We start from the raw sequence: 53,666 nt of genomic DNA, 5'->3' as shown, positions 1-53,666 counted from the left end.
GCGTGCCGATGCCGGTAATGAGCAGGGCAAAGGTGAGCGACAAGCCGTCCAGGAACCAGGAAAAGCGGACGCCCAATCCCGGTACCCAGTCATAACCGCCGGTTATGATTTCGCCGTGAGCGATCTGCGGCACCAGACGTAGGAAATGCAGGAAGGCGAGCAAAGGAACGAGGGCGAGCATCCAGGCGCCGCCAGCGCCTAAAACGCGGATGACGAAGGGGGCAGCGAGAGCACCGATCAGCGGCAGACACAGGGCCAGAAATGTCAGAGCCGTAACATCGGCCATGTCCCCTCCCCGCGGTACGGATGAACGCCAGCAAAATAGCCTTTTCCAAGGCTTAGGTGAATCGGCCGATGGCCTCAAGCAATTTCGGGCGCCCGCAGTGGGTGCCGAAAGTTATTTTCACAGGCTTGACGTTCAGGAAAGGCGTGCGGCGAGACGGGAAACGGAACCATGCAGGATGAAGAAGGCAAGCGGCAGCGGCCAGAAAAGGCAGGCGATCAGCCCTGCAATGCGGTGTATGGTCCAGCGATCGTGGTTGACCCAGCCTTCCAGCAGGGTCACGCCCAAGGCGATCGCGGCGATTGCGCCGTATAGAACCAGAATTAAAGAATGAAACACCTGATGTCCCCGAAAAGCGCACTATTAAGCTTAGTGGCACACTAAAAATAAAGCACGGGTGATTCGTCGTCTTCCCCCAAATTGACTAGGCGACGAATAGGGCGATGAGACGGCAGGGTTTGATCCCAGACCGGATCCCGGACTTGATCAATCGTGCCCCGCGCCCCACATTTGCGCACGAAAAGAGATTGCCCCCGGCGAAAGGAGCACTCCATGGCCGAAACGACCACTAGCCCAAAAGTTCACAAAACCGATGCCGAATGGAAGGAACTGCTGACCCCCGAGCAGTACCGCATCACCCGTCAGCACGGCACCGAACGCGCCTTTACCGGTCCGTATTGGGATTCCTTCGAGACCGGTCTCTATCGCTGCGTCAGCTGCAATGCGCCGCTTTTCCGCTCCGATACCAAGTTCGATGCCGGATGCGGCTGGCCGAGCTATTTCGAACCGGTTTCCCCTGATGCGGTGACCGAACACCGCGACAGCACCTATGGCATGGTGCGCACGGAAATCCGCTGCGGCACTTGCGAGGCCCATCTCGGCCACGTCTTCCCGGACGGGCCGCCGCCGACCGGCCTGCGCTACTGCATCAACGGGCATGCGATGGTTTTCGAGCCCGGCAAGTAAAGGAAAGCGGACCCCACCGGGTCCGTTTTTTCATATCAGGCCAGCCGGCGGAATGAGCGGAGAGCGCCTGCCTTCCAGCACGTGGTCCGACGCGAGCCGGCCGAGCAGCGGCGCGAGAATGACGCCGGGGTGGCCGACCGCAGCATAGGCGCCCTCGACACCGGGCAGGAAACCAAGCCGCGGCATCCCGTCGGAAAAGAAAGGCCGGTAACCGGCGACGGCTTCGACGAGCGTCACGCCTTCGGGCAGGCGCAGGCGCTCATGCATGACCTTCAGTATCCGCTCGCCAACCCTCTCGGCTGCATTCTCCGCCGTATCGTCGATATAGCCCTTGGCGACATGCAGTATGTTGTCCGCCGACTGGCGGATTTCCAGGCCGGGGCCGCGCAGGATGCGCTTCGCGACTGGTTCAGGACAGCGATAGCGCAGGATGATCGAGGGCGAGGCTTCGACGCCGGTGCGGAAGCTCAGATTCTCCGTCAGGCGGTCGACCGCCGTTCCGCCCGCGAGGATCACGAGATCGGCTTCGATCACGCCATCAGGCAAGCGCACGCCACTCACCCGGTCGCCTGAAAGAAGGAGGCTTTCGACCCTCCGGCCGAACGTGGCGGTCGCGCCGGCGGCAATGGCGGCATCGATCAGGTCCCGCGCCAGCCTTGCAGGATCGAGCGCGAGATCGCGGGGCGAGAAGACGGCGCAGGCAGGAGGCTCAAGCAGATTGGGCTCCCATGCGGCGATCGTCGCGGCATCGACCAGTTCGACGTCCGTGCCTGCAGCGCGATGGGCTGCGGCGAAGGCTTCGGTTTCAGCGGAGCTTTCGAGCCAGAAGAGCGAACCGGGTCGCGCAGCGGTGAAGCCACCCGGCAGGTCTGCCTGCAGGCGGGCATATTCAGCCAGCGCTTCCTGCACCAGACCGTAATTTACGGCTCCCGGCGCAATATTGATGATATTCACCCAGCCGAAGGCACGTGCCGTCACGCCGCTGCCCGGTCGTGCGCCCTCCTCCACCACGTGAACGGTGGCCCCGCGCCGGGCGAAATGGAAAGCGAGCGAGGCCCCGACAATGCCGGCGCCGACGATGATGACGCTTATTTTGGCAGATGCCATGGCGCGGTCTCTCGTATAAAGCGGGTTGAAGACGTGGGCGCGGACTTAGGCGCGCTCCGTGACAGAGGGATGAAACAATGGCCGACGTGCGGGAAATCCTGCGCAGCGACAGGTTAATATTGCGCGAAATCACCGTTGCGGACCTGCCGGTGCTCGAGCGTATCTTCGGCGATCTCCTGTGCATGCGATACTATCCCTCCGTGAAGGATGCCGCGGCAACACGCGATTTCTTCGACAGGCTCGCCTTCGGAAGCTACGAGAAGAATGGCTTCGGCCTCTGGGCGGTGATCGACCGTGAGAGCGGCGACATGCTCGGCGACTGCGGGATTACGCTGCAGGACACATCGCGCGGCATGGAGCCGGAACTCGGCTACCATCTCTGGCGGGATTATTGGGGCAAGGGTTACGCCACCGAGGCCGCAACCGCCTGTCGCGACCATGCCTTCTCGGTCATGGGCCTGTCGCGCCTCGTCAGTATCGTCAGCCTGGAAAATCTTCCTTCGCAGAAGGTCGCCGGGCGGGTGCACCAGCGACGGGAGGTCTTCAGCAAGCAGAACGCGGCAGGCGAGACGGTGGAGCGCTATCTCTATATCAGTGACAGAAAGCCAGGTGCATGAGCAAGATTTCCGACGATCCCCTCTACCGCGACCCTTCGCTGGCGCAATTCTACGATGCCGCCAATCGCTGGGGGCCGGATTTCGATTTCTGCATGACGCTGGCGGAAGGCGCGCAGTCCGTGCTCGACCTCGGCTGCGGCACCGGCGAGCTGACGGCCGCCCTTGCTGCAACCCGTATCGTCACCGGCGTCGATCCGGCTGTGGCGATGCTCGATATCGGCAGGGCGCGGCCGGGTGGCGATAGAGTGGAATGGATCGAGGGCGACGCCCGCACCGTGCGCCTCGGGAAGAGATATGATCTCGTCGTGCTGACGGGCCATGCCTTTCAGGTCTTCCTGACGGAAGAGGACCAGCGTGCCGCCCTTGCGACAATCGCCGTGCATCTCAACCCTGCCGGCCGGTTCGTGTTCGATACGCGAAATCCCGGTTTCCAGAGGGAGCGCAATGTACGCCACAGCAGCGTGCGTCAGCTCGAACATCAGGAGCTTGGTGTGATCGAGGCCTCGGGCGAGTCGCATTACGACGAGGCGACCGGCGTTCTTTCATACGAGAACGGCTACCGCGTTCTTGCAACGGGCGAGCATTTCGCCGGTCGCTCGAAAATCCTCTATACCCCGCGCGACAAGCTCTCGGGTTTGATGCGCGATGCCGGACTAACCGTCGATGCATGGTACGGCGATTGGGAAGGCAACCCCTTCCATACGCAGTCGCGCGAGATCATTCCGGTCGGGCGGCTTGCCTGAACAGGAAAGGCTCTGTTTTCAAGCAGCTCCGGAGCTCAATCCTGCTCCTGCGGGCAGGGCCAGCTGGAAGGGACGGAAAGCCCCGAAGGCAGCTTGGTGGAGGAATCGCCGCAGGCAAGGTCGATCTGCGCCTGCTGCAGGCCGGTGGCGGCGGACAGATCCAGTCCCTCGATGCGGGTCAGAAACATGAAAGCGCGGTCGAAACTGATCGGTCCTTCAAAGCGCGCGCCCGTCAGATCGGCGCGGGAGAGATTGGCGAGCGCAAAGCTGACACCGGTCAAAACGGCCTTGTCGAAATTGGCGCGGCCAAGCTCGGCCTTCTCGAAATTTGCCTTTGTGAGTTGCGCGCCAGTGAAATCGGCCCGCTGCAATTCCGCGCCGGCAAAGCTTGCGCCATCGGCGATGGCCCCGGCAAAAGTCGATCGATAGGCTTCGATTTTTCCGAAATTGGCGCCCTGAACGCTTGCCTCGGCCAGCGAGGCACGTACGAAGGTCGCCTTTTCCGCATTGGCGGATTTGAGGTTGGCGCCGCCGAGATCGGTCAGCGAGAAATCCGTGCCGGCGAGATTGGCGCCCTGGAGGTCGCTGCCCTGAAGCATCAGGTTCTTCTTGTTGCAGTCCTGCCAGTCGAGTTCCGGCGAAGCCGTACTGCCGCAACTGGCAGCCGCCGCCGGCAGCGAATAGGCCGCCATGGCCAGGAAAGCCGAAAGACCGAGCACCGTGCGTCCAAACATCAACCTCTCCTCCGCGAGTCGCGCCACCAGAGATTCCTACAAGGCGCAGACTACGATAAAAATATGGTTAGTCCTCGCCGGCAATCAATCTGGACAAGGCCCCGTCAGGCCTTCGGCACGCGCAGTTCCATGCAGGTCAGATCGAGCCAGCGGCCGAACTTGATGCCGACTTCGAAAAAGGTACCGGCGACGCGAAAGCCGAGCTTCTCGTGCAGCCGGATGGAGGCGGTATTTTCGGCCTCTATACCGGCGATCATGACGTGGACATTGCCGGCGCTCGCACGCTCGATCAGCGCGCGCATCAGCTTCTCACCGATGCCGGCACCGCGGCAATCCTTGTCGACATAGACGGAATGCTCGACCGTGTGGCGGTAGCCGTCGAAGGCGCGCCAGTCGCCATAGGAGGCATAACCCGCGACCTTGCCGTTCATCTCGGCGACGATGACCGGAAAGCCCCTGCCCTTGCGGGTCTTGAACCATTCCAGGCGGTTGTCGAGATCGACGAGCGTTTCGTTCCAGATCGCCGTCGTGTGCTCGACGGCGTGATTGTAGATATCTCTGACAACAGGAAGATCGGCTTCGGTGGCGTCCCGGATGAGAACGGTATCGGTCATATGGCAGGCTCGGTTCGGAATGGTCTCGTCGGAGTAAGCTTGTTTTTGGGGCATACGCCGGGCGCGGGCCGATGTAAACGCCAGATATCAGCGAGGTATCACGCGGTGGAGACCGACAGGCTGAAGCAGGTCAGCACGGCCGAATAATGCACGGCGGCAGCTGCCACCACGAAGCCGTGCCAGATGGCATTCTGGAAGCGCAACCTCTCCCAGACATGGAAGATGACGCCCAGCGAATAGATGATACCGCCGATGACGATCAGCAGCATGGAGGCATAGGGAATGCGCGAGGCGACGGGTTCGGCCACCAATATGCCGCTCCAGCCCATGGCGAGGTAGAGCAGGATTGCCAGCCGGTCGTATTTGCCCGGAAAGACACATTTGACGAAGATGCCGAAGGCGGCGATCGCCCAGATGACGATCAGCATGCCAAAAAGCAACGAATCGTCGGCGCCACGCTCCAGAAAGGGTGTGTAGGTGGCGGCGATCAGGATGAAGATCGCCGAGTGGTCAAACCGGCGCAGATACCATTTGGTGCGCGAAACCGGCCAGATATTGTAGGAAAAGGAAATGCCGAGCGTCAGCACGAGCCCGACGCCGTAGATCCAGGCGGCAACGATCGCGCCGGCGGGGCTCCAGACGGTGGCATAGAAGATCAGCACGGTGGCACCGATCAGGGCAAAGAACAGGCCGACGCCGTGGACGATGCCGTCGGCGATCAGTTCATATCTGTCGTAAGCCCAACGAATGCCGTTGATTTCGCCCATACACGAACCCTTACCCAGCGGAAGGGATCGTCGCATCGAATTGGCAAAGGCGCAACCGGACGCCTGGTGGCGTCAGGTTAAATCTTTATGACGAGCCATGCCCGATTTTGATGACCCAGCCTCACATGTCTGCCGCGCAATCCTCGCAAAGCGGCGTCTGCGGCAGGACCGCAAGGCGGGCTTCGGAGATCCGTGCCCCGCAGCGGGCGCAAGTGCCATAGGTGCCCCTGGCGATGCGTTCGAGGGCGGCGTCGATGGCGCGAAGCTCGTCCTCCCCGGCCTGGCCGAGACCTTCCAGCACCTCGTCATTCTCGTTTTCGATGGCACGGTCTTCATCATCGGCCGGCTTGGTGCGGCTGAGGTCCGTGTCGATCTTGCGCAGGCGCGCTGTCAGTTCGTGCCAGCGGTCGCGCAGGATCTTTTCCTGAAGTTTCGTGTCCATGGCTTCAAATCCTACCGATCCACCAGCACCGAGCACTTGGCGTGTCGCACCACGCGATCGGCGGTGGCACCGATGAAATAATTGTAGATATCTGGAATGTGCGAGGCGACCATGACAAGATCGGCGCCATGGCTTTCCGCCGCGGCAATAATGCTGTTGGCGGGCGGGCCGTTGCGGACTTCGACGGTGGCCTGAATGCCGGTCTTGGCGACGAGTTCATTCAGCCGGTCGCGGCCTTCCTTCATGGCATCTTCTACGATGTTTCCCGGGAGCTCGACGGCGACATAGGTCGGAATATCCTCGATGACATTGAGGAGGATGATCTCACCGCCATTGTCGAGCAGCTTTGCCGCCTTGCGGAGAATCTTCTCGCCTTTTTCGATGCCGCCGATTTCAACTGGAACGATGATCTTCTTGTACATGTGATCCTCCTTGAGGCGTTGATCTTCGTTATCAACCTCCTCCCTGGATAGATAAAGCGCATTGACTGATATCAAGTGGGCACCAGCGATCGTCAATGTTTACAGAACGCTTAATCGCCAAAAACGGGCCTTCTGTGAACAATGGGAATGAGCCATATAGGGGTCAAGTACAGCAGCCGAGGGAGCTTACAGGCGAATGGACCGGCGAAAATTCCTCGCGCTCGCTACGGGCGGCACACTTGCCGCCACCGCCGGTACGCCTTTCAATTCCCGGACCAGTTCCAGGGCAGGAGACCACCCCATGACGTCATCAGAACCATCCTATGCGCTGACGCGCCCTGCCTATATCGACCAGTCGCATCTGGTCGTGAAAGACCTGGCCGCGGTCTCCGGTTTCTATCAGACGATGCTCGGCCTTTCGGTACTCGAAAAGACCGCAAGCGGCGACGTTCTTGGCGTCACCGGCCTGCCGCTCCTGACGCTGACGACCGACCGGGATGCGCGCGAAGCGCCCCGCAACGCCGCCGGCCTGTTTCACACCGCCTTCCTCATGCCCAACCGCACCGAGCTGGCGCGCTGGCTGCGCCATGCCGCGCATAACAATGTGGTGCTCGACGGTGCATCCGACCATCTGGTCAGCGAGGCGATCTATCTCTCCGATCCCGAAGGCAACGGTATCGAAATCTATGCCGACCGGCCGCATGAGAGCTGGAAATTTCACCAGGACGGCATGGTGGAAATGGCGACGCTGCGCCTCGACCTGCAGGCGCTCTATAACAGCGCGCCTGACGATGCCTGGGGCGGCATGGCGGATGGAACCGCGATCGGTCACATTCATCTGCAGGTCGGTGACATTCCGCAGGCAGACGTCTTCTACCGCGACGTGCTCGGCCTGAAGCTGATGGCGCGTTATCCGGGTGCGAGCTTCTTTGCGAGCGGCGGCTACCACCACCATCTCGGCGCCAATATCTGGAACAGCCGCGGCGCCGGCACGCGCGCCGACAACATGACCGGGCTTTCCGACTACAAGATCCGCTTCAACGATCAGGAAACGCTCGGCAAGGCCGTCGCAAAGCTCGACGAGCTGGAGATCAAGAGCGAGAAGCGCGACGGCGGCGTCTTCCTTAGAGATCCGTGGGGTATCGGGCTTACGCTGTCGGCCTGAAGCAGACGACAAATGGCGCCGCTTCCGGCGCCATTTTCATTTAAGCTTCAGCCTCTTCCGTCCCTCAACGACGGGGCTCGATCGTCACTTCGCCGAACATGACGCCGCGCGTCAGCGGCTTGGCGAGGAAATCGTGCGGGAAGCCGAGAGCGATGGCGCTTGCCTCGGCGAGGCGGGCGCGATGCTCATCCGACAGCACGACGTCGAGCGCACCGAGATTGTCTTCGAGCTGGGCCATCGTCTTGACGCCCATGATCGGCGAGGTGACCGCAGGATTGGTCAGCGTCCAGGCAAGCGCCACCTGCGCCGGCGTCCTGCCGATTTCAGCGGCAATCTCTTTGACCACGTCGGCAATACCGAGATTGCGCTCCGTCAGCGAACCATTGCCGGCGGCGACATTCTTGCGGGTGCCGACGGCGCTTGCCGTGCCGGCGCCGATATCGAGGTCGGCGCGGCTATATTTGCCGGTCAGGACACCCATGCCGAGCGGCGACCAGGGGATGACGCCGAGGCCGAGTTCATGGGCCATCGGGATGAGATCGCGTTCCACCGTACGTTCGATCAGGCTGTATTCGATCTGCAGCGCCACCAGCGGCGCCCAGCCGCGCAGGTCAGCAAGCGTCTGCATGCGCGCAACCTGCCAGGCGGGTGTGTCGGAAATACCGGCATAGACGATCTTGCCGGCGCGCACGAGATCGTCCAGCCCACGCATCACTTCCTCGACCGAGGTCGTGAAGTCCCAGGCGTGCAGATAGAAGAGGTCGATATAATCGGTGTTCAGCCGCCTCAGACTATCTTCCACCGAGCGGACCATGCTGCGGCGGTGGTTGCCGCCGGAGTTCGGATCCCTAGGGCGCGAGGTGATCGTGTATTTGGTGGCGATGACAAGCTCGTCGCGGCGACCTTCGGCAAAGCGGCCGACAAGCGTCTCGGACGTGCCGCCTGTATATTGGTTGGCGGTATCGATGAAGTTGCCGCCGCGATCGACATAGGCGTCGAACATGCGGCGCGATTCCTGCTCGTCCGCACCCCAGCCCCAATCGGTTCCGAAGGTCATTGCGCCGAGCGACAGCGGCGAGACACGCAGGCCGGAACGGCCGAGCAGACGGTAGCGGTCAAGGGACAATGTATCGGTCATAGGACATCTCCTGTCGTTGCAGACAGAAGATGCGCCTTGCCGATACTAACAACAATGCTACATTATCGGCATGACTTCTTTAGAAAAGATGGCATAATGCGCGGCAGCGACTATGCGGAATTGAAGGCTTTTGCGGCGGTGGCCGAGCACGGCAATTTCGCGCGAGCCGCGGCACGCCTGGGCATATCGCCGTCGGCGCTCAGCCAGACGATCCGCACACTCGAGGAGCGGATGGGCATCCGGCTGCTCAACCGCACGACCCGCAGCGTGGCGCCGAGCGAGGCGGGCCAGCGGTTGCTCACGCAGCTTCTGCCGGCGCTTGCCGATCTCGATCGGGCGGTGGCCGAGGTCGCGGCGCTGCGCGATACGCCGGCCGGGCTGCTGCGCATCAACGCGCCGCGGGTCGCGATCGTCCACAGGCTGGCGCCGCTGATTGCGCCCTTTCATGCGGCCTATCCTGACATCCTCATCGATATCGTGGTCGAGGACAAACTCGCCGATATCGTGGCGGATCGTTTCGATGCCGGCATCCGGCTGGGCGAGATGGTGGAAAAGGACATGGTGAGCGTGAAGCTCGGCGGCGAGATGCGGCTGATCGTCGTTGCCTCGCCCGATTACATCGCCCGTCACGGCATGCCGAAGACGCCTCGCGACCTGCGCGACCACCTCTGCATCGTCTCCCGCTGGCCGACGGATGGCAGCCTCTATCATTGGGAATTCGAGCGCGGCGATGAAAAGCTCGAGGTGGCTGTCTCCGGACCGCTCACCACGACCGACAACGATCTGATGCTGCGGGCGGTGCTCGACGGGATCGGCATCGGCTATCTCTTCGATGATCACGTGGGCGGCCATCTCGCCGACGGCCGGCTGGTGAGCATGCTCGGCGACTGGACGCCGCCCTTCCCCGGCTTCCACCTCTATTATCCAAGCCGGCGCCAGATGCCGCCGCCGCTGCGCGCCTTCGTGGATTTCATCGGGCGACAGCGGGCTGCCTAGAGCCTTTCCTGGTCAGATTGAAGCATTCTGTTGGCTCAAACGGAGTCGGATGGTTGACCGGCCGGCGCGCGTCGTAGCCCAGATCTACGGCCAAGCCGGCCGGTCGATCAGGCGGCCCGTTTCAGCCAACCCCGGTGGTTTGCTTGCAAACCAGCTAGGGCCGGGCATCTTTGCGCCAGGATCAAAGGCGATCGGCTCGGACGTACCTTGGGGTATGCCCTTCTCCATCAGCCTTTGCCCTGACACAAACCTGCTCCGGCAGAATGCTTCAATCTAACCAGGAAAGGCTCTAGAGCCCCCGCGGAACCGGCAGGAACCCTTGCGCGTTGATTGCCGAAGCAATGGGGCTTCGGGGACAGATCGCACATGGATATCGCCAACGGCATCAAGAAACAGGCTGACAGGATCCGTCTTGGCGAGCGCCATATGAGCGCATGGGTACGAACGCTTCAGGAGGAGGTGGAGGAACTTCCGCAGGCACCGGTCCGCCGTGTCGAGAAGGATGGGCTCGACGTCAGCATGGCATGGGCCATTATCGGCATCTTCGGCATTCTGGGGCTTGCCGCCGTCTATCTGATGTCGCTGATCCTGATCCCGATCACGCTCGCGGTGGTCGTCGGCATGATCCTCGGGATGGCGGCGGAGAAGCTTTCGAAGATGGGCGTGCCGCGGCTTGCCAATGCGGTGATCCTTTCCAGCAGCGTTGCGTTCATCGTCTTCCTGCTCTTCAATTCGCTTGCCGGACCTCTGGCGACGCTCGCCAACGAGGCCCCCGGTTTCATCGACCGCACCACGCAGCGCGTGATGCCTTATCTGGAGCGGATCGAATGGCTGCATATCACGCCCGCGACCTTCCAGAGCGGCCCGATGTCCATCGATGCGCTGCTCGAAAACACCGGCAACGTGCTGCACCTGGTGACGACGAACCTGACGCCGGCGCTGGTGCAGGGGCTGATCTTCTTTGCGGCGCTGCTGCTTTTTCTTGCAAGCCGGGTTAGCCTGCGCAAGACGATCATCATGACCTTTCGCGACCGTGCGCAGCGGCTGGCGGCCATCCGCGTCATCAATGCCGTGGAGCAAGCGCTTGGCGTCTATTTCGCCACGGCTTCGCTGATCTATGTGGCGCTCGGCTTCATGATGACGGTCATCGCCTATGCCGGCGGGCTGCCCATGCCTGTTCTCTGGGGCTTCTTCGCCTTCCTTTCGAGCTTCATTCCCTATCTCGGCATCACGATGATGACCTTCGCAGTGGCCATTGCCGGCATCATCGCCCATGATGGTATCGTCATCGGCCTTATCCCCGCTGCGGCCTTCTTCACCGTGCATCTCGTGATGGAGAACCTGGTCTTTCCCGCGGTCATGGGCCGGCGGCTGGAGATCAATCCCTTCATCGTTTTCCTGGCGATCATCTTCTGGACATGGATGTGGGGGGCGGTCGGCGCGATGCTGGCGCTGCCGCTCTCGCTCATCGTCATGACCATCATTGATGAACTGCTGATCGAGGAAAGACCGCAGCCGCAACTGCCGAAGTGACCAACTGAGTAAGCTTCGGCCCTACTCCGTCGTCTTGTCGTCACCGGTATCGGCAACATCCTGCAGGCGGACGAACTCGGTACCCTTGGCCTTGAGGTCGACGAGTGCCCTGGCGACACCCTCGCCGGCCGCATGCGTCGGCTGGTTGATATGGGAGATGACGACGTCGCCATCCCCAGCCGAGGAAATGCGCTTCTCCGTCACTGCAGCACCGAGCAGCGAGCCGCCGTCGCCGTTTATGGAATAGCCAGCGATGCGGTAGCCCATGGCGCGGATCTGGCCGATGGCAGAGAGATCATATTTAGCGGTCGAACCGCGGAACCAGTGGGGTGCCGGAATGCCCGAAGCGAGCATGGCGGCAGCACCGCCTTCGACTTCCTGCCTGACGGCATCGGGCGAACCGGCGGATGGGATGCCATAGACCAGCACCGGCTTGTCGATTGCCGGAATGTGCTTCTCGCCGTGGTTCTCCAATTCGAAAAGATCGGGATTCCGAAGGAAGACGGCAACGGCCTTCGGATTGCGCTTCAGCCAGCGGGCGGTGACGAAGATCGTCGCGGGGATGCGCTCGTTGACCAGCGTCGAGAGAATACGCTCATCGGCCTCGCCCATGCAGGCGTCAAAGGTCAGCGCGACGCGGGCATGGCCTGCGATGTTCGAGCGGGCGATGTGCAGATGCGGCTCGACCAGCTTGGGACCCGCGGCAACGGGCGGATGGGCAGGCACAGCAGGGGGAACTTCCGCGGCAAATGCCGACGAGGCGGCGGCAAGCAGCAGTGCAGAGCCAAGAAGAAGATGCTTCATGAAGAATCAGATTCGGTTGATATTTTAGCTGAAATTAAAGCAAAGATTTAAAGCGGGCCATGTGGCCTGATGCCGCCCGGCGAAGCACGGCTGGCGTCTCAATCCGCCCGCATTCCTGTGCCTGTCACAGGAATGCGAAAGGGCAAAGCTCAATCGTAGAGGTAATATTTGGCCCACTTATCCTTCGGCACCTTGTCCCCGATCTTGTACTTCAGGTCGCGCACATTGATGTGCTGCGGGCCGGTGATGCAGGTGTAGGACAGATGGTACCAGTCACCCTTGCTGCGGAAGACGGCGCCCGGCGCTTCGAGCCGGTCGTCGCTCGGGATCGGATCCTTGAAGGTGTAGGCAATCACCTTGTCCGGCCTGAAACCACTGCCGTCCGCGTTGATGCGGCTCATGGCCTCGGTGTCGCAGCTCTGTTCGAGGCGGGTGGCGGGATCAAGCTTTTCGAGCTGCTTCTTGATGGCAGGATCAACCGCAAAGGCGGACGAAGCCGCAAGGCCGATGAGCGACATAAACAGGACCAGATGTTTCGGCATTGCGGAGAAACCTTTACTGTCATGCATTCTTCATACCGCCGCCGGCAGCCTGCCGTGGCCTGACGCGAGTGTAAATTTCGCGCAGCGCTAGCGGACATTCTTAAATAATGTGGTGACATCAAGGCATCGCGCCGGCCATTTTGTCCCAAGACGGTTCATCGGCTGGTGCTTGATCACGGACCGCCGCGCCTCTATCTCTTGCCCACCGATACCGCCTTTACGGAGCTTTCCTTGACCGCCTTCAAGAACCTGCCGACCCCGCCCGCCGCCGAAAAAAGGCCCGTCTCCGACACGCGCCACGGCATCACGCGCACCGACGACTATGCCTGGCTGCGGGCCGACAACTGGCAGGCCATGTTCAAGGATCCTTCGATCCTCGACCCGGCAATCCGCTCGCACCTCGAGGCCGAGAACGGCTACATGAACGCGGCGATGGAAGACACCAAGCCGCTGCAAAAGACGCTGTTTGCCGAGATGCGCGGACGCATCAAGGAAGACGACAGCTCCGTGCCGACGAAGGACGGCGCTTATGCCTATGGCACGTCCTTTGTGACCGGCGGCGAGCAGCCGCGCTATTTCCGCATCCCGCGCGACGGAGACGTGAAGGACGAGACGATCCGCGCCATCCTGCTCGACGGCGACAAGGAAGCCACCGGCAAGGCCTATTTCCGTCTTGCCGGCCTCGACCATTGCACCGACCACAGCCGCGGCATCTGGGGCTATGACGACAAGGGCTCGGAATTCTTCACGCTGAGGGTTCGCGATCTGACGAGTGGCGAGGATCTGCCCGATCTCATCGAGAATACAGGCGGTGGCGGGGTCTGGGCGCCCGACGGTAAGAGCTTCTTCTATTCGGCCCTCGACGAGAACCACCGTCCGTCGAAGGTTTTCCACCATGTCATCGGCACGCTGCAGAGCGAAGACCGGCTGGTTTACGAAGAAGAGGATGCCGGCTTCTTCATGGGCGTCGGCGGCTCGCTGCTCGACGACTTCATCTATATCGACATCCACGACCACGAGACCAGCGAATATCGACTGGTCTCGACCAAGGATCTGACGGCAGAGCCGAAGCTGGTTGCCGTGCGCGAGGAAGGCATCGAATATTCGCTGACAGAAGGCGGCGACGTCTTCTACATCCTGACCAACGATGCCGGCGCCAAGGATTTCAAGATCATGGAGACGCCGGTTGACAGACCGGGCAAGGAGAACTGGCGCGAGGTCGTGCCGCACAAGCCGGGCACGCTCATCATCAGCCATATGGCTTATGCCCGCCACCTGCTGTGGCTGGAGCGCAAGGACGGCCTGCCGCAGATCATGATCCGCGATCGCCGCACCGGCGAGGAACATGCGATCGCTTTTGACGAGGAAGCCTATTCGCTCGGCCTTTCGGGTGCTGCGGAATACGATACCGACGTCATCCGCTTCTCCTATTCGTCGATGACGACGCCCTCGCAGCTCTACGACTACAACATGGTCACGCGCGAGCGCACGCTCTTGAAGACGCAGGAAGTGCCATCGGGCCATAATCCTGACGACTATGTCACCCGCCGCGTCTTTGCCCCGGCCTGGGATGGCGAGAAGGTGCCGGTCACCCTTCTCTATCGCAAAGACACACCGCTCGACGGTTCCGCGCCCTGCCTGCTCTATGGCTATGGCGCCTATGGCATCACCATCCCGGCCGGTTTCAACACCAACTGCCTGTCGCTTGCCGATCGTGGCTTCGTCTATGCCATCGCCCATATTCGCGGCGGCAAGGACAAGGGCTTTGCCTGGTACGAAGACGGCAAGATGGACAAGAAGACCAACACTTTCAAGGACTTCATCGCTGCTGCTGATTATCTGAATCAGGAGAAGTTCACGTCTTACGCAGGTATCATCGCCGAGGGCGGATCGGCGGGCGGCATGCTGATGGGTGCGGTCGCCAACATGGCGCCGGAGAAATTCGCCGGCATCATCGCTGCCGTTCCCTTCGTCGACGTCTTGAACACGATGCTCGACGACACGCTGCCGCTCACCCCGCCGGAATGGCCGGAATGGGGCAATCCGATCGAGAGCCGCGAAGAATACGAGCAGATCGCCGCCTATTCGCCCTATGACAATATCGGCGCAAAGCCCTATCCGCCGATCCTGGCGCTCGGTGGCCTGACCGACCCGCGCGTCACCTATTGGGAGCCGGCCAAGTGGGTCGCGCGGCTGCGCGACAAGACGACGGGCACGGCGCCCATTCTGCTCAAGACCAATATGGATGCCGGCCATGGCGGCGCCTCCGGCCGTTTCCAGCGATTGGAAGAGATCGCGTTCGAATATGCGTTTGCGATCAAGGTGGCAGGCAAGATGTGAGGATTGGATGTGGCGTGCGGCGTGTGCGCCACATCATCAAGGGAGGGAGAAATGGCCGTCTATATCGCGCTGCTGAGAGCCGTGAATGTCGGCGGCACCGGCTCCCTGCCGATGACTGAATTGAAGGCACTCTGTGAAGAGCTCGGCTTTGCCGATGTGAAGACCTACATCCAGAGCGGCAATGTGCTGTTCCGCTCGGATGAGGCCGAAAAGGCGGTCGAGGAGAAGCTCGACGCGGCTCTCGGGAAAAAGATGGGCAAGCGGCCGGGCGTGATGGTACGCAACCGCAAGGAAATCGACGGCATCGTCGCCAGGGCGCCCTTCCCCGAGGCCAAGCCCAATTTTCTGCTGGTCTATTTCCTGCCGGAGGCAGCCGCCTCCGATGCGCTTGACAAGATGGTGGCACCGGATGGCGAAGAGGCGAAGCTCGCCGGGCGCGAGATCTATGTGCACTATCCCATCGGCTCCGGCCGCTCGAAGCTGAAGCTGCCGGCGCTGAAGCCGGGGACCTCCCGCAACCTCAACACCGTGCGCAAGCTGGCCGATATGGCGGCTGAGATGGAAAACAACTAGGGCTGTCCGCTGCCGCCGGCTGCACCGTAGATCTGACCGGTGGCATAGCTCGCATCGGCAGCGGCAAGCTGCACGTAGATCGAGGCGAGTTCGGCCGGCTGGCCGGGCCGTCCGAGCGGCGTATTGCCGCCGAACTTGACCAGCTTTTCCTGCGTCTGGCCGCCGCTCACCTGCAGCGGCGTCCAGATCGGGCCGGGCGCGACACCGTTCACACGGATGCCTTTCGGCCCCAGCTGCTTGGCCATCGATTTGGTGAAATTCATCATCGCCGCCTTGGTCATGGCGTAGTCGACCAGATTGGCCGAGGGGTCGTAGGCCTGTACCGACGTCGTCTGGATGATCGCCGATCCTTCGCGCAAGTGAGGCAAAGCCGCTTTTGTCAGCCAGAACATCGCATAGATATTGGTCTTCATCGTTGCATCGAAATCCTCGCTGGAGATATCGGCAAGCGACTGACGCTGCTGCTGGCGTCCGGCATTGTTGACGAGAATATCAAGTCCGCCGAGCTGGCGCACGGCTTCGGCGACGATCCTCCGGCAATAGTCTTCATCCCTGAGATCGCCGGGAAGTGCGATACCGATACGCCCTTCCTTTTTAATCAGCTCGATCACCTCCCGGGCATCGGGCTCCTCATCCGGAAGATAGCTGATTGCGACATCGGCCCCTTCGCGGGCATAAGCAATTGCCGCGGCGCGACCCATGCCGGAATCGCCGCCGGTGATCAGCGCCTTGCGACCCTTGAGACGGCCACTGCCCTGATAACTCGTCTCGCCATGGTCAGGCTTCGGCTCCATGTCGCGGGCCAGCCCCGGAAAGGGCTGCGTCTGCGACGGAAAGGGCGGCTTTGGAAATTTGCCACGCGGATCGTGGAAGGTCTTATCGTTGCTGACGGGGCTGTCCATTGCCGCTCTCCCTTCGGTTTGTGCTGCGGAACATAACAGCGCAGGCACCTATCGGTTCCCTGCCGGGAGAGATATGGCATCGCCTGCCTACAGCTGGTCGCTGCCGCCGGCTGTGCCATAGATCTGGTCGCGCCTAACGGCAACGAGGGGCGACTCGATGGCCGGCAGGAACAGCATCTTCACGAAAGTGCGCAGCATCAGCACTTGTTCGGCAAGCGTGTTCGGCTCCTTCAGCGTCTTGGAGAGAACGATGCCGCCTTCCAAGACCGAGGAAACCATGTCGGCGAGTTGGTCGACATCGACGGGCTCGCGCGGCGTATAGACCTCCATGATTTCACGGAACATGCGGCCGAAGCGGCGGCGCCAGGCGAGCACGGCGTTACGGTTGGTCTCCTGTATCTCGCGGTCGAAGAGCCGTTCGTAATAGCAGACGGTCGCCACGAGGCAGCCGGGATGGCCGTTCGGCAGATCGGCGAGCAATTCGGAGAGCAGTTTCAGGCCGAGCAGGAAGGACTGCAGCGGATCATCCATCAGATCGCGCGCGCGGCTGAAGATCTCGTCATAGATGCGTTCGTCATTCTCGATGTAGCGGTTGAGCAGCGCCTTCGCGAGCTCGTTCTTGTCCTTGAAGTGGTAGAAAAAGCCGCTCTTGGTAATGCCGGTTTCGACGATCAGTTCCTCGATGGAGGTGCCGCCGAAGCCCTTCTGCAAGACCGCTGCTTCCGCCACATCAAGGATGCGATTTCGTGTTTCCTGGCCCTTTCGCATATGCCCCTCCTGTACCCACGGTACAGTTTTCAGTGCAACAGGATCGGACCTGCTTGCGCCCCCGGCAGCATCGGCCCATGCAAGGGATTGATTTCAATCCGCAAAATTCGAAACCCTCTGCAGTATACCGCAAGTCGCCTAGTTTGGCAGCCGAATAAGCGTCAGAACATCACCATCGATGGCAGTCATTTCAGGCGCCACGATTGGAGAGGCTTCACAATGGCAAAGTACAGGCATGGGCTGCCGCAGCTGAAGGGCGGCATCTTCATTAGCGATGGCGGCATGGAAACCACGATGATCTTCCATGAAGGCATTGATCTTCCACATTTCGCCTCCTTCGTATTGCTGGCTTCCGAGGACGGTCGTGAGCGCACGAAGAATTACTATCGCCGCTACCTGGATATTGCCCGCAGGCACGGCACGGGCTTCGTACTCGACACCGCCACATGGCGTGCCAATCCCGACTGGGGTCAGAAGCTCGGCTACACGACGCAGGCCCTGCAGGCGGCAAACCAGCGGGCGGTCGACCTGCTCATCGGTTTGCGCAGCACCTACGAGCGGCCGGAACAACCCATCGTCATCAGCGGCGCCATCGGTCCGCGTGGCGACGGCTACAAGGCGGGTACAATGAGCGCGGACGAGGCGGAGGATTACCACGCCTTCCAGATCGACACGTTCGCCGGCACGGAGGCCGATATGGTCGCCGCCTTCACGCTGACCAATATCGACGAGGCGATCGGCATCGCGCGTGCGGCCAAGGCGCTCGACATGCCTTGCGCCATCTCCTTCACGCTGGAGACGGATGGCAGGCTGGTGACCGGCCGCAGCATTCAGGATGCGATCGAGACGACGGACGCGGCGACTGGCGGGTCTCCGGCCTATTACATGATCAACTGCGCACACCCGACGCATTTCGAGGCCGCGCTTGATCACGGCAGCGCCTGGGTGAAACGCATCTCCGGCATTCGCGCCAATGCCTCGACCATGAGCCACGAGCAACTGGATAACAGCGAGACGCTGGATGCGGGCGATCCTGATGATCTCGGCCGGCGCTATCGCAGCCTGCTTCGCCGCATGCCGCAGGTACGCGTGCTCGGCGGCTGCTGCGGCACCGACCACCGGCATGTCGCAGCGATCTGCGAAATATGCCTGCCCCAGGCGGCGTAAGGGGCGCGAGCGAGGGCAGGATGATGAGAATGGTTGGGGTAATGACGCGCCGGCGCAGCTGGCGCGATTTGTGGCTTGCGATCGCAGGGCGAAGGACGCAAGCCGAACCGGAGACAGTCGTAGAGGTGGCTCTGCAGGATATGGATCTTGCAGCTTTCGAGGACCTCGACGGCCGCATGGCCTACGGGCTTCAGGCGGACCAACGCAGGCAGCGCCCTTTGTGGCGCAGGCTATTGCGGGAACCCGTCGGCCTTTGATGAAGGGAAGGCGCCTCAGCTTCCGGCTGCGGCGCCTTTCGTCTGTTTGCTCCTGTAGCCGCTGATCTCCTCGCCGGCAGTCGGCGAAAAGCGCAGGTTCCAGAACGTGGCGCAGATCGAGATCAAGGCGACGATGATGAAGGCCGTGGAGAAATCGCCAAGCTCAGGCGTTTCGACACCATTGAAGGCCATGGAGCCGTGCAGCGCCAGCGCGCCGATGCAGATGCCGAGCGAGAGCATCAGTTGCTGGAAGGTCGTGTAGAAGCTCGTCGCCGAGCTCATGCGATCCTGGCCGATCTCGTCATAGGCGATGGTGTTATAGGCCGTGAACTGGAACGACATGAAGAAGGCGCTGAGCACCAGCGCGATGAAGATCAGCGGCATCGGCCAATCCGGCCGGAAGGCGGCGCAGAGGCCGTAGCCGATGGTGCCGAGAATGCCGTTGATTATAAGGCTTTTGCGGAAGCCGACGCGGCGGAAGAAGGCCTTAGCCAGCGGCTTCATGAACAGCGCACCAAGCGCGGTGGAAATGACGATCTGGCCCGCCGCGGCAGCCGAAAGACCGAAGCCGATCTGAAAGAGCAGCGGCAGCAGGAAAGGCTGCGCGCCCTGAGTGATGCGCGTCAACGAGCCGGCGATAACAGAGGTGCCGAAGCTCGGCACCTTCATCAGCGAGAAATCCATGATCGGGGCCGGATGCCTGCGGGCATGGCGGAGATAAGCGATGCCGAAAAGCAAGCCTGTCGCGATGAGGAAGATCGCGAGCGAGCCCTGCCCCTCATGGCTCGACAGTTCGAAACCGAAGAGCAGCGAGCCAAGCGAGATGCCCGACAGGATGAAGCCGATCGTGTCAAAGGGGCCGGCAGCCTTGCCCTTCACCTCGTCGATGTAGATCGAGACGAAGATCATGCCGATGATGCCGATCGGCACGTTGATGTAGAAGATCCAGCGCCAGTCGAGATAGGTGACGATGAAGCCGCCGAGAGGCGGGCCGACGATCGGGCCGATCAGCGCCGGCACCAGGAGCCAGGACATGGCGCTCACCATATCCTTGCGGTCGACGCTGCGCATCAGCACAAGGCGGCCGACGGGCATCATCATGGCGCCGCCGATGCCCTGCAGCAGGCGGGCGAGCACCAGGAGCGGCAAGGTCGGCGCGAAGGCACAGAGGATGGAGCCGACCACGAAGACGGCGATGGCCGAGCGGAAGACGGTGCGCGAACCGAAACTGTCCGCCATGCGGCCGCTGGCGGGAATGAAGATCGCCAGGCTGAGCAGGTAGGAGGTCAGCGCAATCGACATGGCCGGTGCGTCGACGCCGAAATCGCGCGCCATTGTCGGCAGCGCGGTCGCCAGCACGGTTGCATCCACGTTTTCCATGAGCATGGCACTCGCGACAATCATCGCGATCACCCGGAAATTGGGTGCTGCGCGCCGAACCATCGGCGCATGATAAATCTGATCCGACATCGTCAGGGATCACTCGCAGTGGCGCAGCGGAGCACACGGGGCGACAGGGCCGCGGGGATGACATGGCAAAAATGCCAAGAGGAGATGATTTTGCTATACGCCTGCAATCATGGCGGCGCTATGTCTTTTATGGCAAATCTGCCTTGCCGAGAGGTAAAGGCAGATCACCATTCCTTGCACTTCATTGCCCTTCGTGAAGGGTGGTTTGCGGCCAAAATCGGCTTGCGTGACCGCACCTGCGGCCCTACCTATTAGCCATGACCTCCGCCCTGCAGAAAAACCGGCCAGACACGGCCTTTTCATTCGACAACAGCTATGCACGGTTGCCGCAGCGCTTCTTTGCGACACAGGTGCCGACGCAGGTGGCAGAACCCTGGCTGATCAAGCTCAACGAGCCGCTGGCGGAGGAACTGGGGCTCGATGTCGAGACCCTGAGACGTGACGGCGCGGCGATCTTTTCCGGTAACCTCGTCCCCGATGGCGCCGAGCCGCTGGCGATGGCCTATGCGGGCCACCAGTTCGGCCAGTTCGTGCCGCTGCTCGGCGACGGGCGGGCGATCCTGCTCGGAGAGGTGATCGACCGCAATGGCCGGCGCCGCGACATCCAGCTTAAGGGTGCGGGGCAGACTCCCTTTTCCCGCCGCGGCGACGGGCGGGCGGCTCTCGGGCCGGTCCTGCGAGAATATATCATCAGCGAGGCGATGTTTGCGCTTGGCATTCCGGCCACGCGGGCGCTTGCCGCGGTGCTGACCGGCGAAGGCGTGCGGCGTGAAGAGATCTTGCCGGGCGCGGTCTTCACCCGCGTGGCGGCAAGCCATATCCGCGTCGGGACCTTCCAATATCTTGCCGCGACCGGTGACGAGGATGGCATCAAGGCGCTCGCCGATCATGTCATCGAACGGCATTATCCCGAGCTGAAGACAGCGGAAAATCCCTATCTCGCGCTCTATGAGGCGGTCTGCGAGCGGCAGGCGGCGCTGATCGCCCGCTGGCTGCAGGTGGGTTTCATCCATGGGGTGATGAACACCGACAATATGACGATCTCGGGCGAGACGATCGATTTCGGTCCCTGCGCTTTCGTGGATGCCTATGATCCGATGACGGTCTTCTCGTCGATCGACCAGCATGGGCGTTACGCCTATGCCAACCAGCCGGGCATCGGACAATGGAACCTCGCGCGGCTCGGCGAAGCGCTGCTGCCGCTGATCGATGCGGACAAAGACAAGGCGATCGAGCATGCCAATGCCAGCATCAAGGCCTATGGCGAGCGCTTCCACGCCCATTGGCTGCAGGGCATGCGCGGCAAGATCGGGCTGATCTCGGCAGAAGACGGCGATCTCGAGTTGATCCAATCGCTGCTGGCGCTGATGCACGCGCAGGGCGCCGATTTCACGCTGACGTTCCGGCGTCTTTCGGCGCTTGCGGACGATCCCGAGGCAGAGACCGAATTCGCCTCGACCTTCCGCGAACCGGCCGCCACCGCCGAATGGCTGGCGCACTGGCGCGAACGCCTGTTGCGCGATCCGCAGGCGCCAACCGAGCGCGCCGCGGCCATGAGACATGTCAACCCCGCCTTCATTCCCCGCAATCACCGTGTCGAGCAGGCAATCGAGGCGGCCGTGGAAGATGGCGATTTTTCGCTTTTCGAGGCGCTGCTGGCAGTGCTTTCGCACCCCTATGACGAGCAGCCGGCATTTGCGGCCTATATGGACCCGCCGAAGCCCGAAGAGCGAGTGCTCCAGACCTTCTGCGGAACCTGATTTCAACCAACAACCCTATTCACTGGAGATAGTGATGACCGACCTTCTCGATATCCCGGTCAAGACCGTTCAAGGGCGTGAGACGACGCTCAACGAATATCGCGGCCAGGTGCTGCTCATCGTCAATGTCGCCTCCAAATGCGGGCTGACGGTGCAGTATGAAGGGCTTGAAAAACTCTATGCCGACAAGCGCGAGAGAGGCTTCGTCATCGCCGGCTTCCCGGCCAACGACTTCAAAGGCCAGGAGCCGGACACGGATGCGGAGATCCTCGATTTCTGCACCAGCACCTTCGGCGTCGACTTCCCGATGTTTTCCAAGATCTCCGTCAAGGGGCCGGACAAGCACCCGCTCTACAAGAACCTGACGAATTCCGGCGTGGAAACGACCGGCGAAGGGCCGATGCGCGAGCGGCTGAAGGGTGCCGGCCTTGCCGGCGACGACAGCGAAGTGCTCTGGAACTTCGAAAAGTTCCTGATCGGCCGCAACGGCAAGATCGTCGCCCGTTTCGCCCCTGATGTGACGGCTGACGACAGCCGTCTCGTCTCGGCGATCGACCGCGAGCTTGCAAAAGCGTCCTAAAGCCGCATCCCAACGGCCACGAATTGTGGCGGTTGAAAGGCAGGCTTCCCGCTCTATCTGCCTGATCGGCGTGTGTTTTTCGCCACCCTCCGATCCGGCTAACCAGCGGGAGCTGCCTTATGGCAATCGTCATTACCTCCATCCTCTTCATTATTTTCGGACTTGCGCTCGGCGCAGGCGGGCTCTGGCTCGTCACGCTCGGCGGCAGCGTTTTTTATCTTTTTGCGGGGCTGATGTTCCTGCTGACGGCAGGCTTGCTGCTCATGCGCAAAGCGGTAGCGCTCTGGGTCTATGCAGTGCTTGTGGTCGTTGCACTTGTCTGGGCGATCTGGGAGGTCGGGTTCGACTGGTGGCAGCTCGGCCCACGCGGCGGCCTCATCATCCTCTTCGGACTCTGGCTGCTGACGCCCTGGATCCGCCGGCCGCTCGGTTTTCGCAGCCCGACCGGCATCTATTATGGCGCCAATCCCTGGCCGCTCGCCATTCCGGTCATACTCGCCATCATCGTCGCCTTCTATTCGATGACATCAGATCCGCATGATCTCGCCGGCGATCTGCCGATACAAACGGTTGCCACAACGCCCGCCTTCGGCGGCAATGTGCCCGATGGCGAATGGCACCAATATGGCCGCACGGCCTACGGCCAGCGATACTCGCCGCTCGACCAGATCACCGTTCAGAATGTTTCCACCCTGAAAGAGGCCTGGCGCTACCAGACCGGCGACGTGAAGCGGCCCGACGATGTCGCGGAAACGACCTATCAGGTGACGCCGCTGAAGGTCGGCAACACGCTCTATCTCTGCACGCCGCACAACTGGGCGATCGCGCTCGATGCCAAAACCGGGCAGCAGAAATGGAAATATGACGCCGATTCCGGCATGAACCCGGACCGCCAGCACCAGACCTGCCGCGGTGTGACCTATCACAGCGATGAAGCGATACCTGCCGGCCAGCCCTGCAAAGAGCGTGTCTACCTGCCGACGTCGGATGCGCGGCTGATCGCGCTCGATGCAACCAACGGGCAGGTCTGCACCAGCTTCGCCGAACAGGGCGTTCTCCATCTGGAAACCGGCATGCAATACAATCCTGCCGGCTACTACTATTCCACCTCGCCGCCAGTCGCCGTCGCGGGCAAGATCATCATCGGCGGGGCGGTCAACGACAATTATTCGACACGGGAACAATCCGGCGTCATCCGCGCCTATGACATCAACAGCGGCGCGCTGATCTGGAACTGGGATTCCGGCAATCCCGACCAGACCACGCCATTGCCGGAGGGCCAGCATTATACGACGAATTCGCCGAACAGCTGGTCGGTCTTCAGCGTCGATGACCAGCTCGGCATGGTCTATATCCCGCTCGGCAATCAGGTGCCGGACCAGCTCGGCATGAACCGCAGCGAGAATGTCGAAAAGTTCTCCTCCTCTGTCGTGGCGCTCGACATCAATACGGGCCAGCTGCGCTGGGTGCAGCAATTCGTCCATCACGATCTCTGGGATATGGACGTGCCGGCGCAGCCGGTGCTGCTCGATCTGACGAAACAGGACGGAACGGCGGTGCCGGCGCTGGTGGCATCCACCAAGCAGGGCGATATCTACGTGCTCGACCGGCGCACCGGCCAGCCGATCATTCCCTTCAAGGAAATCCCGGCGCCTGACGGCGCAATACCGGAAGATCACACGTCGCCGACGCAACCGATCTCGGATCTCACCTTCTCGCCGGAGCCGCTGCAGGAAAAGGACATGTGGGGCGTTTCGCTGTTCGACCAGCTTGTCTGCCGCATCGATTTCCACCGCTACAAATATGAGGGCCGCTATACGCCGCCCTCGCTGCAGGGCACGATCGTCTATCCCGGCAATTTCGGCACGTTCAACTGGGGTTCGGTCGCCGTCGACCCCGAACGACAGCTGATGTTCGGCATGCCGACCTATCTCGCCTTCACCTCGCGCCTGGTGCCGGCAGCCGATATTCCGCCGCGCGGGCAGGACGAGAAGGGCAGCGAACAGGGTCTCAACCGCAATGACGGCGCACCTTACGGTGTGTTCATGGGACCATTTCTCGGGCCGCTGCAGATCCCCTGCCAGGCACCGCCATGGGGCTATGTCGCCGGCGTGGATCTCCGCACCGGCCGTATCGCCTATATGCACAAGAACGGCACGGTGCATGACATGACGCCGCTGCCCCTGCCCTTCAAGGTCGGCGTGCCCGGCATCGGCGGGCCAATGATGACCAAGGGCGGCGTCGCCTTCCTGGGCGCAGCCGTCGACAACTATCTGCGCGCCTATGACGTGACCAATGGCCGGCAGCTCTGGGAAGCCCGGCTTCCGGCCGGCGGTCAGGCAACGCCGATGACCTATATGACCGATGACAACAAGCAATATGTCGTCATGGTCGCCGGCGGGCATGGTTCGGTCGGTACCAAGCCGGGCGACTATGTGATCGCCTACACGCTGCCGTAGTACCGCCGGAGGTAGACACAAGCTCCAGACAGGCTTGCCCCATCATGCTGCTGCTGTTTTTCAGGGGATTTTTTCATGGAAATCGGTAGCAGCCTTTCAATTTACTCCGGCCTTGGTTCGCTTTTCGAGCAGGGCAAATCCAAGAACAAGCAGACAGACGAATTCAGCAGCAGGACGCGCAATCAATCCGGCGCCGGCCTGCAGCCGAGCACGACACCGCCGTCCATCGCCAATACGATGTGGGCGGTGCAGGCCGGCAACGAGACCTATATCAACCCGCCGTCGGAGGCAGAGGCCGCAGCCAAGGCCGCGCATAGCAGCCTGGTCGACCAGTTCTCCGAATGGAGCAACATGGACCCTGCGGAATTCATCCGCGCACGGTATCTCGAAGCACACGGACTGACGGAAGACGACCTGAAGGCCATGCCCGCCGATCAGCGCGAAGCGATCGAGAAGGAAATCGCCGAGCAGATCAAGCGCGAGCTCGCCGGTGTCGAGGATGGCGGAGACGGCAACAAGGAATCCGCCGCGCAATCGACGAGCACGCAGGCCACCGACCAAAATTCGGCCGCCTGATCGCAACGCAAATTCAAAAAGCCGCGGGCAGTAATGCACCGCGGCTTTCGATGCTCGATGTCCGCCGCCTCCGATCCGACAGCCCAGCGGAAAAGATCGTAGAAAACCAGTCCGCCTCTCTCACACCATCTCCGTGATCATCTTGCCGACTTCGGCGAAGACGGGATTGAACTCGTCCATCTTTGCAGCCGTTTCCGCGATATAAACGGCGGCGACGATGGGGCCGCGGTTAGGCGGCCAGATGATGGCGATATCACCGGCCGCACCGTTATCGCCCGTTCCGGTCTTGTCGCCGATCTTCCAGTCGGAGGGCAAGCCTGCACGCAGGCGCGCGCCGCCGGTCGTGTTCGCAACCATCCAATCGACCAACTGATTTGCAGAACTTTCCGCCAGGACCGAGCCGAGGGCGATGTTGCCGAGCGTATCGAGCATGGCATCCGGCGTGGTCGTGTCGCGCGGGTCGCCTTTCGCCGCCTCGTTCAGCGCAGTTTCCATGCGGTCGAGCCTTGTCGTACCGTCGCCGATGGAGCGCAGCCAGTCGGTGAGTGCAGCCGGGCCGCCGAAACTTTCCAGCATCAGGTTGCCAGCCGTATTGTCGCTCAGCGTAATGCCGGCCTTGCAGATCTCGGCCATCGTCATGCCCTCGCCGCCGGCGTGCTTTTCGGTCTCGGGCGAATAGGTGACGAGCTTTTCCTTGCCGTAGGTGACCCGCCGGTCGAGCTTTTCATCACCCTTGTCGACACGGGCGAGAACGAGGCCGGCGGCCAGAACCTTGAAGGTGCTGCACATGGCGAAGGGCTCGCTGCCGCGATAGCCGAAGGAGATGTTCGTGTCGCTGTCGAGAACGGAGACCCCGAGACGCCCGCCGATACGCGCTTCCAGCGCTGCAAGCCGCTTGTCGATATCGTCGTCCTGTTGCTGCTGTGCGCGGACGCGGGTCGTAAAGCCCAGCCCAGGCAGCAGCAATGCTGAACCCATGAAGCTGCGGCGGGTCAGGCTGTGATTCATGAAGACCTCCGGGGAATCAGGTTCACAGGCGTAAGGCCCGATTGCGGCGGCATCTCGGCTTTTTGGCGGAATCAGGCGGCGCGCGTGACTTCCACAGTCACATGCGACAACTCGTCCAGGCTCGAAAGCCGCTCCTTGTAGAAGGCGGTGTCGCGCGACCGCGGCGTCAGCACCGCAACGATCGCAGCATGATGGCCGGGGCCGACCTGCCAGACATGCAGATCGGTAATGCGGTCGCCATCGCCCTCGATCACATCACGGATTTCATCCGGCAGCGTTTCACCCTCCGGGAGCACATCGAGCAGAACAGCGCCTGAGGATTTCAGCAGTCCCCAGGACCATTGGGCGATGATGAGAGCGCCGACGATGCCCATCAGCGGATCGAGCCAGAGCCAGCCATAGAGGCCGCCGAAAGTGAGTGCGGCAATGGCGAGCACCGAGGTCAATGCGTCGGCGATGACGTGCATATAGGCGGAGCGAATATTGTTATCCGCATGTCCATGGTGGCCATGATCGTGGCCGTGGTGATGATCGTGATGGTGATCATGCCCGTGTCCATGATGATGGCCGCCGCTACCGCTCAACATCCAGGCGCTGATGAGGTTGACGGCAAGGCCGATGACGGCGACGGCGATCGCCTGGCTGAAGCTGATCGGCACGGGCGACGTGATGCGCAGGAAGCTTTCCCATCCCATCAGCAGGGCAATCATCGCCAGAATGATGGCGCTCGCGAAGCCGGCGAGATCGCCGAGCTTGCCGGTGCCGAAGGTGAAGCGCGGGTTGCGAGCCTGTTTGCGGGCGAAGAGATAGGCAAGCGCGGAAATGAGCAGCGCGCTGGCATGGGTGGACATGTGCCAGCCGTCGGCCACCAGCGCCATCGAGCCATAGATCGTGCCGGCGGCGATTTCGACCACCATCATGACCGCCGTCAGCGCAATCACCAGCCAGATGCGGCGTTCGTTCCGGGCATGATCCTGCCCCAAGAAGACATGCTCATGTCCGTCTGTATTCGTTCCCGATATCATCGCCATCTCCTTATCGATCCGGCTCAGCGGATATAGGTTCGCAGTACTTCCGATATTTCCTCGACCGCTTCCGCCCTCGCCTTCTCGTCGGCGGCATGCAGCACATGTTCCTGCAGGTGATCGTCCAGCACCTCGCCCGTCAGCCCCGTCAGCGCTCCGCGCACGGAGGCGAGGAGCTGGAGAATTTCGCCGCAGGGGCGCTCAGCTTCCAGCGCACGCTCGACGGCTTCGAGCTGGCCGCGGAGGCGACTGACGCGGGCGATGAGCTTCTTCTTCTGATGAGTGGTGTGGGACATGGTCGTCTCGAAATTAGGATAGGGGGGTACCCTATCCTACATTCCATCAAAAGCAATCCGGTAATGGTCAGTTCCGCGTCCATCTGCCATTGACAAACGAGCGGTTTAGGAGGATTGATCTCCACATGATCGAGACCACGCACCATAACCGCTCGTATTTTTGGCTGTACCTGTAAAGGGCGGCCGAGACAGATCATAATGTCAACAAGCCGCCGTCAGGCGGCTTTGTTGTATCGGCAGCGTCCTGGCGGCATAAACTTCGAAAAGGACGCGAAGACCATGCTTGAAATCGAAGACAGCGAAATATCGCTCATGCGGCCGCCGGTCGTGACGATCCGCACTGCAAAGCCCCGCGACATATCCGAACTCCACGAGATGATCGGCCTTCTCGCCATCCATCACGGCGATATTTCCGCCTCGACGCCGGACCAGCTCGAACGCGATCTCTTCGGTCCGACGCCATGGATTTCGGCCATCGTCGCCGACGGCAGCGAAGGTCTGATCGGCTATGCCATCCTCGTTCCGCTCTACAGGGCGCAGGAAGGCAAGCGCGGCATGGACCTGCATCACCTTTTCGTGCGTGACGGCCATCGCGGCCACGGTACCGGCCAGCTTCTCGTCGACCGCGCCCGTGAAACGGCACGGCTTGCAGGCTGCGACTACCTCTCCGTCAGTGCTGCGACCGGCAACCTCAAGGCACACCGCTTCTACGAACAGATGGACTTCACCCCTCGCCCGGTCACCGGCATGCGCTATATGCAGTCCCTGTCGTAAGTGGCACCAGCCGCTCGGCCATCTTGCAAGGAGGAAAGCATGACCCGACTGGCAGTGGTTCTGACCGAAGGGTTCGCCGACTGGGAAGTGGGGCAGCTTGCTGCCTCCGCCCGCACCCATTTCGGTTTCGACGTGGTGACGGCAAGCCCCGGCGGCGCGGAGGTGCGCTCGATGGGCGGCATGCGGGTGACACCCGATACGGTGGCCGAGAACCTGCATGGCGACGCTTTCGATGCACTTGTTATCTGCGGCGGCACGATCTGGGAGACAGAAAAGACGCCCAATCTTTCGCCTGTGATCAACGACTTCATCGCGCGCGGCAAACTCACCGCTGCGATCTGCGGCGGGACGCTGGCGCTGGCGCGCGCCGGTGCGCTCGATCAGGTTGCCCATACCAGCAACGCGCCCGACTTCCTCGCCAGCGCCGAGGGCTATCATGGCCAGGCGCATTACCGTGAGGGACCGCAGGCGGTTCGCGCCGGCATGATCGTCACTGCGCCGGGTTCGGCACCGATTACCTTTACGGCAGAGATCTACCGGGCGCTCGGCTTCGGCAGCGAAGAGCTCGACACCTATGTGCAGATCTTTGGTGCGGAGCATCAGCCGAAGGCGGCCTGACCCCACCAAGACACCGATCATTTGAGCCGTCGAGACTCTTTCGGCGGGCTGTCTCCAGGCGCCACCTCATGCACCGGGCGGGTCGCCCATTGGTGAAGCAACCTCTTTACGAACAGAAAGGCCGCAGTCCTTGCCTGCGCCCGATCGCCGGGGTCATCGAGACGGCTCGCGATTTTTGCCTCCATGACGGCAATCGTATCGGAAAACCAGCGCGCGAGAACGGCATTGCGCGCGGCAAGCCGGTCTTGCGTGCGAGCAATCGCAGCGTCTGTTTCCTCAAGGGTCGGGTGCTTCATTGTGGCAGTGTGGCCTGCAGCGCTTGCCCCAGGCAGGCTATTTGCTCGGCACCGCCTTCAGATAGGCGGAGATCGCCTCGATATCGGACTGCGGCAGATGGGCGATGTTCTGCTGCACGTCCACCATCTGGCCACCGGCGGAGTCGAAATCGGGGGTGAAGCCGGTCTGCAGGTAGTTGGTGATATCGGCCTCGCTCCAGGAGCCGACGCTCTTCGAGCCCGGCGTGATATCGGGTATGCGGCCCTTGCCTTCCGGGTTCGGGGCGCCGGCAAGCCATTGGTCGCGGACGAAGCCGCCGAGGGAATCGCGCGGGGTGTGGCATTCGCCGCAATGGCCGAGACCTTCGACCAGATACTGGCCGCGTTTTACCTTGTCGTCGGCATTGGCAAGCACGACGCGGGGTTGATCATTGAAATAGAGAAGCTTCCAGCCGCCGAGCGCCAGGCGGATGTCGAAGGGGAACGGCAATTCATGCGGCGGCGCGACGTTGGCGCTCTTCGGCAGGGTCTTCAGATAAGCGAAGAGATCATTGACGTCCTTGTCGCTCATGCGCGTGTAGGAGCCATAGGGGAAGGACGGGTAGAGATGTTGCCCGTTGGGGCCGACGCCGCGCTTTATCGCATTGCCGAACTGAGCCAGCGTCCAGCGGCCGATTCCGGCCTGCTCATCCGGGGAAATGTTGGGAACATGAAAGGTGCCGAAGGGGCTCTTCAGGGCGAGGCCACCGGCCAGCGTGAGTTTGGCATCGCCTTGCGCGCCGGGCGTGGCATGACAGCTGACGCAGCCGCCAGCCCAGAATACCTTCTCGCCATTCGCGACGTCAGGAGTGCCGAGATTGGCCCAGTGGCTTTCCGGAAACGGATCCGGCGCGGTGACGAAATAAAAAACTGCGCCGCCGATCACGACGACGCCGATGAGACAGAGCACAAAGCGGATGAACCTGCGGACCATGCGCCGCCTCTCCTTCTATCGATATCAAGGGCATTCCGGGATTCGCTGGCCGGAATTCGGTGGCCCGGCCCCACTGCCGGGAGAATAAGGCGATCCGCACCGGCGGCAAGAGCCGGTGCGGAGGACGGGATCATGCGCGAATAGCTCTATCGCCTAGTCCTTCTTGATGCGATAGAGCTGATGACAGCCACCGCAATTGCCGCCGACGGTGTTCAGCGCCGCGCCGACGCCGGCAGCATCGGCCGGAAGCTGGGCAAGCACGGTTTCGGCGTCGGTAGATAGTTTCGCGGCGCGTGCCTTGAAGTCATCCATGTTTTCCCAGATCTTCGGGCTCGCTTCCGGGTCGCCCGTCTCGGTGCCCGGCTTGAACTGGTCCGGGAAGGCTTTCGCCGTGGTGGCGATCGTCGTCAGCGCCGCCTTGACGGCATCCGCATCATAGGGCTTCGTGCCCTTGGCGATGGCGGACAGCGAGCCTGCTGCGCCACCGATCTGTTTCATCATTCCAATGCGCGCGTCATGCGTGCCGTCGGCGGCCATGGCCGAAGCGATGGCAATGCCGGCGAACGCCACAGCCGCCGCTACTGATTTCCAATTCATGATTCTCTCTCCAATGTTCCACCGGCGAAGCCGGCCGAGGGCAATCTGCACCGGGATCATGACAAAATCCATGTGGCCGCATAGTCACGTTTGGCCGGATCCTCATAAAAACAATGTGATAGGAACGAGCTGGCTCAGGCCGTCTTCCACCCTTGCCAAAGGCTGATCGCGGAGATGACGACCAGCAGCAGACCGGCAAGACGGCCGATGACGGCAGTCGTATTCGGGTTGGAAACTAGGAGATCACGGCTGCGGCCGGCGGTCATGGCGAGCGTGCCGTAGACGGCAAGCTGCGTCAGCACGGTCATGATGCCCATGATCAGACCCTGCAGCCAGATCGGCCCATATTCCGGCTTTATGAATTGCGGGTAGACGGCGAGCACGAAGATATAGGCCTTGGGATTGACGAGGCAGGTGACCGCCCCCTGCCGGAACGCCTTCCAAGTGGAACGCGCCGTGCCGGGGCCGACCGCCTCAACCTTGATCGAGCTCTTCATCAGCGAGATGCCGATCCAGATCATATAGCCGACGCCGGCAAAGAGCAGCAGGTTGAAGACACCGGGCAGCATGGCGACGAGGATGCCGACGCCCGCCGCGCCATAGGCCGAATGCACCGCCCCGCCCAGCATGATGCCGCTGGTGGCGGCCAACCCGCGTCTGGTGCCGCCGGTCAGCGCATTGGCGAGCACGAAAAGCATATCCATGCCCGGCACGATGATGATGCCGAAAAGAAGGGTGAAGTAGAGCCAGAGGCTTTCGTGATAGTCCATGTCAGTTGTCCGTCCGTATTTTCCTGCACTTTTTCTGGAAGTGCATTCATTTCAAATCGATAGGCATCTCTATACGGCAGGCCAACTGACAGTGTATTGTCAGGAGCGTGGGAGAAAGGACGATAGATGCGCAAGGCCTCCAGGCTTTTCGAGATCATCCAGATATTGCGGCTGGCGAAGCAGCCGATGACGGCGGCCACCATGGCCGAGAGGCTGGAGGTGACGGTGCGCTCGATCTACCGCGATATCGCTGCCCTGCAGGCGATGCGCGTGCCGATCGAGGGCGGGCGCGGTATCGGCTATATCATGCGGCCGGGCTTCGATCTGCCGCCGCTGATGTTTTCGATCGAAGAGACGGAAGCGATCGTGCTGTCGCTGGCGCTCCTGGAGCGCACCGGCGACGAGGAACTGAAGCTCGCGGCACGGCGCGTCAACCAGAAACTTGCCGGTGCCGTGCCGCCGCCGCTGCGGCAGGCGATGGAAAACAAGGCGTTGTTTGCCTGGGGCACGATCGCCCCGCCGCCCGCAGGCGTGGACCTTGCCATCGTGCGGCGGGCGATCCGCGACGAGCGCAAGCTAATCCTCAGCTATCGCGACGAAATGGGACGCGCGACCGAACGGATGATCCGCCCGATCGCGCTGATCTATTATTCCCAGACGGCCAATATCGTTGCCTGGTGCGAACTCAGGCAGGCGATCCGCAATTTCCGCGGCGACCGGGTGGAGGCCTGTGCCGAAGCCGACGTCTTCTTCAAGGGCGAAGGCGACGGCCTGCGCACGCTGTGGACCGAGAGCTGGACCGAAAGGCCAGTCGCGGCGAATGCCTGAACCGCCGCGGCTACTCCTTGCGCGCGAAATCGGCGAGGAAGGCGGCCTCGATCATCGCCGCCATCTGCACATGGATCTCCGCCCGCGTTCTCGGTTTTCCCGGCGCATCCTCGCAGATCGGGTCGGTCTCGCCGATGCTTTTCAGGAAGTCCGGTGCATCGGGACGGCATTCGGCAAGGAAGCTCAAGTGTACCGCGCCATCGACGGTCTGATAATCGGCACCAGGTATTTCGGCTGCGATATCGTCTGATCTGACCGCTATGGGGATGGTTTCCGGCCGGCCGATATTGATGATGTGAACGGGGATATCGATGGAGCGAAGGCTCTCGCTCGTGAATGCCCGCACGACGGAAGGGTCGATCGCGACGACGGAACGAATGCGCGGGTCACGGTTCGACTGCTCGAACAAGTGCTTGTCCGTGCCGCGCAGATCGACCTTGCCGCTTGCAAACCAGACGCAGTCAGCCATGGTCTTTTCTTCATCGCAGTAACGGGCGTAGGCCTCGCGATCGGCACGCACGCCGGCGACTGCCATCACCGTATGCCCGCCGAGAGAAAAGCCGAGCGCGCCGACATGTTTTCGGTCGATATGCGGCGCCCAGGCGGGATCGGCGGACAGTGCCGTCAGTACGTCGGACAGATCGGCGCTCCGCTGCCATAATTTCGTTGTGTCGGGCGGCGTCGAATCTCCGCGCGTCGTGCCGGGGTGATTGGGACCGGCGACGATGAAGCCGGCCGCTGCAAGCCGTATCGCAAGCCAGTCCAGATTGCCGATGCTGCCGCCGGACCCATGCGAAATCAGGACAAGCGGAAAGGAGCCCTCAGCGATCGGGGCATCCTTCAGCGCGGGTGTTTCCATGAACACCTTGTCCCTGCTGGGCGGCACCGGTGTTCCGGCGCTACCGGTCGGATACCAGATCATCATCTGAAGCGTCGCACTGCGTGCAGGCGCTGGAAGTTCGATCGTGCGCGTGCCGACCGGATCTGCCGCAAAAACGGAACTTGCCGCCAGAAGACCGGCGGCAAGCAGGAGGGAAAGCAATCTCATTTCAGGCCTCATTTCGTGGCTGCACCATCATCAGTGCAGCCGCATCTCGCCCGAAACGTGGAAAATAGAGACCCGGAACGCGATCGAGAGCGTCCTCGATCGCGTTCCGGGAAGCAATTCAGAGCGCCATGCCGCCGGAGACCTCGATGCGCTGGGCGTTGACCCAGCGATTGGCTTCCGTCAGCCGCGAATATGCGCGCATGTTCGGCACGTCAGCGAAGAAGGATGCGCTGGAGCATCGGGCACAGCCCGCGTCGATCGCCACAGAGGTCGCTTAGTAGGATAGCGTGCGGCTGTCTTCGCGACCGAAACCGCGGATCGCCATGCGATCCGTATAGACGTCGATGATGGCGAAGGTGTTTTCGCTCTCGGTATCGACCACGCCCTTGAAATTAACGAAGTGGCAGAAGCCGACCTTGCCGTAATTGCCGACATGGTTATGGCCGTTGAGATAGGCAACGACATTGTCCTGCGAGGACAGCAGTTCGACGACGCGCTCGCGGTCCCACATGTCATGCTCGCAGGGCGGATGAACGGGGAAGTGATTCATGACGATCACCTTCTCATCCGCAGCCTTCGCCGCTTCGATTTCGCCAGACAGCCAGCCGAACTGCTCGTCGCTCAGCGATGCGTTCCACTCATGGGCGTTATCGGCGCCTGCGGCCAGCAGAGTCGCCAGACGTTCGCGGCCGAGCGCACGGAAGGCATGGCCTTCCGGCGGCGCGAATGTGCTGACCTCGTTGCCGTTGAGCACGATGAAACGGAAAGCGTGGCGTTGGAAACTGTAATAGGGCGCCGGCATGCCGACCCGTTCGGCAACCTTTTCCAGATGTTCGGGGGCGACACCGAAATCGTGATTGCCGAGCAGGAAATATGCCTCGTGGCGCAGCGTTTCATAGACCGGCAGGATATCGTCGAAGCTCTTGAAATCGCGGTCGATGATATCGCCGAGCGTCATGACGAAGCTCAGTTCCTCGCCATTGAAGGTCTCGATCGCGGCAGCGACCTTGGCGAGGCTGTTGGCATAATAGCGCCCCATTTCGACCTGCGGTTCGATGGCGGCATATTGCGGATCGGCGATGACGCCGAAGCGGAAAAGGGGAAGATCGGCTGATGACATGCGGCGTGATGTAGAGACCGCGGATGACAGCGATGTGACGGTGCGGCCAACCGCGGTTCTAGCGGAACCCGCATTCCCTATCCTGCCGCCGATACCTGCTCGCGGCGACCGGTGAAATAGGGCAATGCGAACATATAGAGGCCACTGAAGAGCAGCAGGAAAAGCGGCGGCAGCGGCGAATAGACCACCCAGGCCGGCGGCGTGCCGAAGGCCATGGTGGCGAAATTGGCTATGACCGTCAGCGTGAAGATGATCGACAGCCAACGGTGAAGCTGGCGGATAGACTTGTTCCAGTTCAATGCTATTTCCTCCTCAACAGGCCGAAGTCTTTATCTCAGTCTTCGCGCCCCAGAACTTCCTGCAGATTGTCGACGAACCGCTGCCAGCCGAACTTGGCACCCTGATAGGCCTGTTCCTGATCCGGGCGGAAACCGGCCTGTTCCATGCGCAGACGCGTGCCTGCTCCCGCAGGGGTCAGCGTCCAGGTGACGGTGCTTTCGAGGCCATAGGCATCCCATGTGTAGGAGAGCGTCCTGTTCGGCTCGATCTCCAGCACCCGGCAATCGACGGAGCCCCATTCGGCGGTGAACTTGAAATTGTGATCGCGCACAGGCTTGAAGTCACTCTTCATCAGCCACTCCTCAATCAGTTGCGGCTGCGTCAGCGCACGCCAGATTTTCTCCGGCGGGAAAGCAATCTCCCGCTCGACGATGACGGAGCGGATCTCAGTTGCGGTTTCGTTCATTGGTCCATCCTTTTGAGCAAATCTTCCAGAGCGTCGAACCGGCCTTCCCAGAAGCCGGCCATCTCCGTCGTCCAGTCCGCCAGAGGGGCCAGAGCCTTGATCTCGGCGCTGTAATGCGTCTGGCGACCCTCATGGCGGTCGCGCACCAGGCCGGCGGTCTTCAGCACCGCCAGATGCTTCGAGACGACCGGCTGGGAAACCCCTGCCCCGGCCGTCAGAACGCCGACCGTCTTCTCGCCTTCGCGGCACAGACGTTCGAAGATGGCGCGTCGGGTCGGATCGGCAAGCGCCCGGAAAAGTGCGTCCTGAACATTCGACATTAGAATTCATACCTGATTGGCTATGGATTGACTTATAGCCATACGGGTATGAATGAGTCAAGCGGCCTTCGAAGTCATTTGTTTCAGCAGAAATGAAAACACCCGGCGCCTGGTGGCGCCGGGTGCTCAAAAACCAAAGCTTTAGAAGTGCTTACTTCGTAGCCGCTTCGTAGCGTTCCAGGACGTAGTCCCAGTTGATCAGGCTGTCGATGAAGGCTTCAAGGTACTTCGGGCGGAGGTTGCGGTAGTCGATGTAGTAGGAATGCTCCCAGACGTCGACGCCGAGGATCGGGGTGGCGCCATGAACGAGCGGGTTTTCGCCGTTCGGGGTCTTGGAGATTTCGAGCTTGCCGTTCTTGACGGAGACCCAGGCCCAGCCGGAGCCGAACTGGGTGGCGCCGGCAGCGGCGAAATCGGCCTTGAACTTGTCATAGCCACCGAGGTCGGACGTGAAGGCAGCTTCGAGCTTGCCCGGCAGCTTGTTGCCGCCGCCGCCCTTCTTCATCCACTTCCAGAAATGGATGTGGTTGTAGTGCTGGGCCGCGTTGTTGAAGAGGCCGGCATTGGTGCCGAAGGACTTCTTGACGACCTCTTCCAGGGAGAGATCGGCCAGACCAGCTTCCGCTGCAAGCTTGTTGCCGTTGTCGACGTAAGCCTTGTGGTGCTTGTCGTGGTGAAACTCCAGCGTCTCCTTCGACATGAAGGGCGCAAGGGCGTCGTAGTCATAGGGAAGTTCAGGCAATTCGAAAGCCATAACAGATCTCCTCTTGGCAATAGATTGCGTCATCGGCAGGTGAGGCGGAACATAGGAGGGGAAGCACGGAGTGGCAACCGGCGAATTATCAAAAAACAACGACTTCGAGGAAAAATTGCCTCTCGCAACGGGCTCTCTCCAAAAGCGCAAATCACAGGCCGTGCCGCGCTTTGCGGATATGAAGCTGGTATGACTGCAAGACGGGAAGATGGCATAGAAAGAAATAAAATCCCCTCCCCTGCCAAACCCGCATTTCCCTTGAACCACACACGTAAAATGAGCCCTGCTCGCGTCCCGCTCACTGCGCTTACTGCATAATTCAAAATGCCACAGCGTCCTTTGCGCGTCTGAAAAGACGCGCGGCGCTGTAGGGGCGGCCACCGGAATTTCAATAAAAATCTGTTAATTTCTTTTGGGCGCTTTTGACAGGCGATGAGCAGCGCGGCTTAGATGCAACCTATGGCCATCGAAGAGTTTTAGCACAACCTTCGACAGGATTAACTTAATTAGCATAGCATAAATCATTTCAGGGACTTCTGACATCAACTTCGGGGCGTGTGATGGTCATGAGCTTTTTTCGTCGTAATGAAGAACCCGCCAAGCCGGGTTTGGGAGTATCCAGCCATCGCCAGACGTTGTCCGTCACCGAACAGACTGTCCTCGTGGACAAGCCGCCGGTGCAGTACAGCGTTTCGGAAGTCGACGATTTCCAGGCTTTCGGCACAGCGATCGAGGAGAACAAGCAGTCTTCGGAAGAGCTGCTGGTCAGCCTGACGTCGTTGCAGGAGCGGGTTTCCTCGCTGCTCGGCGCACACAGCCACTCGCTCAATGAAACAGGTGCGCTGAGAGCGGAATGTTCGCGTTTGAACTCTCTGCTCGACTATGAGAGCAATGCGCGGCGCAAGGCCGATCAGGAAAACCAGCGTCTCGTGATCGACAACAAGGAACTGAAGCTCGACAGCAGCCAGCTTCGTGTCGAGGCCGGCACTTACCGCGAAGAACTGGTGAAGCTGCAAGGCGTGCATGAGCTGGCGCGGGAGGAATTCACCGTCGTCGAGGCGCGGCTGATCGATGCCGAGCGCGAGATTCGCGACCGAGCGCTGCAATTCGACGAGGTTTCCTCGCAGCTTCGCCGCACGCAGCAGGACCTTGACGCGCGCAGCCGCGAGCTGGCGAGCACCCGCGAGAAGCTGGAGCTGGAAACCACGGCCCATCAGCTGCTGGCCGAAAGCTCGCGCCGGGAAAACAGCATCCAGCTTCGCGAAATCGCCCGCCTCAATGAAGAGCGCAGCCACCTCAGGACCAATCTTTCGGAGCATGAGGCGCTGGCACGCGGCCTGCAGTCCTCCGTTTCCAACATGAAGCAAGATCTCACCGCTTCCGAGGAGCGTTATCGCCGCCTGGAAGCTGAATTCGAGACGCTGGAAACCTCTTCGACGCTGGAGATCGCCAACCTGCGCACCAAGCACGAAGCAATCGGTTCCAAGTCTGAACTCGTCGAGAAGCTGCTGTCGACCGCCAACAGCCGCAACAAGATGACGGACGAAGAGTTGCAGTCCACCCGCGTGGAACTGAAGCGTACCAAGTCCGAGCTTGCCACGGCTCTGGCGCGCCTGGAGCGGATGACCGACGAGATCAACCGCGTGCGCCTCAACGGCACGGAAAGCGAAGCGGCCCGCCGCGAGCTTGCGGCCCACAGCAACGATCTCGTCATGAAGCTGCGCGAGGCCGAAAGCCAGCGCAACAAGCGCGACCGCGAGATCGAAGCTTTCAAGCACGATCTCGATACGCGCCTCGATACCGACCGTTACGAAATCAGCCAGCTGCGGACGAGCCTGGAAATCGCCAAGTCGGAAATCCGCCAGCTTCGCGCCGAACGCGCGATCCTCAGCGGCCAACTCGAAGTGGCACGCGGCGATCGTCCAACCCTTGCCGACGCATTGCCCGTCGAAGAGCCCGTGAAGGAAGAAGTCCGCATGCCGGCTGCCACCTTCGCGCCGATGATCGACATTTCCAACAAGTCGCTGCGCAACGGCATGATCGCCGGCTCCGTCAATGACGAGCTCGCCGCCATCGAAGCCGATCTGCGCACGCCGCCGGCAGAGTGATCCAGGCTCTCTTCGGCGGGAAGAGAACTTTCCGCCGAAAACAAAATGACACGCCTGACAGTCCTTTGCCGTGCCGCCGGAACCGGAGCCTGCCTTCGCGAGTTTGAAGGCAGGGTCTGGAGGAGGCGCTCACATGGAACAAGTTCGAAATCGGGGACACGTACAAAAACAGGCTGAAGACCAGCAGAAGATCTATCAGCGCTGGGCACCGGTCTATGACAGGATCTATCGCAGCATCCTGCGCGACGGGCACCGCACGCTGGCGCGGCTCGCTGCTAACGCCGGCACCGACATTCTGGAAATCGGCGTCGGCACAGGGCTGGTGCTTTCCCACTATCCGCGACGCTGCCGGGTGACGGGAATCGACATTTCCGAGCACATGATCGCCAAGGCGCGAGAAAAAATCGCCCGCCACAAGCTTTTCCATGTGCAGCAATTACAGGTGATGGACGCGCATGCGCTGGCCTTCGACGACAAATCTTTCGATGCTGTCTGCCTGCCTTTCGTCATCACGCTCATCCCCGATCCGGAACGGGTGCTGGACGAATGCGCCCGCGTTCTGCGGCCGGGCGGCGAGATCATCCTTGCCAGCAAGCTCGGCGATGGTATCGGGCTGCAGGGCGCAATCGAGGAGGTGGTGGCGCCGCTTGCCCGGCGAATCGGCTGGAGCTCGTCTTTCCGGATCAGTCGGATCACCGACTGGGCGCGAGCGAGCGGTTTCGATGCGATCGAAATACTACCGGTTTTCCCAAACGGCTTCTTCAAGGTCATCCGCCTCAAGCGGCGCTCGCCGAATGTTTGAGGAGCTTTTTTCACCCTTAACGTGTTTGCATCAGGATCTTCGCTCGTCAGGGATTTTCATGATCACGGATTTTTTCCTCTTCATCGTCGTCGGTTTCTGCGCCCAGATCGTCGATGGCGCTCTCGGCATGGCCTTCGGCGTGCTGTCCACGACCAGCCTGCTGGCGCTCGGCGTGCCGGTCGCCAATGCCAGCGCCATGACCCATGTGACGGAAATGTTCACGACGGCAGCGTCGGGCATTTCCCATGTCTGGCACCGCAATGTCGACTGGAAGCTCGTGGCGCGGCTTGCACCCGCCGGCATGATCGGCGGGGCGGTCGGCGCCTTCCTGCTTGCAAGTGTCGACGGCAAGGTGATCGAGCCCTTCGTCTCAGCCTATCTGATCGCTATTGGCCTCATCATTCTCTGGAAAGCCTTCCACCCGACGCGCAAGCGCGACGTCCGCGACTGGATGGTGCCACCCGTCGGGCTTTGCGGCGGCGTGCTGGATGCGGTCGGCGGCGGCGGATGGGGACCGATCGTCACCAGCTCGCTCGTCGGCCGCGGTCACGATCCGAAGCGAGTGATCGGCTCGACCAGCTTCACCGAATTCGCGGTCACGCTGATTATTTCGATCACCTTCGTGCTGACGCTCGGCTGGTCGGAGCTCGGCTCGGCGGTCGGGCTGATCATCGGCGGCGTGATCGCCGCCCCCTTCGGCGCGATCCTCGTCAAGCGGCTGCCGATGAAACTGTTGATGATCGCGGTTTCGCTCGTCATCATTACGACTTCGGCGATGCGATTCTTCTGAAGAGCGTGGCGCGATCTTTCAGATTCGCTTGACATGCTTCAGGCCGTGTTGCGGCCGAAATAGACATCGACGGATGCTATCCGGTCGCCAGCGAAGCGAAAGCTCTCCATGTTGCGGAAGGCCTTGCCGCCAGCCATTTCGGCGCGGTAACGCACGACCGCCTCATCACCCTGAACCGACAGGAACTCGATGTCGAAGGCATTCAGCGCCGGCTCGTTCGGCCAGCAACGCTCGAAATAGGTCGTGCGGTCGATGTGATCGTCCTGCGGACTGGAAAAAGTGAAATCATCCGTCAGCATCGCGCCGACGATATCCTTGCGGTGATCGATATAGGCTGCGTAGAGATCGCGCAGCATCCGGGCGCGGTGTTCATCCCTATTGCTCATGTTTGCTTCTCCCCATTACCGATTGCATCTTGCAATCAGTTAGAGGCGAGATTGCGACTTTCAAGTGGCTTTTCCCTCTGCCGGCAGGTCTGATTGGGCGGAATCCGTCCTTGGCAGCCTTTGGGGTGATGCGTAAAGTGAGGATCGCCTCATCTTGGCCGCGGCCAGACTGTACCGAAGAAGATCCGCAATGACCGATACCCAATGGGATGCCGCAAAGGCGATGCCCGGCTCCGCCTACTGGAAACGCAATCTCGTCATCTCGCTGCTCGGTTCGTTCACGACCATCGTGGCGATGACGCTGCTTCTTCCCTTCCTTCCGCTCTATGTGGAAGAGCTCGGCGTGAGCGACCATGCGGCGATCGTGCAGTGGTCGGGCATCGCCTATGGCGCGACCTTCTTTGCCGCCGCATGCGTCGCGCCGCTCTGGGGCCGGCTCGGCGACATCTATGGGCGCAAGCTGATGCTGGTGCGCGCCAGCCTCGGCATGACCATCGCCATCTCGCTGATGGGCATGGCCGGCAGCGTCTGGCAGCTCGTGGCGCTGCGTCTCTTCGTCGGCCTGGCGGGCGGCTATGCCTCGGGCTCAATGGTGCTGGTGGCAACAGAGACCCCGAAAGACCGGTCCGCCTGGGCGCTCGGCGTGCTGTCGTCGGGCATCATGGCCGGCAATCTCGTCGGCCCGTTGATCGGCGGGGCACTGCCGCCCATCATCGGCATCCGTGGCACGTTTCTGGCCGCCGGCGGCATGATCTTTCTCGCCTTCCTCGCCACCACCTTCCTCATCAAGGAGGAGAAATCGGCGGCCCGCAAACAGGCGGCCAAGGCATCCGGCGGCTGGAAATCCATTCCCGACAAGGGACCTGTGGTGGCCATGCTCGCAACTGGCCTGCTGCTGATGCTCGCCAATATGTCGATCGAGCCGATCATCACCGTCTATGTGGCACAGCTCGTGCCCGATCAGGGTCAGGTGACGATGGTAGCCGGTATCGTCATGTCGGCGGCAGCGCTCGGCAGCATTCTCTCGGCCTCGCGGCTCGGCAAGCTTGCCGACCGGATCGGCCACTGGCCTGTCATTGCCGGGGCGCTGGCGGTCGCCGGCCTGTTGCTCATCCCGCAGGCCTTCGTCACTGCCTCCTGGCAGCTCATCGTTCTACGCTTCCTGATGGGCGTCGCGCTCGGCGGCCTCCTGCCCTGCATCGCCGCGGTCATCCGGCATAGCGTGCCCGACAGCGCGGCCGGCAGTATCCTCGGCCTTTCCATCTCTTCGCAGTATGTGGGCCAGGTCGCCGGACCTGTTCTCGGCGGCTTCGTCGGCGGGCATATCGGCATGCCGGCGGTCTTTCTCGGCACCTGCGTTCTGCTGCTCGCGGGCGCAGCCTTCACATGGCTGGTGCGAACGAAGGAGGAAGCCTGAGGCTCAGGCTTTTACTCGTCACTCGCCGAGCGGCCATAGGCCCAGTCCATATAGAGCTCCAGCGCCTTGCGGGTGACCGGGCCTTCCTGAAAATTATGGCCGTCGAGCCTGTTGACGCCGACAACCTTGGAATAGTTGCCGCTCGTGAAGATCTCGTCGGCGCCCATGAAATCCTCGACCGACAGTGTCGCCTCGCGCACGTCGAAGCCGGCCTTGCGTAAGAGGACGATGACGCGCTGGCGGGTGATGCCGGCAAGGAACGTGCGGTTGGCGACCGGCGTGAGGACCACGCCGTCCTTGACCATGAAGACGTTCGAGGAAGCGGTTTCGACCACGTTGCCGTTCATGTCGCGCATCAGGGCATTGTCAAAGCCGCGGCTTCTTGCTTCGGCGATCGCGCGGCCGCTGTTCGGATAGAGCGAGCCTGCCTTGGCGTCCGTCGTCGCGGTTTCCGGAGTCGGGCGACGATAGGGCGAAACGGTGAGCGAAGAGCCGCCGTGGCCGCCCATTGCCGCTTCGAACAGGCAGAGCGCAAAACGGGTGGATTCGCCGTCAACGGTCACGACACTGCCTGCCGAGCCGTGCTCGCCCCAATACATCGGCTTGATGTAGATCGGCGTCTTGCCGTCGAATTTCTTGACACCTTCCCAGGCGAGCGCCTCGATCTCTTCGGCCGTCTTGACCGGCTTCAGGCCCATGGCAACGGCAGAGCGGTTGATGCGCTGGCAATGCAGGTCGAGATCGGGTGCAATGCCATCGAACCAGCGGGCGCCGTCAAAGACGGTGGAGCCGAGCCACATGGCGTGCGAGGTCGGCCCGATCAGCGGCGGATTGCCGGCGATCCACTCTCCGTCGACATAGGTCCAGGTGGTCGTGCGGGGTGACGTATCGACGGGCATTGCGGCTCTCCTTGTGAAGTCGGCAAAGCAAAATCCTCCATGCCGAGTACGGTCAAGCGCAAATTGACGGTTGAAACATCGAAGCAAGAAAATGCCGAAGACCGCGTTACGATTGAAATATTGATGCGCGTGTCCTGGTGCTAAAACGATGGGTCCATAAAAGAAAATGATCGAAAGCCGACTGGATGGATGCCACTGCCGCATGCCATCATGGCAGACGGAAAACGCGTGCTGGGCCAGGAGATGAACAGATGAAAGCCATGTATTACGAAGCCTTCGAACAGGCGCCTGAGATCCGCACCGTGCCGGACCCGACGCCTTCGGAAGATGGCGTGGTCATCAAGATCGGCGCAACCGGGCTTTGCCGCAGCGACTGGCACGGTTGGATGGGGCATGACCCGGATATCCGCCTGCCGCATGTGCCGGGACACGAACTTGCCGGCCAGATCGTGGCAACCGGCAAGGGCGTGGTGCGTTTCAAGGTCGGCGACCGCGTGACCGTGCCTTTCGTTTCCGGCTGCGGCCATTGCGCCGAATGCCATTCCGGCAACCAGCAGGTCTGCCCCAACCAGTTCCAGCCGGGCTTTACCCATTGGGGCTCGTTTGCCGAATATGTCGGCATCGATTATGCCGATACCAATCTGGTTCATCTGCCCGAGAGCGTGGACGATGCCACGGCGGCAAGCCTCGGCTGCCGCTTCGCCACCTCTTTTCGTGCGGTTGCCGACCAGGCGCGCACCGGCCCCGGTGAATGGATCGCGGTGCATGGCTGCGGTGGAGTGGGGCTTTCGGCGATCATGATCGCCAGCGCGCTTGGCGCCAATGCGATCGCCGTCGATATTTCCGAGGAGAAGCTTGCCTTTGCGCGTGAATGCGGAGCGGTGGCCACGATCAATGCCTCCTCGGTTGCCGATGTGGCGGAAGCCGTGCGTGAGATCACCAAGGGCGGCGCGCATGTCTCGATCGATGCGCTCGGCCATCCCGTCACCTGCTTTAATTCGATCAAGAACCTGCGCCGGCGCGGCCGGCATGTGCAGGTGGGGCTGATGCTCGGCGAGCATTCGACGCCGCAGATCCCGATGGCGCAGGTGATAGGCCACGAGCTGGAAATCTATGGCAGCCATGGCATGCAGGCTTGGCGCTATGATGCCATGCTCGCGATGCTCGCCGCCGGAAAGATCGCGCCGCAGAAACTGATCGGCCGGCGCATCAGCCTTGCCGAAGCCGTGCCAGCGCTGATGACACTCGACAAGGCCGAGGGTACGGGCATCAGCGTGATTACGCAGTTCTAGAAATGTGGGACGGCTGTTCGCACCAGTGCGGACTACCGGAAGCAAGATTGCGATCCCACCTATAGGTTGACGAAGCCAGCAGTATGCCCGCGGCGATGGGGGATTTCATGAGCGAGACACAACGCAAGCTGACGACGATCTTTGCAGCCGACGTGCAGGACTATACGCGCATGATGGGCGAGGATGAGGAAGGCACGCTCGCCATGCTCAAGCACTATCGCGATGCCATGTCCCGCCTCATCACATCGCATGGCGGGCGGGTGGTCAACACATGGGGCGATGGACTGCTTGCCGATTTCCCGAGTGTGGTCGAAGCCGTTCGTGCGGCGATCGACGTGCAGAACGAACTCGCCGGCAAGAATGCGGCGCGGCCCATGGACGGACGCATGCTCTTTCGCATCGGAATCAATCTCGGCGATGTCATTGTCGAAGGTGAGGATATCTATGGCGACGGCGTCAATATAGCCGCGCGGCTGCAGACCTCGGCGCCGGCGGGCGGGATCGTGATCTCGAATACCGTCTACGATCAGGTGCGCAACAAGGTGGCTGTTGGATTCGACTTTCTGGGGGCACTGGAGATGAAGAATGTCGCCGATGCCGTGCCGAGCTATGTCGTGCGCATCGGCGATATCGGAATTCAGCCGCAGGAGCCGACAGCCTCTCCGGATCGTACCGTCGAAATGCCGGCGCCGAGGCCGGCCCCGGCCCCCCCGCCGCGCGGCCGGCTGCGCAAGCTCGCCGGCATCCTGGCCGTCATCGGCGCCATGCTCGTCGTCATCAATATTGCCACTTGGGAAGGCGAGTTCTGGGCCGTCTGGCCGCTGCTTGCCTTCGCCTTCGTGGCGGCCATGATATGGGTACGGATGCAGGACCGGTTCGACCAGCGGATTGCCGCACTTGCCGTTGTCGGGGTCGGCATTGTCGTTATCAACATGCTGACGTGGCATGGGATATTCTGGGCGATATGGCCGCTTCTCGGCCTCTCTGTCGCCGCCGGCATTCGCTGGGCGATGCGCGACTGAGGCTCGGGATGGCGGCGAGATATCGTCCCGCCGCCTGTTTCTATTATTGAGCGACGCCGATCGAGGCGAGGTATTCGGCCGAGGCGATGATCTTCGACTTGTCCTTGATCTCGATGATGAGGCGCGGATTGCTTTCAAGCTTGGCAAGGGCAGCGAAGATTGCGCGCCAGTTGACCGTGCCTTCGCCGAGCGCCCAGTGGCGGTCGGCATAACCGTCAGCATCCTGCAGGTGGACGTGGCCGAGCCGGTTGCCGGCGGCATGGACGTAATAGTCGACGGGCGGGGCGCCGGTGGAGCCGTGGGCGTAATGCGCATGGCCGGTGTCGATCGAAACGGCGACGGCCGGTGAGTTGAAGCTCTCGGCAAGCGCCACGCGGATATGCGGGTCCTTGTCTTCGATGTTTTCGATGACGATCGTGCAGCCGATTTCCTCGGCGCGCTTTACCGCGTCGCGCATCGTCTGATGGCAGTAGTCGACGATGTTCTCGCGTTCACCGGGATTATTGTCGAGGTTGTTGTAGCCCCAGGTCGTGTAAGGGCTATGGACGACCATGTGCGTGCCGCCGATCGCGGCGCAGACATCAAGGCCCTGCATCAGGCGGCGGGAGACGACGGAGCGGATATCCGGATCCTGCGAGGCGATGATGAAGCCCCAGAACGGGCCATGGATGCCGACGCGGCCCTTGAAGCCGTCGAGCAGCTTCCTGGCGCGCTCGGCCCGCGGCGTCCAATCGCCGTTCAGAACGTCGGCATTTATGAAGCTCTGCAGCTCGAGATCGCGGGACTTTTCGAAGAGCCAGTCGCGATGGTTTTCGAGTTCGTCGATCGTCATGGCAGCGCCGACGACGGGAAGAGAAGACATGGGGTTGCTCCGCTGATGGTATGCCTGATTGGCGGGGAAGGATCGGCGCGTTCTATGCGCCTCTTCTGTGTCGCCGATATTACAGGGCCGATATTACAGGAATGGCAGCGGCCAACCTGTCGCACTTGCGCAGCGGACGCTTCGTACCGATATGTCCGCGATCGGCTCCAGGGCCTGAAAGCATGCAAAAGCCGCATGTTTGCCGCCCCTCCCCGATTTTGCGGCGGTTGCCAAAACGGCCGCGAAGGTCTATCGGACCGCCCCGCAAGAACAAGAAAGAGACATCATGTCCAACTCATTTGTGAAAACAGATGCCCGGACGGAAGCAAAAAGCTTCTTCGTGCTGGGCGACAAGGTGGAGCGACGGGCTCGCCTGACAGGCAACTGGCTCAACATCTTCGATGTGACCGTCGAGCCCGGCGGCAGGACGCCCCGGCACGCGCATGCGAGCCCGGAAGTCTTCCGGATCATCGAGGGTACTCTCACGATCTGGCGGCTGACCGATACCGGGCCGGAAGAGATCCAGGCGAGTGCAGGCGACATCGTCAGCATCGCGCCTTTCATGGTGCACGGCTATTCCAACAACGGAACCGTCCCCGCGGTCTTTTCGGCGATCGTCGACCGCGACATGGCCGAGTTCATCGAGACCGAGGGCGTTAACGAACGGCCGCAAGGCAGCCCGTCGCCGGAAACGGTGGCACGCATGCGGGCGGCGGCAAACGCCCATGGGATCACGATCCTGGCGGCGTAAGCGCCGTCAGTTTCTCTGCATGCCGCGCAGCGGAGACTGCCCATCATCCGCCGCGTCGAGGACGTGGCCTGATATCAGGAGCAAGACGATGGCATGGTCAGCCAGCCAATATGTGAAATTCGAGGATGAACGTACCCGCCCGGCGCGCGACCTGCTGGCGCAGGTACCGCTGGCGGAACTCCGCCACGCGGTCGATCTCGGCTGCGGGCCGGGCAATTCGACCGAGCTGATCATCGAGCGCTATGGGGCGCAAAACGTGTCGGGTCTCGACAGCGACCTCAACATGCTGGAAGCCGCCCGCAAGCGCCTGCCGGGCACAGCCTTCGTGGAGGCGAACCTTTCGAGCTGGCAGCCCACCGAGCCGGCGGACCTGCTGTTTGCCAATGCCGTCTTCCAGTGGCTGCCCAACCATCTCGACATTTTCGACCGGCTGATGGACGGGCTGGCGCCGGGCGGCGTGCTTGCCGTGCAGATGCCCGACAATCTCGGTGAGCCGAGCCATCTGATGATGGAGGAAACGGCACATGCCGGGCCTTGGAAGACGGCGTTTGAAAAGAAGAGCGTTCGGCGCAACGTGCTGCCGCCGCCATCCACCTATTACAGCCGGCTAATCGCCAAATCCTCCCGCGTCGACATCTGGCACACGATCTACAACCACCCGATGGACAATGCGGCAGCGATCGTCGAATGGGTCAAGGCAACGGGCCTGCGGCCCTATCTCGACCATGCCGGCGAAGAGCACCGCGAAGCGTTTCTGGCTGACTATCTCGAACGTATCGACCGGGTCTATCCGAAGGCTGCCAATGGCAAGCTTCTGCTCAAGTTCCCGCGGCTCTTCATGGTGGCCGTAAAGGCCTGACCGGGAAATCCCGACCTTGATGCCGGCAGCAGTCCAGGCGATCGCCGCCGGCGGCGCTTTGTTAGTCTGCGCAAGCCACACGCAAAGTTTGAAGCGTAGCGGTTCGCTCTGGGATTTCTCAATCCAGACGTGCTTTGGCGACGTTACCAGCGTCGATCGCTATCCATTAAACGCCTTTGCGCCACCACGTGCGGGGCCTGACAAAGAGATTTTGAGATGGTTTCTTCCGTTTCCAACATGAAGCTAGTGACGGCGCAAATAGCGTTGCAGACGATCAAGGGCGGCTCCTCGGAGAGCAGCTCCGGCAGCTTGACCGATCACGACTATTCCAGCCTTCCCTCGCAGTCCCGCTCGGCGCTGTCGGTCATGCTCGACAAGATCAACTCCGGCAAGGCCGGATCGACTGATACCTCCGGCAACACCACCGCCAGCACCGATATCACCACTGCCTCCTTCATGGCCCTGCTGCGCCAGAACATGACGGCTGCGGCAGAGGCCAAGGGCGAAGGCAGCCAGGAGGCTGCGATGCTTGCCGCCTTCAAGAAGGGCCAGCTGACAGTCACCGATCCGACCCAGGGCGTTTCGATCAAGGCCTGGGATGTCACCGATCCCAAGGAAGCGGATGTCGACCAGAAGAAGGGCACCGCAATCGAGACCAGCGACTGGAACGAATTCCTGCGCGACCATTTGCAGCGCGATTCCCACGGGCGCCTCGTCAGAAGCGAAAACGGCAGCTTCATCGAGAAGGGTACCGGCAACGAAGTCTATTTCGGGCAGGTCGGCACGCAGAATTATTACATCACCTGGCCGGTGAAGACCGAGACGAAGCCGACCACGGCGGATGTCGGCAAGTCAAATACCAGCACGGGCACGTCCAATACCCAGACGCCGGCAGCCGACAGCAGCACAGACAAGTCGACCAAGAGCAGCTAACCTGCTCCTGCGAAACGGATTTCATGGCGCTCGTTTCCGGGGCTTCGGCCCCGGAACTGTTTTCAGGGCATAGCGCCGCACCCGTACCGCCCTGTCAAATGCTTGTTATCATTGGGCTGCAGGTTCTCTTGCGGTAAAGCGGAAGCGCTTTATATTCGGCCGGGACAATCCAGCAGGAGATGGCACGCATGGACGCTCACCCCACACCGCCCGTCACTCTCGTCATCTTCGGCGCCACGGGCGATCTGACACGGCGACTGCTGGTTCCGGCCATTATCAATCTCACGCGCAGCCACCTCGTCGGCAGCGACCTGCATATCCTCGGCGTCGGCATCGAGCCCGGTGACGACGAGTTCCTGCGCAAGCGGCTGGATGACTTTCTCAGTCAGATCAGCAGCGAGGAAGAAACAATAAAGGACGAAGCCTGGGAGAGCCTGCGGTCGCGCATCTCCTATCTGCAGGGGGATTTCACCAGGGACGATATCTTCCTCGAAATCGGCAAGCGCCTCGGCACGACCTGCAATGCAGCCTTTTATCTTGCCGTGCCGCCAAGCTTCTTCGGCCCGATCGTCGAAAAACTTGCCGATCTCGGACTGATGGAAGAAAGCGGGGACTGCTTCCGGCGCGTGGCTATCGAAAAACCCTTCGGCACCGATCTCGAATCCGCCAAGGCGCTGAATGCGCGTATCCTTGCCCGCGTGAAGGAAAGCCAAGTCTACCGACTCGATCATTTCCTCGGCAAGGAAACGGTGCAGAACCTGATGACGGCGCGTTTCGCCAACATGATGATCGAGTCGCTGTGGAACAATCGCTATATCGACCACGTACAGATCACCGCCTCGGAAATCGTCGATGTCGGCACGCGCGGGAAATTCTATGATGCGACCGGCGCGCTGCGCGACATGATCCCCAACCATCTCTTCCAGCTTCTGGCGATGATTGCCATGGAGCCGCCGAACAGTTTCGACGCCGAGGCGATCCGCAACGAGAAGAGCAAGGTGTTGAAGGCACTGCGCATTTACACACCGGAGGAAGCCAGGGCGAATGGCGTGCGCGGTGCCTATACCGCCGGTCCGCTCAATGGCATCGATCTGCCCGCCTATCGCGATACGAAGGATGTTTCGCCCGACAGCAAGACCGAGACATATGTGGCACTGAAGCTCTATGCCGATACCTGGCGCTGGGCCGGCATTCCCTTCTATCTGCGCACCGGCAAGGCGATGACGGCGCGCGATACGGAAATCGTCATCACCTTCCAGCCGGTGCCCTTTGCGCAGTTCCGCGAGACAGGGGCCAACCGCCGCCTGCCGCCGAACAAGCTCGTCATCCAGGTGCAGCCCGATGAGGGTATGAGCATGGAAATTTCCATCAAATCACCGGGGCAATCCGTCGATACCGTGCCGGTGGCGCTGGATTTCCGCTATGCCGACAAATTCGATATCAGCAAGACGACCGGTTATGAATCGCTGCTCTATGACCTCTTCATCGGCGACCAGACACTCTTCCAGCGCGCCGATGGTATCGAGGCCGGCTGGGCGGCGGTGCAGCCCTTCCTGGACGAATGGGCAAAGGATGACCGCATTCCGGATCCTTATGTCCCGGGCACAATGGGACCTGCCTGCGGCGACGAGCTGATCGAGCGCGACGGCCGCCAATGGCACGAACTGGGCGTGCTTCTGCACAGGAGCGGCAAATAGCCATTCCTGCCGCTAATCCGATAGAGTAATCCCGTCAGCGGCAGGCGGCAGGCAGCGTGTGGTCACGCTCAGCCGTGCGATAGGCACGCGTGCCCGGCTTTGGGCAAGGCGGCCGGTCGGGCGGAACAACGACGCGGATATTACCGGTTTCGAACGTGTCGAGCGGAATGGAGATACCGCCGCCGCTCGCGTTCGCGTCCGGCACGGTGCCGGGCGGCATGCCGCCGAAACGGCCGGAGTAATCCATATCACCGAGGGCCTGGGCAAAGACCGGAGCGGCGAAACCGAGGAGAATGATCGAGGCTGCTGCAACGACCTTACGCATGACCATATTCCTTCTTATCTGGCCGATATGAAACGAGAATTGGATATCCATCGTTCCAGCCGATCCGGCCGTCGGTGAAAAAATCCGGCATAATTTAATCTAGGAAAGGTCGGTGCGGATTTCCATCCGGCGGCTGATATCGTCGGATGGATTGATCAGATCTCAAAAGGCGATCGATGCGTTGACGAAGGAGGTGCGCGGCTGGCCCACGAACTTGCCGCCATTTTTGTCGGTCGAGCGGGCAAAATGCTCGTTGTCGAACAAGCCAGGGCGTTTCTCAACCTGTAACACTTAAGCTCAGGCTCTCGCCCGCGAACGGCCGATCGCCCTCACCTTTCTGACCATGGCCGACGCTCCAGCGAGACGGCCAGACAAGGCGATCAAGCCCTGTCGAGGCGATTGCCTCGAAGGATGACCAGGCCTCGGTGCCTGTCCGGCGCCAGAGCACGCCGCCCGGCCCCATGCCGCCGTGCAGAATGATGTGGAGATCGAAATCCTCGCCCGGCGGCAGGTCGGGACCGAAGAAATAATAGGGACTGCGACCGGGATCGCGGCCGAGGACGAGCGCCAGTCGCTGCTGTTTGCCACGCAGGCCGAGCCATAAGGGTGGCAGTCCTTGATCGCCGAAAGCCGAGAAGATCGTCTGCGAAGCGGCACCGGCGTCCGGTGCCATCCGGCCGCTCAGGCGGAGTTCGATGATCCGGTCCGTGCCCATCGGACCCGACCAGAGAGCGTCGCTCACGCCATGGGCAAGGCTGTGCCATTTATGCTCGCTCGCAAGAACAGGAGGCCATTGCAGGCGTTCGCGTACAACACCTTCCGTATCGAGAACCTGATAGCGCAGGCTCTCCTCATCGAGGGCCGCCTGGATGCAATGAAGATATTCGACACCCTCGGGCATTCTGTGCGCGGTCCCCGCCCCCGCCGTGCATATCTGCAGCACACCGCGATGGGCCTGCACATCGAAAGCCAGGATATGGCTGCAGCAATAGGCGAAGACATCCGCCTCCACGAGAATATCCCAGAAACGCTCGGCATATTCATGGCCGATCTCACGCTGATAGGTACCGGCGTAGCCATTGACCGGAAAGACCGGTTGATGGCCGAGCACCAGCTTGTAGCGGGCATCGGCATGCGCCTTCAGCGTCGCTTCCAGCCACTCCGTTTCGACATGGCCTTCGCCGCCGAGACCGCTCCAGAGCGTATGGACGAAGACCATGAGCAGATCGCCTCGGCGAACCCAATAGGCCAGCCCCTCCTGCTCCGCCGGCCCGTTTGCCGGAAGGTCGAGCACGTCGCGGAACACGGCCTCGCTCATCTCGTCATAGGTCGTGTGGTTGCCGGTCGTGTGCCACATCGGAAAGTTCGCCCGATCGAGCCAGGCCATCTCGACATCGAACCAATGCCGCCATTGGGCGCGCAGCGAGGCTTCATCCGCCGTCAGACCGACGATCTCATCGCCGGGAAAGAGGATGAACTGCGGCTGCGGCTCGAGCCTGCGCAGGACGGCATTGACGGACGCGAAGGTTCGCTCATGCAAGGCGCCGGCAACACCCGAGCAGGAGTCGCCATAGAGCACGAATTGGTGGCCGCCCGACTTCGGCAGCAGCGCTTCGATCGGAGTTGCGTCGGTCATGAAACACCCGGAAAAGAACGAGGAAATGTTCAAAAACAAAAAACCCGAAAGTTCATGTCTAAACTTTCGGGTGTCAGTGCAACGATGCCGTGGGCTTACTGAAGTGATGGATCGCCTTACAGCATCGGCCCGAAAATCGGAATCGATTTTCGGAAAGCCTGATGCGTAGATGCAAAGAGTTAGAGCGTCCTTAGTGTGTCCGAATGGACGCACGGTGCTCTAGACGAACTGGCTGAGGCCGGGAACGGAGGCGACGACCTGGTCGACCACTTCCTCACCGGCATGTTCCTTGGCAATCGCGATGGTCTCCTTGGCGAGCGACGTAATCTCGCTCATGCCGAGACCTTCACTCATCAGCTGCTGGCCGAGACCCATGATGCCGCCGCCACCGAGCGCGCTCATGAGACCGCCGAGCAAGCCGCCATTGCTGGAACCTTCGCCGTTGAACTGGGCGACGAGTTCGGTGGCGCCGGGGATCTTCTCGATCATTTCGGCAACCGGGCCGTCAGCCGCTTCGCGCTGCAGGAAACCGAGCATCATGCCGAGCGCCTTTTCGGCCAGTTCAGGCGAAATGCCCACACGATTGGCGATTTCAGTCACAATCTCATTCATCGTCTGCCTCCTGTTTTGACGTTAACGTCAACGTAATCGAATCGAGGCGGCAACTCAAGCGGCGCTTTGTGAGGCGCCTCTTTCCTGCTTTTCGTTTTAACACAGACAGTTGTCCGTCTCCTGTCGCCTGCTTATAACAGACAAACGATATTTGCATGAATGTGCGGAAAGAGGATTATCGCATATTCTGGAATGAAGCGGCGGCATCGACCGAGGGAGACATTTTACATGCTCGAAGACGGCAAGATTTTCATCGGCGCAAGCCGCAATCCTGATGACAGCATCAACAAGGGCGAATATCTCGACCTCAAATTCGGCAATCGCCACGGGCTCGTGACGGGTGCGACCGGCACCGGCAAGACGGTGACGCTACAGGTGCTGGCAGAGGGCTTCGCGAGA

Annotated in this window: 63 protein-coding genes (2 of these 63 running past the window's edge); 29 read left to right on the top strand and 34 right to left on the bottom strand. The window is 61.4% G+C overall.

Features of this window, described 5'->3' with window-relative positions:
* Together FHT82_RS26570 and FHT82_RS26565 are read right to left on the bottom strand one after the other, a co-directional pair.
* On the bottom strand, positions 1-286 hold the 5' portion of the coding sequence (locus tag FHT82_RS26570; RefSeq protein WP_183735692.1) for a putative monovalent cation/H+ antiporter subunit A. The gene continues 2,075 nt to the left of window position 1, outside the view; 286 of the gene's 2,361 nt are visible here — the first part of the coding sequence; it begins with the start codon at positions 284-286; the stop codon falls past the left edge of the window.
* 132 nt (positions 287-418) lie between these two features.
* Positions 419-622 carry a hypothetical protein gene (locus tag FHT82_RS26565; protein WP_183735691.1) on the bottom strand — a complete coding sequence of 68 codons (204 nt, stop codon included), beginning with the start codon at positions 620-622 and terminating at the stop codon, positions 419-421.
* Between the two features lie 213 nt (positions 623-835).
* Here FHT82_RS26565 and msrB point away from each other — a divergent pair, with 213 nt between their 5' ends.
* A complete protein-coding gene (msrB, locus tag FHT82_RS26560) occupies positions 836-1,249 on the top strand; it encodes a peptide-methionine (R)-S-oxide reductase MsrB (protein ID WP_183735690.1) in 414 nt (137 codons plus the stop codon).
* 30 nt (positions 1,250-1,279) lie between these two features.
* Here the strand turns inward: msrB and FHT82_RS26555 are convergent, their stop codons facing one another.
* The gene (locus tag FHT82_RS26555) at positions 1,280-2,356 is read right to left on the bottom strand and encodes an FAD-binding oxidoreductase (RefSeq protein WP_183735689.1); all 1,077 of its coding nucleotides are present in this window, start codon (positions 2,354-2,356) and stop codon (positions 1,280-1,282) included.
* A 77-nt stretch (positions 2,357-2,433) separates the two neighbouring features.
* On the opposite strand from FHT82_RS26555, the gene FHT82_RS26550 reads away from it, so the two are divergent.
* Positions 2,434-2,973: a GNAT family N-acetyltransferase gene (locus FHT82_RS26550; RefSeq protein WP_183735688.1), complete on the top strand. Its 540-nt coding sequence runs from the start codon at positions 2,434-2,436 to the stop codon at positions 2,971-2,973.
* Complete coding sequence (locus FHT82_RS26545; RefSeq protein ID WP_183735687.1) at positions 2,970-3,716, top strand: class I SAM-dependent methyltransferase; 747 nt, start codon at positions 2,970-2,972, stop codon at positions 3,714-3,716. Before FHT82_RS26550 ends, FHT82_RS26545 begins: the two co-directional genes overlap by 4 nt.
* A gap of 35 nt (positions 3,717-3,751) precedes the next feature.
* Here FHT82_RS26545 and FHT82_RS26540 read toward each other — a convergent pair whose 3' ends face one another.
* The 5 genes from FHT82_RS26540 to FHT82_RS26520 form a co-directional block, all read right to left on the bottom strand.
* Positions 3,752-4,450 carry a pentapeptide repeat-containing protein gene (locus FHT82_RS26540; RefSeq protein ID WP_183735686.1) on the bottom strand — a complete coding sequence of 233 codons (699 nt, stop codon included), beginning with the start codon at positions 4,448-4,450 and terminating at the stop codon, positions 3,752-3,754.
* A gap of 104 nt (positions 4,451-4,554) precedes the next feature.
* Positions 4,555-5,064 (bottom strand): GNAT family N-acetyltransferase, encoded by a 510-nt coding sequence (locus FHT82_RS26535; RefSeq protein ID WP_183735685.1) that lies wholly within the window; start codon positions 5,062-5,064, stop codon positions 4,555-4,557.
* Between the two features lie 98 nt (positions 5,065-5,162).
* Positions 5,163-5,831, bottom strand: coding sequence for a hemolysin III family protein (locus FHT82_RS26530; protein WP_183735684.1), 669 nt, complete (start codon positions 5,829-5,831; stop codon positions 5,163-5,165).
* 121 nt (positions 5,832-5,952) lie between these two features.
* Positions 5,953-6,273, bottom strand: coding sequence for a TraR/DksA family transcriptional regulator (locus FHT82_RS26525; protein WP_183735683.1), 321 nt, complete (start codon positions 6,271-6,273; stop codon positions 5,953-5,955).
* An 11-nt stretch (positions 6,274-6,284) separates the two neighbouring features.
* Entirely contained in the window at positions 6,285-6,695 is a 411-nt protein-coding gene (locus tag FHT82_RS26520) for a universal stress protein (RefSeq protein ID WP_183735682.1), read from the bottom strand.
* Positions 6,696-6,891: 196 nt separating this feature from the next.
* On the opposite strand from FHT82_RS26520, the gene FHT82_RS26515 reads away from it, so the two are divergent.
* Positions 6,892-7,860, top strand: a complete 969-nt coding sequence (locus tag FHT82_RS26515; protein WP_183735681.1) for a VOC family protein — start codon at positions 6,892-6,894, stop codon at positions 7,858-7,860.
* Between the two features lie 64 nt (positions 7,861-7,924).
* On the opposite strand, the gene FHT82_RS26510 is transcribed toward FHT82_RS26515, so the two are convergent.
* Complete coding sequence (locus FHT82_RS26510; protein ID WP_183735680.1) at positions 7,925-8,998, bottom strand: aldo/keto reductase; 1,074 nt, start codon at positions 8,996-8,998, stop codon at positions 7,925-7,927.
* Between the two features lie 96 nt (positions 8,999-9,094).
* On the opposite strand from FHT82_RS26510, the gene FHT82_RS26505 reads away from it, so the two are divergent.
* Both FHT82_RS26505 and FHT82_RS26500 read left to right on the top strand, forming a co-directional pair.
* On the top strand, positions 9,095-9,994 hold the full coding sequence (locus FHT82_RS26505) for a LysR family transcriptional regulator (RefSeq protein WP_183735679.1): 900 nt from the start codon (positions 9,095-9,097) through the stop codon (positions 9,992-9,994).
* 366 nt (positions 9,995-10,360) lie between these two features.
* Complete coding sequence (locus FHT82_RS26500) at positions 10,361-11,527, top strand: AI-2E family transporter (RefSeq protein ID WP_183735678.1); 1,167 nt, start codon at positions 10,361-10,363, stop codon at positions 11,525-11,527.
* A 21-nt stretch (positions 11,528-11,548) separates the two neighbouring features.
* On the opposite strand, the gene FHT82_RS26495 is transcribed toward FHT82_RS26500, so the two are convergent.
* Together FHT82_RS26495 and FHT82_RS26490 are read right to left on the bottom strand one after the other, a co-directional pair.
* Positions 11,549-12,331: a polysaccharide deacetylase family protein gene (locus FHT82_RS26495; protein WP_183735677.1), complete on the bottom strand. Its 783-nt coding sequence runs from the start codon at positions 12,329-12,331 to the stop codon at positions 11,549-11,551.
* 149 nt (positions 12,332-12,480) lie between these two features.
* Positions 12,481-12,873, bottom strand: coding sequence for a DUF930 domain-containing protein (locus FHT82_RS26490; protein ID WP_183735768.1), 393 nt, complete (start codon positions 12,871-12,873; stop codon positions 12,481-12,483).
* Positions 12,874-13,104: 231 nt separating this feature from the next.
* Here FHT82_RS26490 and FHT82_RS26485 point away from each other — a divergent pair, with 231 nt between their 5' ends.
* Positions 13,105-15,213 carry a S9 family peptidase gene (locus FHT82_RS26485; RefSeq protein ID WP_183735676.1) on the top strand — a complete coding sequence of 703 codons (2,109 nt, stop codon included), beginning with the start codon at positions 13,105-13,107 and terminating at the stop codon, positions 15,211-15,213.
* A 51-nt stretch (positions 15,214-15,264) separates the two neighbouring features.
* On the top strand, positions 15,265-15,786 hold the full coding sequence (locus FHT82_RS26480; RefSeq protein ID WP_183735675.1) for a DUF1697 domain-containing protein: 522 nt from the start codon (positions 15,265-15,267) through the stop codon (positions 15,784-15,786).
* On the opposite strand, the gene FHT82_RS26475 is transcribed toward FHT82_RS26480, so the two are convergent.
* Positions 15,783-16,688 carry an SDR family oxidoreductase gene (locus FHT82_RS26475; RefSeq protein ID WP_183735674.1) on the bottom strand — a complete coding sequence of 302 codons (906 nt, stop codon included), beginning with the start codon at positions 16,686-16,688 and terminating at the stop codon, positions 15,783-15,785. The two genes, FHT82_RS26480 and FHT82_RS26475, sit on opposite strands and share 4 nt — an antisense overlap.
* Positions 16,689-16,775: 87 nt before the next feature.
* A complete protein-coding gene (locus tag FHT82_RS26470; protein ID WP_183735673.1) occupies positions 16,776-17,456 on the bottom strand; it encodes a TetR/AcrR family transcriptional regulator in 681 nt (226 codons plus the stop codon).
* A 219-nt stretch (positions 17,457-17,675) separates the two neighbouring features.
* Between FHT82_RS26470 and FHT82_RS26465 the strand changes: the two genes are divergently transcribed.
* Both FHT82_RS26465 and FHT82_RS26460 read left to right on the top strand, forming a co-directional pair.
* Positions 17,676-18,623 carry a homocysteine S-methyltransferase family protein gene (locus tag FHT82_RS26465; RefSeq protein WP_183735672.1) on the top strand — a complete coding sequence of 316 codons (948 nt, stop codon included), beginning with the start codon at positions 17,676-17,678 and terminating at the stop codon, positions 18,621-18,623.
* A 29-nt stretch (positions 18,624-18,652) separates the two neighbouring features.
* Positions 18,653-18,880: a hypothetical protein gene (locus FHT82_RS26460; protein WP_246698228.1), complete on the top strand. Its 228-nt coding sequence runs from the start codon at positions 18,653-18,655 to the stop codon at positions 18,878-18,880.
* Between the two features lie 15 nt (positions 18,881-18,895).
* Here the strand turns inward: FHT82_RS26460 and FHT82_RS26455 are convergent, their stop codons facing one another.
* Positions 18,896-20,350 (bottom strand): DHA2 family efflux MFS transporter permease subunit, encoded by a 1,455-nt coding sequence (locus FHT82_RS26455; protein WP_183735671.1) that lies wholly within the window; start codon positions 20,348-20,350, stop codon positions 18,896-18,898.
* Positions 20,351-20,607: 257 nt separating this feature from the next.
* Here FHT82_RS26455 and FHT82_RS26450 point away from each other — a divergent pair, with 257 nt between their 5' ends.
* The 4 genes from FHT82_RS26450 to FHT82_RS26435 all read left to right on the top strand — a co-directional run bounded on the left by FHT82_RS26450 (position 20,608) and on the right by FHT82_RS26435 (position 25,725).
* A complete protein-coding gene (locus FHT82_RS26450) occupies positions 20,608-22,110 on the top strand; it encodes a protein adenylyltransferase SelO (RefSeq protein ID WP_183735670.1) in 1,503 nt (500 codons plus the stop codon).
* Between the two features lie 34 nt (positions 22,111-22,144).
* Positions 22,145-22,690, top strand: a complete 546-nt coding sequence (locus FHT82_RS26445; protein ID WP_183735669.1) for a glutathione peroxidase — start codon at positions 22,145-22,147, stop codon at positions 22,688-22,690.
* Between the two features lie 119 nt (positions 22,691-22,809).
* On the top strand, positions 22,810-25,149 hold the full coding sequence (locus FHT82_RS26440; RefSeq protein ID WP_183735668.1) for a glucose/quinate/shikimate family membrane-bound PQQ-dependent dehydrogenase: 2,340 nt from the start codon (positions 22,810-22,812) through the stop codon (positions 25,147-25,149).
* Between the two features lie 75 nt (positions 25,150-25,224).
* Positions 25,225-25,725, top strand: a complete 501-nt coding sequence (locus FHT82_RS26435; RefSeq protein WP_183735667.1) for a hypothetical protein — start codon at positions 25,225-25,227, stop codon at positions 25,723-25,725.
* Between the two features lie 120 nt (positions 25,726-25,845).
* Here the strand turns inward: FHT82_RS26435 and bla are convergent, their stop codons facing one another.
* From bla to dmeR, 3 genes are all read right to left on the bottom strand, one after another.
* Positions 25,846-26,733, bottom strand: coding sequence for a class A beta-lactamase (bla, locus tag FHT82_RS26430; protein WP_183735666.1), 888 nt, complete (start codon positions 26,731-26,733; stop codon positions 25,846-25,848).
* 71 nt (positions 26,734-26,804) lie between these two features.
* On the bottom strand, positions 26,805-27,758 hold the full coding sequence (gene dmeF / locus FHT82_RS26425; RefSeq protein WP_183735665.1) for a CDF family Co(II)/Ni(II) efflux transporter DmeF: 954 nt from the start codon (positions 27,756-27,758) through the stop codon (positions 26,805-26,807).
* Positions 27,759-27,781: 23 nt separating this feature from the next.
* Positions 27,782-28,054, bottom strand: a complete 273-nt coding sequence (gene dmeR / locus FHT82_RS26420) for a Ni(II)/Co(II)-sensing transcriptional repressor DmeR (protein WP_183735664.1) — start codon at positions 28,052-28,054, stop codon at positions 27,782-27,784.
* Between the two features lie 279 nt (positions 28,055-28,333).
* Here dmeR and FHT82_RS26415 point away from each other — a divergent pair, with 279 nt between their 5' ends.
* Both FHT82_RS26415 and FHT82_RS26410 read left to right on the top strand, forming a co-directional pair.
* On the top strand, positions 28,334-28,828 hold the full coding sequence (locus FHT82_RS26415; RefSeq protein WP_183735663.1) for a GNAT family N-acetyltransferase: 495 nt from the start codon (positions 28,334-28,336) through the stop codon (positions 28,826-28,828).
* 39 nt (positions 28,829-28,867) lie between these two features.
* Positions 28,868-29,446, top strand: coding sequence for a type 1 glutamine amidotransferase family protein (locus tag FHT82_RS26410; RefSeq protein WP_183735662.1), 579 nt, complete (start codon positions 28,868-28,870; stop codon positions 29,444-29,446).
* Positions 29,447-29,463: 17 nt separating this feature from the next.
* On the opposite strand, the gene FHT82_RS26405 is transcribed toward FHT82_RS26410, so the two are convergent.
* The 4 genes from FHT82_RS26405 to FHT82_RS26390 all read right to left on the bottom strand — a co-directional run bounded on the left by FHT82_RS26405 (position 29,464) and on the right by FHT82_RS26390 (position 32,061).
* Positions 29,464-29,742, bottom strand: coding sequence for a hypothetical protein (locus FHT82_RS26405; protein WP_183735661.1), 279 nt, complete (start codon positions 29,740-29,742; stop codon positions 29,464-29,466).
* A gap of 37 nt (positions 29,743-29,779) precedes the next feature.
* On the bottom strand, positions 29,780-30,694 hold the full coding sequence (locus FHT82_RS26400; protein ID WP_183735660.1) for a cytochrome c: 915 nt from the start codon (positions 30,692-30,694) through the stop codon (positions 29,780-29,782).
* Between the two features lie 153 nt (positions 30,695-30,847).
* Complete coding sequence (locus FHT82_RS26395; protein WP_183735659.1) at positions 30,848-31,291, bottom strand: cytochrome c; 444 nt, start codon at positions 31,289-31,291, stop codon at positions 30,848-30,850.
* 134 nt (positions 31,292-31,425) lie between these two features.
* The gene (locus tag FHT82_RS26390; RefSeq protein WP_183735658.1) at positions 31,426-32,061 is read right to left on the bottom strand and encodes a LysE family translocator; all 636 of its coding nucleotides are present in this window, start codon (positions 32,059-32,061) and stop codon (positions 31,426-31,428) included.
* Positions 32,062-32,187: 126 nt separating this feature from the next.
* Between FHT82_RS26390 and FHT82_RS26385 the strand changes: the two genes are divergently transcribed.
* The gene (locus tag FHT82_RS26385; protein ID WP_183735657.1) at positions 32,188-32,889 is read left to right on the top strand and encodes a YafY family protein; all 702 of its coding nucleotides are present in this window, start codon (positions 32,188-32,190) and stop codon (positions 32,887-32,889) included.
* Between the two features lie 10 nt (positions 32,890-32,899).
* On the opposite strand, the gene FHT82_RS26380 is transcribed toward FHT82_RS26385, so the two are convergent.
* The 7 genes from FHT82_RS26380 to FHT82_RS26350 all read right to left on the bottom strand — a co-directional run bounded on the left by FHT82_RS26380 (position 32,900) and on the right by FHT82_RS26350 (position 36,876).
* Positions 32,900-33,937 (bottom strand): dienelactone hydrolase, encoded by a 1,038-nt coding sequence (locus FHT82_RS26380; protein ID WP_246698227.1) that lies wholly within the window; start codon positions 33,935-33,937, stop codon positions 32,900-32,902.
* Positions 33,938-34,055: 118 nt separating this feature from the next.
* The gene (locus FHT82_RS26375; RefSeq protein WP_183735779.1) at positions 34,056-34,202 is read right to left on the bottom strand and encodes a hypothetical protein; all 147 of its coding nucleotides are present in this window, start codon (positions 34,200-34,202) and stop codon (positions 34,056-34,058) included.
* A 9-nt stretch (positions 34,203-34,211) separates the two neighbouring features.
* On the bottom strand, positions 34,212-35,057 hold the full coding sequence (locus FHT82_RS26370; protein ID WP_183735655.1) for a metallophosphoesterase: 846 nt from the start codon (positions 35,055-35,057) through the stop codon (positions 34,212-34,214).
* A gap of 77 nt (positions 35,058-35,134) precedes the next feature.
* Positions 35,135-35,356 (bottom strand): hypothetical protein, encoded by a 222-nt coding sequence (locus FHT82_RS26365; RefSeq protein ID WP_183735654.1) that lies wholly within the window; start codon positions 35,354-35,356, stop codon positions 35,135-35,137.
* A 35-nt stretch (positions 35,357-35,391) separates the two neighbouring features.
* Positions 35,392-35,802, bottom strand: coding sequence for an SRPBCC domain-containing protein (locus FHT82_RS26360; protein ID WP_183735653.1), 411 nt, complete (start codon positions 35,800-35,802; stop codon positions 35,392-35,394).
* The gene (locus FHT82_RS26355) at positions 35,799-36,122 is read right to left on the bottom strand and encodes a metalloregulator ArsR/SmtB family transcription factor (protein WP_183735652.1); all 324 of its coding nucleotides are present in this window, start codon (positions 36,120-36,122) and stop codon (positions 35,799-35,801) included. The genes FHT82_RS26360 and FHT82_RS26355 overlap by 4 nt, the downstream gene beginning before the upstream one ends.
* Positions 36,123-36,273: 151 nt before the next feature.
* The gene (locus tag FHT82_RS26350; protein WP_183735651.1) at positions 36,274-36,876 is read right to left on the bottom strand and encodes a superoxide dismutase; all 603 of its coding nucleotides are present in this window, start codon (positions 36,874-36,876) and stop codon (positions 36,274-36,276) included.
* Between the two features lie 70 nt (positions 36,877-36,946).
* On the opposite strand from FHT82_RS26350, the gene FHT82_RS30585 reads away from it, so the two are divergent.
* The 4 genes from FHT82_RS30585 to FHT82_RS26335 all read left to right on the top strand — a co-directional run bounded on the left by FHT82_RS30585 (position 36,947) and on the right by FHT82_RS26335 (position 40,576).
* Positions 36,947-37,069, top strand: coding sequence for a hypothetical protein (locus FHT82_RS30585; protein WP_281411217.1), 123 nt, complete (start codon positions 36,947-36,949; stop codon positions 37,067-37,069).
* A gap of 373 nt (positions 37,070-37,442) precedes the next feature.
* Positions 37,443-38,984 (top strand): hypothetical protein, encoded by a 1,542-nt coding sequence (locus tag FHT82_RS26345; protein ID WP_246698226.1) that lies wholly within the window; start codon positions 37,443-37,445, stop codon positions 38,982-38,984.
* Between the two features lie 133 nt (positions 38,985-39,117).
* Positions 39,118-39,786 carry a class I SAM-dependent methyltransferase gene (locus FHT82_RS26340; protein WP_183735649.1) on the top strand — a complete coding sequence of 223 codons (669 nt, stop codon included), beginning with the start codon at positions 39,118-39,120 and terminating at the stop codon, positions 39,784-39,786.
* Between the two features lie 58 nt (positions 39,787-39,844).
* Positions 39,845-40,576 (top strand): sulfite exporter TauE/SafE family protein, encoded by a 732-nt coding sequence (locus FHT82_RS26335; protein WP_183735648.1) that lies wholly within the window; start codon positions 39,845-39,847, stop codon positions 40,574-40,576.
* A gap of 38 nt (positions 40,577-40,614) precedes the next feature.
* Here the strand turns inward: FHT82_RS26335 and FHT82_RS26330 are convergent, their stop codons facing one another.
* On the bottom strand, positions 40,615-40,962 hold the full coding sequence (locus FHT82_RS26330) for a nuclear transport factor 2 family protein (protein ID WP_183735647.1): 348 nt from the start codon (positions 40,960-40,962) through the stop codon (positions 40,615-40,617).
* 190 nt (positions 40,963-41,152) lie between these two features.
* Here FHT82_RS26330 and FHT82_RS26325 point away from each other — a divergent pair, with 190 nt between their 5' ends.
* Positions 41,153-42,379, top strand: a complete 1,227-nt coding sequence (locus tag FHT82_RS26325; RefSeq protein ID WP_183735646.1) for an MFS transporter — start codon at positions 41,153-41,155, stop codon at positions 42,377-42,379.
* Between the two features lie 11 nt (positions 42,380-42,390).
* Here the strand turns inward: FHT82_RS26325 and FHT82_RS26320 are convergent, their stop codons facing one another.
* Positions 42,391-43,278 carry a branched-chain amino acid aminotransferase gene (locus FHT82_RS26320; RefSeq protein WP_183735645.1) on the bottom strand — a complete coding sequence of 296 codons (888 nt, stop codon included), beginning with the start codon at positions 43,276-43,278 and terminating at the stop codon, positions 42,391-42,393.
* 251 nt (positions 43,279-43,529) lie between these two features.
* Here FHT82_RS26320 and FHT82_RS26315 point away from each other — a divergent pair, with 251 nt between their 5' ends.
* Both FHT82_RS26315 and FHT82_RS26310 read left to right on the top strand, forming a co-directional pair.
* Positions 43,530-44,570, top strand: coding sequence for a zinc-dependent alcohol dehydrogenase family protein (locus FHT82_RS26315; RefSeq protein ID WP_183735644.1), 1,041 nt, complete (start codon positions 43,530-43,532; stop codon positions 44,568-44,570).
* A 107-nt stretch (positions 44,571-44,677) separates the two neighbouring features.
* Positions 44,678-45,592: an adenylate/guanylate cyclase domain-containing protein gene (locus FHT82_RS26310; protein WP_183735643.1), complete on the top strand. Its 915-nt coding sequence runs from the start codon at positions 44,678-44,680 to the stop codon at positions 45,590-45,592.
* 43 nt (positions 45,593-45,635) lie between these two features.
* Here FHT82_RS26310 and FHT82_RS26305 read toward each other — a convergent pair whose 3' ends face one another.
* Positions 45,636-46,454, bottom strand: a complete 819-nt coding sequence (locus tag FHT82_RS26305; protein WP_183735642.1) for a sugar phosphate isomerase/epimerase family protein — start codon at positions 46,452-46,454, stop codon at positions 45,636-45,638.
* A gap of 286 nt (positions 46,455-46,740) precedes the next feature.
* On the opposite strand from FHT82_RS26305, the gene FHT82_RS26300 reads away from it, so the two are divergent.
* From FHT82_RS26300 to zwf, 4 genes are all read left to right on the top strand, one after another.
* Entirely contained in the window at positions 46,741-47,205 is a 465-nt protein-coding gene (locus FHT82_RS26300) for a cupin domain-containing protein (protein WP_183735641.1), read from the top strand.
* Between the two features lie 88 nt (positions 47,206-47,293).
* Positions 47,294-48,064: a trans-aconitate 2-methyltransferase gene (gene tam, locus FHT82_RS26295; protein ID WP_183735640.1), complete on the top strand. Its 771-nt coding sequence runs from the start codon at positions 47,294-47,296 to the stop codon at positions 48,062-48,064.
* 216 nt (positions 48,065-48,280) lie between these two features.
* Positions 48,281-48,997 carry a hypothetical protein gene (locus FHT82_RS26290; RefSeq protein ID WP_183735639.1) on the top strand — a complete coding sequence of 239 codons (717 nt, stop codon included), beginning with the start codon at positions 48,281-48,283 and terminating at the stop codon, positions 48,995-48,997.
* Positions 48,998-49,185: 188 nt separating this feature from the next.
* Complete coding sequence (gene zwf, locus FHT82_RS26285; RefSeq protein ID WP_183735638.1) at positions 49,186-50,694, top strand: glucose-6-phosphate dehydrogenase; 1,509 nt, start codon at positions 49,186-49,188, stop codon at positions 50,692-50,694.
* Positions 50,695-50,728: 34 nt separating this feature from the next.
* On the opposite strand, the gene FHT82_RS26280 is transcribed toward zwf, so the two are convergent.
* The 3 genes from FHT82_RS26280 to FHT82_RS26270 all read right to left on the bottom strand — a co-directional run bounded on the left by FHT82_RS26280 (position 50,729) and on the right by FHT82_RS26270 (position 53,267).
* Complete coding sequence (locus tag FHT82_RS26280; protein WP_183735637.1) at positions 50,729-51,019, bottom strand: hypothetical protein; 291 nt, start codon at positions 51,017-51,019, stop codon at positions 50,729-50,731.
* Between the two features lie 277 nt (positions 51,020-51,296).
* Entirely contained in the window at positions 51,297-52,655 is a 1,359-nt protein-coding gene (locus FHT82_RS26275; protein WP_183735636.1) for a metallophosphoesterase, read from the bottom strand.
* 219 nt (positions 52,656-52,874) lie between these two features.
* Positions 52,875-53,267 carry a hypothetical protein gene (locus FHT82_RS26270; RefSeq protein ID WP_183735635.1) on the bottom strand — a complete coding sequence of 131 codons (393 nt, stop codon included), beginning with the start codon at positions 53,265-53,267 and terminating at the stop codon, positions 52,875-52,877.
* 228 nt (positions 53,268-53,495) lie between these two features.
* Between FHT82_RS26270 and FHT82_RS26265 the strand changes: the two genes are divergently transcribed.
* Positions 53,496-53,666: the start of a helicase HerA-like C-terminal domain-containing protein gene (locus FHT82_RS26265; RefSeq protein WP_183735634.1), read on the top strand. It continues 1,392 nt past the right edge of the window; only the first 171 of its 1,563 coding nucleotides appear in the window; it begins with the start codon at positions 53,496-53,498; its stop codon lies beyond the right edge, outside the window.

The sequence above is a fragment of the Rhizobium sp. BK275 genome (genome assembly GCF_014193555.1).
Taxonomy (GTDB): Bacteria; Pseudomonadota; Alphaproteobacteria; order Rhizobiales; family Rhizobiaceae; genus Rhizobium.
The sequence above is the reverse complement of the archived record's forward strand: the minus strand, read 5'-3'. Positions and strand labels throughout refer to the sequence as shown.

Excerpts from the sequence above, each read along its gene's own strand:
- FHT82_RS26370 (WP_183735655.1), bottom strand. The coding sequence starts at position 35,057 with ATGTCATCAGCCGATCTTCCCCTTTTCCGCTTCGGCGTCATCGCCGAT.
- FHT82_RS26490 (WP_183735768.1), bottom strand. The coding sequence starts at position 12,873 with ATGCCGAAACATCTGGTCCTGTTTATGTCGCTCATCGGCCTTGCGGCT.
- FHT82_RS26520 (WP_183735682.1), bottom strand. The coding sequence starts at position 6,695 with ATGTACAAGAAGATCATCGTTCCAGTTGAAATCGGCGGCATCGAAAAA.
- FHT82_RS26275 (WP_183735636.1), bottom strand. The coding sequence starts at position 52,655 with ATGACCGACGCAACTCCGATCGAAGCGCTGCTGCCGAAGTCGGGCGGC.
- FHT82_RS26455 (WP_183735671.1), bottom strand. The coding sequence starts at position 20,350 with ATGTCGGATCAGATTTATCATGCGCCGATGGTTCGGCGCGCAGCACCC.
- FHT82_RS26385 (WP_183735657.1), top strand. The coding sequence starts at position 32,188 with ATGCGCAAGGCCTCCAGGCTTTTCGAGATCATCCAGATATTGCGGCTG.
- FHT82_RS26355 (WP_183735652.1), bottom strand. The coding sequence starts at position 36,122 with ATGTCGAATGTTCAGGACGCACTTTTCCGGGCGCTTGCCGATCCGACC.
- tam (WP_183735640.1), top strand. The coding sequence starts at position 47,294 with ATGGCATGGTCAGCCAGCCAATATGTGAAATTCGAGGATGAACGTACC.
- FHT82_RS26330 (WP_183735647.1), bottom strand. The coding sequence starts at position 40,962 with ATGAGCAATAGGGATGAACACCGCGCCCGGATGCTGCGCGATCTCTAC.
- FHT82_RS26405 (WP_183735661.1), bottom strand. The coding sequence starts at position 29,742 with ATGAAGCACCCGACCCTTGAGGAAACAGACGCTGCGATTGCTCGCACG.
- FHT82_RS26500 (WP_183735678.1), top strand. The coding sequence starts at position 10,361 with ATGGATATCGCCAACGGCATCAAGAAACAGGCTGACAGGATCCGTCTT.
- FHT82_RS26515 (WP_183735681.1), top strand. The coding sequence starts at position 6,892 with ATGGACCGGCGAAAATTCCTCGCGCTCGCTACGGGCGGCACACTTGCC.
- FHT82_RS26550 (WP_183735688.1), top strand. The coding sequence starts at position 2,434 with ATGGCCGACGTGCGGGAAATCCTGCGCAGCGACAGGTTAATATTGCGC.
- FHT82_RS26440 (WP_183735668.1), top strand. The coding sequence starts at position 22,810 with ATGGCAATCGTCATTACCTCCATCCTCTTCATTATTTTCGGACTTGCG.
- FHT82_RS26540 (WP_183735686.1), bottom strand. The coding sequence starts at position 4,450 with ATGTTTGGACGCACGGTGCTCGGTCTTTCGGCTTTCCTGGCCATGGCG.
- FHT82_RS26340 (WP_183735649.1), top strand. The coding sequence starts at position 39,118 with ATGGAACAAGTTCGAAATCGGGGACACGTACAAAAACAGGCTGAAGAC.
- FHT82_RS26480 (WP_183735675.1), top strand. The coding sequence starts at position 15,265 with ATGGCCGTCTATATCGCGCTGCTGAGAGCCGTGAATGTCGGCGGCACC.
- FHT82_RS26470 (WP_183735673.1), bottom strand. The coding sequence starts at position 17,456 with ATGCGAAAGGGCCAGGAAACACGAAATCGCATCCTTGATGTGGCGGAA.
- msrB (WP_183735690.1), top strand. The coding sequence starts at position 836 with ATGGCCGAAACGACCACTAGCCCAAAAGTTCACAAAACCGATGCCGAA.
- FHT82_RS26305 (WP_183735642.1), bottom strand. The coding sequence starts at position 46,454 with ATGTCTTCTCTTCCCGTCGTCGGCGCTGCCATGACGATCGACGAACTC.
- FHT82_RS26390 (WP_183735658.1), bottom strand. The coding sequence starts at position 32,061 with ATGGACTATCACGAAAGCCTCTGGCTCTACTTCACCCTTCTTTTCGGC.
- FHT82_RS26525 (WP_183735683.1), bottom strand. The coding sequence starts at position 6,273 with ATGGACACGAAACTTCAGGAAAAGATCCTGCGCGACCGCTGGCACGAA.
- FHT82_RS26280 (WP_183735637.1), bottom strand. The coding sequence starts at position 51,019 with ATGCGTAAGGTCGTTGCAGCAGCCTCGATCATTCTCCTCGGTTTCGCC.
- FHT82_RS26510 (WP_183735680.1), bottom strand. The coding sequence starts at position 8,998 with ATGACCGATACATTGTCCCTTGACCGCTACCGTCTGCTCGGCCGTTCC.
- FHT82_RS26435 (WP_183735667.1), top strand. The coding sequence starts at position 25,225 with ATGGAAATCGGTAGCAGCCTTTCAATTTACTCCGGCCTTGGTTCGCTT.
- FHT82_RS26300 (WP_183735641.1), top strand. The coding sequence starts at position 46,741 with ATGTCCAACTCATTTGTGAAAACAGATGCCCGGACGGAAGCAAAAAGC.
- FHT82_RS26315 (WP_183735644.1), top strand. The coding sequence starts at position 43,530 with ATGAAAGCCATGTATTACGAAGCCTTCGAACAGGCGCCTGAGATCCGC.
- FHT82_RS26475 (WP_183735674.1), bottom strand. The coding sequence starts at position 16,688 with ATGGACAGCCCCGTCAGCAACGATAAGACCTTCCACGATCCGCGTGGC.
- FHT82_RS26495 (WP_183735677.1), bottom strand. The coding sequence starts at position 12,331 with ATGAAGCATCTTCTTCTTGGCTCTGCACTGCTGCTTGCCGCCGCCTCG.
- bla (WP_183735666.1), bottom strand. The coding sequence starts at position 26,733 with ATGAATCACAGCCTGACCCGCCGCAGCTTCATGGGTTCAGCATTGCTG.
- FHT82_RS26345 (WP_246698226.1), top strand. The coding sequence starts at position 37,443 with ATGAGCTTTTTTCGTCGTAATGAAGAACCCGCCAAGCCGGGTTTGGGA.
- FHT82_RS26290 (WP_183735639.1), top strand. The coding sequence starts at position 48,281 with ATGGTTTCTTCCGTTTCCAACATGAAGCTAGTGACGGCGCAAATAGCG.
- FHT82_RS26535 (WP_183735685.1), bottom strand. The coding sequence starts at position 5,064 with ATGACCGATACCGTTCTCATCCGGGACGCCACCGAAGCCGATCTTCCT.
- FHT82_RS26465 (WP_183735672.1), top strand. The coding sequence starts at position 17,676 with ATGGCAAAGTACAGGCATGGGCTGCCGCAGCTGAAGGGCGGCATCTTC.
- FHT82_RS26415 (WP_183735663.1), top strand. The coding sequence starts at position 28,334 with ATGCTTGAAATCGAAGACAGCGAAATATCGCTCATGCGGCCGCCGGTC.
- FHT82_RS26360 (WP_183735653.1), bottom strand. The coding sequence starts at position 35,802 with ATGAACGAAACCGCAACTGAGATCCGCTCCGTCATCGTCGAGCGGGAG.
- FHT82_RS26350 (WP_183735651.1), bottom strand. The coding sequence starts at position 36,876 with ATGGCTTTCGAATTGCCTGAACTTCCCTATGACTACGACGCCCTTGCG.
- FHT82_RS26270 (WP_183735635.1), bottom strand. The coding sequence starts at position 53,267 with ATGAATGAGATTGTGACTGAAATCGCCAATCGTGTGGGCATTTCGCCT.
- FHT82_RS26320 (WP_183735645.1), bottom strand. The coding sequence starts at position 43,278 with ATGCCCGTCGATACGTCACCCCGCACGACCACCTGGACCTATGTCGAC.
- FHT82_RS26505 (WP_183735679.1), top strand. The coding sequence starts at position 9,095 with ATGCGCGGCAGCGACTATGCGGAATTGAAGGCTTTTGCGGCGGTGGCC.
- FHT82_RS26545 (WP_183735687.1), top strand. The coding sequence starts at position 2,970 with ATGAGCAAGATTTCCGACGATCCCCTCTACCGCGACCCTTCGCTGGCG.
- dmeR (WP_183735664.1), bottom strand. The coding sequence starts at position 28,054 with ATGTCCCACACCACTCATCAGAAGAAGAAGCTCATCGCCCGCGTCAGT.
- FHT82_RS26555 (WP_183735689.1), bottom strand. The coding sequence starts at position 2,356 with ATGGCATCTGCCAAAATAAGCGTCATCATCGTCGGCGCCGGCATTGTC.
- dmeF (WP_183735665.1), bottom strand. The coding sequence starts at position 27,758 with ATGATATCGGGAACGAATACAGACGGACATGAGCATGTCTTCTTGGGG.
- FHT82_RS26335 (WP_183735648.1), top strand. The coding sequence starts at position 39,845 with ATGATCACGGATTTTTTCCTCTTCATCGTCGTCGGTTTCTGCGCCCAG.
- FHT82_RS26310 (WP_183735643.1), top strand. The coding sequence starts at position 44,678 with ATGAGCGAGACACAACGCAAGCTGACGACGATCTTTGCAGCCGACGTG.
- FHT82_RS26445 (WP_183735669.1), top strand. The coding sequence starts at position 22,145 with ATGACCGACCTTCTCGATATCCCGGTCAAGACCGTTCAAGGGCGTGAG.
- zwf (WP_183735638.1), top strand. The coding sequence starts at position 49,186 with ATGGACGCTCACCCCACACCGCCCGTCACTCTCGTCATCTTCGGCGCC.
- FHT82_RS26395 (WP_183735659.1), bottom strand. The coding sequence starts at position 31,291 with ATGAATTGGAAATCAGTAGCGGCGGCTGTGGCGTTCGCCGGCATTGCC.
- FHT82_RS26400 (WP_183735660.1), bottom strand. The coding sequence starts at position 30,694 with ATGGTCCGCAGGTTCATCCGCTTTGTGCTCTGTCTCATCGGCGTCGTC.
- FHT82_RS26450 (WP_183735670.1), top strand. The coding sequence starts at position 20,608 with ATGACCTCCGCCCTGCAGAAAAACCGGCCAGACACGGCCTTTTCATTC.
- FHT82_RS26325 (WP_183735646.1), top strand. The coding sequence starts at position 41,153 with ATGACCGATACCCAATGGGATGCCGCAAAGGCGATGCCCGGCTCCGCC.
- FHT82_RS26410 (WP_183735662.1), top strand. The coding sequence starts at position 28,868 with ATGACCCGACTGGCAGTGGTTCTGACCGAAGGGTTCGCCGACTGGGAA.
- FHT82_RS26530 (WP_183735684.1), bottom strand. The coding sequence starts at position 5,831 with ATGGGCGAAATCAACGGCATTCGTTGGGCTTACGACAGATATGAACTG.
- FHT82_RS26380 (WP_246698227.1), bottom strand. The coding sequence starts at position 33,937 with ATGAGATTGCTTTCCCTCCTGCTTGCCGCCGGTCTTCTGGCGGCAAGT.
- FHT82_RS26460 (WP_246698228.1), top strand. The coding sequence starts at position 18,653 with ATGGTTGGGGTAATGACGCGCCGGCGCAGCTGGCGCGATTTGTGGCTT.